Source organism: Microbulbifer agarilyticus S89 (assembly GCF_000220505.1).
Taxonomy (GTDB): Bacteria; Pseudomonadota; Gammaproteobacteria; order Pseudomonadales; family Cellvibrionaceae; genus Microbulbifer; species Microbulbifer agarilyticus_B.
Genome location: NZ_AFPJ01000016.1, coordinates 1 through 53,325, shown reverse-complemented (window position 1 = coordinate 53,325; position 53,325 = coordinate 1). Strand labels below are relative to the sequence as shown.

The window sequence follows — 53,325 nt, the reverse complement described above, 5'->3', positions numbered from 1 at the left end:
AGGGCCTTTTTTTGTATCTGGCGGACCGGACGGGACTCGAACCCGCGACCTCCGGCGTGACAGGCCGGCATTCTAACCAACTGAACTACCGGTCCTCGGTAGTGCACTTCTTCTTGAGAAGTGGTGGGTGGTACAGGGGTCGAACCTGTGACCTACGCCTTGTAAGGGCGCCGCTCTACCAACTGAGCTAACCACCCAATTCGGTAACTTCTTATCGAAGGTTTCCGTTTTGCTCTGGGGTTATCCCCCGAGAGCGAGGCGCATCTTACCGGACTGAAGTTCAGAGTCAACAAAAAAGACGCCAAAATTTTTAAAAATTTTCAGCGCCTATTTATTCGCCAGCAATGACGCGAAACCTATTCCTCCGGTACCACCGATTCGACAGACACCGGTGTCGGGGCAACTTCCTCTTCAAGTTCAGAATCCTGCGCAATCTGCGCGGGAACCAACCGATAATCCGACTCAACGGGCTGACCGGCTATCATCACATCTCCCTTCTGTGGGAACAGAGGCTCACTCGGACGAGCGATATCACCGAGATTGTAGTTGCACACCCCATCCGGGAAAATTCGTCGCATGTCGTCAATACGCTCAACGACTTCATCTGTCACTTCTCCGTAGACCTCTTTCGCGATCGCACGCTCCAGTGGCTGCAGCGCACACTTAAATACGTCACCAGTAATCGGTGCACCAGCCATCATGCGCGGCGTGCTGTAAATCGGATAGAGCTGCATGCAAGCACCGTCGGACTTGAAGTTCCAGTCACCGTCCCACACATCTGGACCAGCGGCCAGAACATTCCCATCCCTGTCAAAACAGCGATCGGTCGCCTCCACAGGTTTATTACCGGCAACACCACGCTCCGGGTTCTCTGCAATTTTCTGGATCCAGTGATCGATAATATCGAGCGCTTCATCAACCGGGTCATACTTCTTGTGACTCATCCAGATCAACTGGTTATCTGCATGCCCGCGCGCGCGCCGAATACGCTCACGACTCGAAAAAGAAGCCAGGCTGTGGTGCATGTCCAGCTCACCTTCCAGGTAGTGGCGCAGATCAACAATCGGGATTTCGACATCACCGAGGAAGACGTGTCCTGAGCGATAAATACCCTCGATTGCATCCATACTGGCAACACTTCTAGGCGCCGGGTTATCCAGACTGCCTAAATTCATGTTGTGTTCACTCCAAACGGACAGGTCTACTGGGAACAGGTCACCGTTCATAAACCAAAGCTTCTCTCCCCCCTGCTCCAAGGGTGCCTTCCACCCACCAATCGTCGCGTTAAGATGGAGAAATTCATCAACACTGAGTCTGCCATTTTTTAGTGCCTCGAGGCCGTACTGTACCCCTTGGTTATCCCAGGCACTGTTCGCGTACCCATCGTGCCCGGCGCCATAGAAGTCTCGCAAGTCTTCCCAATGCGTCCAGTGCGTGTTGTCAGCGACCTCATCGGCATAGCTCGCTTTGAAGTGGATGAAATTTGGATTGTTTACCAGTGGCACAAGCCCACGCCAACCCTGTACACATTCGGATGTACCATTCGCAACACCTCGATAACGCGGATCAAAAAGCGCTACGGTATCCTCCAGAATCTTAAAGCGATGCTCAAAGTCGGCCTTGGTGGCGAGACCGATAATTGGCTGACGTTCAGATACGTCCTTCCAGCGGGAATTGTCCGCAGCAATTACATCGAAGTAATACTCAAGAGGCTCACAGTCGAAGACATAAATCGTCTGGCTAACCATATCCGGATAGGAATAAAGGGGGATTGCAGCGTCCAACACACCCGGTGCGTTCTGGGCTATGAGGTACTGCTGAATTGCTCCACCCGAGCCGCCAATTCCAACGGTATACAGTGGTTCATCGTAGAGCGAAGTAAATTGCTTTTTAAGACGCCGTGCGGTGTCTTCGGCGAGCCAGATATTGTAATGATTGCTGGTCTGGTTCGCGGTCGAGTAAACGATGGCGTAACCACGGGCCAACTGGTCCTCACGGCGCTCGACAATCGAGTTCCGACTCATATTGCCCTGGCGGCGTCCAACACCTACACCACCACGAAATTGATAAATTAAGCGCTTGTTCCAGTTACTGCCGTTGGGTTTTTCCGCGGTTTCATCTTCTCCGCGCAAGACTGCGATGGCGTAATGGAAACGATTTATGGTACCGGTCTCCAAGCGCACAACGAAGTCTGTCGTGCGCCCATTTACTGTCACCTTATCGATATCATCGACGGCTTTCTCCAACGGGTGGAACAAACCATCTAGGGTGCTGCGATAAAAGTAGGAAACGGACGTTGCATGGCTACAGTCGCGACTGTATCCAATGACTTCACTGGTCTTTTGCCCTTCTTCATCGAGAGCAAAAATTGGGATGCCCTCACCATCATGGTTGTCTACCAGAGGCTGACGTTGAGTGACTTTGTTTTGTCCGCATAAAAACGGATAGGTGGAAGGTCCGGAAAAAAGGGTTTCTACCGGTCCACTTTCGCCTATTGCTATGGGAAAGGGAAAGTACTCTGCCGGGCGCCCGCTTTTTCTCGGATGCTCACCGAGATAGGCCGATTGGGGGAGATGATCCAGCGCCCCCTCGGGCACGCCAACCACGGGTGCCTTCGGCACACCAGGCAGCCGCGGCAAATTCTCGTATGCAAACCAGCCACCCAACCCCAGCAACAGAAAAAACGCGGCGACAATACTCGTCACAACCCGCCGGACACCAAGTCGCGCGAAAAATCTCGTTGCGCTCAAAGCCATATGCGCCTCCCTACGCCATGTGTTCCTGTGTGCTCCGATGAACAGGTGCAGCTGTCGCAAATATTACGGGCACAGCAACAGTATATGTGGCGCGGGGAAAAGCGTTGGCCGGTTGGCGGGGGAGTTTACTTGAAGAAATCTGGGGAAAAACAACCGTTTAAGAATTAAACGGAATGTACAAAAAGCCGGGGAAATAGAGGTTCTCTCTCCGGAGCGTGGCGGCAACGCCATACCCCGGACAGACGACATAACAGCACACTACCCTACGACTGCGTCGTCACAGTAATGTGCATCACGACATCAATGGCTTAGACGATAATGCCACGCTGCTGCAGCGACTTGATCACCGCGTCTACTTCATCTTCCAGGGTCATCTGGTCGGTACGCAGATGCAGCTCGGGGCTTTCCGGCGCTTCGTACGGGTCGTCGATTCCGGTAAAGCCGCGGATTTCACCGGCGCGAGCTTTCTTGTACAAGCCTTTCGGGTCGCGCTCTTCCGCGGCCTCCAAAGAGCAGTCAATAAACACTTCCATAAAGGGAAGGTCGCCCTCTTCATGCACTTTACGCACCAATGCGCGATCTTCCGCATAGGGGCTGATGAAGCTGCTGAGCACCACAACACCTGTGTCCGCAAACAACTTGGAAATCTCACCAACGCGGCGAATGTTTTCCTGACGGTCCTCGGCAGAGAAGCCCAGATTGGAATTGATACCCAGGCGAATGTTGTCGCCGTCGAGACGGTAACTCAGTACACCGCGGGCCGTCAGTGCCTTTTCAACCGCTACCGCGACAGTGCTTTTACCGGAACCCGAAAGACCAGTGAACCAAAGAGTCACACCTTTATGACCAAGCATTGCTGCACGGTCGCCACGGTTTACTTCGCCGTCGTGCCAATGCACGTTGGTTGCCTTACGCTCGACTACTTCAGTCACTTTATTCCCCTAATTTTTAAAAATTAACTTCGGCGGAACCCTCTGCCGAAAGCGAAAACTGGCGCGCATTATCCTAGATCACCCCGACTTAGGTAAAGATGGGCGATAGAACAATCCGATCCCAAAACCAAAAAACCCGGCATAAAGCCGGGTTTTGGGACCTTAAGGTCAAAATATGGGGTGGCCGACGGGGATCGAACCCGCGACCTCAGGAGCCACAATCCTGTGCTCTACCAACTGAGCTACGGCCACCATAATGCGATATCAGTGTCTTGTGGCAACACTGTGTCGCCCATCTGCTGCGCAAATGAGCCGGGATAGTCCTGCGACCAAATGCTCGCTGTGGTCTACCGCTAGTCTGCCGAGTTCGCTGCCATTGGTAGGAATGGCACGCCCGGCAGGACTCGAACCTGCGACCATCCGCTTAGAAGGCGGATGCTCTATCCAGCTGAGCTACGGGCGCATAGAAACCCGGAAAATTGGTCGGGGCAGAGGGATTCGAACCCCCGACATCCTGCTCCCAAAGCAGGCGCGCTACCAGACTGCGCTATGCCCCGATACTGTCCCGAGGAGCTGCCCCCCCGTTTGAGTGCGCGCATATTACTTGCGCCCTCCGAGGGTGTCAACGCCGCTAAGCCATTATTTTTAAAGTAGTTTAGCCTTTCATCAAACTGGTTGCCGAATAGCTGACCAGATAGGGAAAATATTCGCGGCTTGTGCGAAAATGCCGCCCCTTTATTAAGCTTCTAATTCCTACACCCACGAGCCCGCCACTTCGCGCCGGCGGAGCTCTCTGTTCAGGTTGAGAAAAATCTATGTCAGCACTGGTTCTGGACGGCAAGGCCCTTGCCCAGAAAACCGAAGAAGAACTGTCTGCCCGCGTTGCGGCCATGAAAGAGAAAAGCGGCGGCCAGACTCCGATCCTCGCCACCATTCTGGTGGGCGACGATCCCGCTTCTGCGACTTATGTAAAGATGAAAGGCAACGCCTGCCGACGCATCGGCATGGATTCACTGCAAGTAGAGCTCCCCTCCTCTACGACCACCGAGCAACTGCTGGCCAAGATCGAAGAGCTCAACAGCAACCCCAATGTTCACGGTATTCTTCTTCAGCATCCGGTGCCGGAACAAATTGACGAACGCGCCTGCTTTGACGCCATTGCCCTGGAGAAAGATGTCGACGGCGTAACCTGCCTCGGGTTTGGCCGGATGGCGATGGGTGAGGAAGCCTACGGCTGCGCCACCCCGAAAGGCATCATGCGCCTGCTGGAGGCCTACGATATCGAACTTGAAGGCAAGCACGCCGTGGTCGTTGGCCGCAGCCCCATCCTGGGCAAACCAATGGCCGCCATGCTGCTGAACGCCAATGCTACCGTGACCATCTGCCACTCAAGAACGCAGGACCTGCCCGAGCATATCCGCCGCGCTGACATCGTAGTAGGCGCCGTAGGCCGACCAGAATTTATCAAGGCCGATTGGATCAAAGATGGCGCCGTGGTTGTGGACGCAGGCTACCACCCCGGTGGCGTGGGCGATATTGAGCTCGGCCCGCTGGTAGAGCGCGCATCCGCCTACACCCCAGTACCCGGTGGCGTTGGCCCCATGACCATCAACACCCTGATTTACCAATCTGTCGATTCTGGTGAGAAGAAGATTGGCTAAATCTACCCCGAAAACCTCCGCGACCCTACGTCTCGATAAAGCAATCAGCCAGGTCACCGACCTGTCGCGGGCTGAAGTAAAAAGAGCGGCACGTCAGGAGCGTATTACCGTCAACGGAAAGACAGTGACCGACCCTGCCAGCAAGGTGGATGTTGCTGACGAGCTTTGTCTCGACGGCGAGCCGCTCGGCGCGGCCGGCCCGCGCTACTTTATGCTGAATAAACCACTGGGCTACGTCTGCGCGACGAAAGACGGGGAGCACCCCATAGTGCTGGACCTGCTGGACGAGCCAAATTTGCAAAAACTGCATGTTGCGGGGCGCCTAGATATCGATACGACAGGACTGGTACTAGTCACCGATGATGGCCAGTGGTCGCATCGAATCGCCTCGCCACGTCATCAATGCGCAAAAACGTACTACGCACATTTAGCGGACCCCATTGCCGACGATGCGGTGGACAAGTTTGCCAAGGGTATCTGGCTAAATAACGAGAAGACCCGCACCAAGCCGGCCAAGCTCGAGATTCTCTACCGCAATGAAGTGCGTATCACCATTACCGAAGGGCGCTACCATCAGGTAAAACGTATGTTTGCAGCGCTGGGGAATCGCGTATTGGAGCTTCATCGTGAGAGTATTGGTGAAATCGTGTTAGATGAGATGCTGACCGAGGGGGAATACCGCGCGCTTACCCCAGAAGAAGTTGCCAGCATCGGCTGACCCTGCCAGAGAAGACCAAAGCTCCGCTATGTCTACCCTACTTGCCCAACTGCTGAGCGACAGCGATCAAGACACGCTGTGGATCGCCGACGAAAATAGCAAAGCCCAGCTCAAAGCCGGGCTGCCATTCCGCGGCACCCTACTCAGCAATCGCTGGGATATCGCCCAAGCGGCAGAGCAGGCTGGGATTACTGCACTTTTTTCGGACTTCGACTTGGGCGCCGTTGAGCGAAACTTCTCGCGCATCGTGTACCCAGTGTCGAAGGAAAAAGCGGCGGTGCACCATGTCATCAACACCGCCGCAGCGTGCCTACACGCGAATGGCGAACTGATCCTGGTCGGCAGCAAGAACAGCGGAATCAAAACCTACGCCCAAAAAGCCGCACAACGATTTGGCCGAGGGAAAAACCTGCAGAAGCATGGCACGGAATACGCCAGCCACAACCAACTGAACAGCGATGCGACACTAGGCGCACTCCTGGACGATTCCAATTACCGCACTTTGCGCAAGCTGGATCCACTCAATGGCCTGTTCAGTAAACCTGGCTTGTTTGGCTGGAACAAAGTTGACGTGGGCAGCGCCCAGCTCGCCCAGCACTTTTCCAAGCACTTGCCCAAAACTCCATTCAATGCATTGGACCTGGGTTGCGGTTTTGGCTATCTCAGTATCCAGCTCGCGCATCTGAACCCCGACGCACACATTGTTGCCACGGATAACAACGCCGCAGCCTTATTGGCATGTCAGAGTAATTTTGACGCGTCAGGAATTAAGGGTGAAGTAATTGCCGGCGATGCGGGCGCACAAATCGCTAGTGGCAGTGTAGATGTGGTGGTCTGCAACCCGCCCTTTCATCAGGGTTTTCAGGTGGAAGGTGATCTTACCGATCGTTTTCTCGCCGAGGCAGCGAGAGCACTGCGCACAGACGGTTCAGCGCTTTTTGTGGTAAACGAATTTATCCCTCTCGCGCGCAAGGCCGAGGGGCTATTTCGCGACGTATCCTTGCTGGAAAAAGCCAAGGGTTTTTGCGTATTTCGCCTGGCCAAATAAACGCCACTTCAAGGCGTCATTCCTCCCGCCTGGCTTCTCGCACCTATCCTCTCGCACCTATCCTCTCGCACCTATCCTCTCGCACCTATCCTCTCGCACCTATCCTCTCACACCTATCCTCTCGCACTTAGCTTCTCGCGACTAAATTCTCCCGTCCACAATCTCCAGCTTTACCGGAAAAACCTGTGCGATCAGCAATCGCGCAAGTTGTAGAGATTCACCGAAAGCGTGTGCTCCTCGAGCTGCTCGAGCTCAAGCAAACGCTCAAGAGTTCGCTTCGCGGTAGGTGTGTCGGCGATCAAGAGTAAATCGCGATACTGGTCGGAAAGGTACATCTCTATATCCATGGCCACCTGCCCGATGGCTTCAATGTCAGAGATATCGATATTGCGTAAGCGCTGCAATAATTCGGGTTCGCGCCCCTCGGGGGCGAACTGCACCCAGGTGCGTAAGGCCCCCTCACCCACATCTTCACGAAAGTTGTCCAGCGTGTGGCTCATCGACACTTCGCGTCGCTTCAATTGATCGAGCAGCAAACTGGCCCGTTCATCGGCAGAAAGCAATTCAAACTCCGCGTACTGGCGGCCCAATTTTTGGTGGAACTCCCTTCCCTCCTGAATCACATCTTCCAAGGTCTTGTAGCGCATCAATTGGTCCCGGGAAAATAACTGACTACTTTGAGTATAGACTCAAGGATCAATAGCCCGCCAACCCAATGCGTATATAAATAGCGTGAAATTGTGACTTAGCGAAGGGAGCGAATGCGCGCGCTCAATTTACGGGAGGGATTGCCTGGATTTAACGCGGTAGGGGCATGCAGCTTGAGATCGCTGCGATCCAGGGGCGTCCGGCTAAAAACACCGATACAGTTTTCGTAGTCCGGATGCTCCAAGGTCCAACTACCACTGGCAGGAGCCAATTTGCTGCTGAGGGCCGGCATTCGCCAGCCGCTCTCAAGCAATTCACGACGGGAGGCGAAGTTGCTCACCACCATGCCTTCAGGCCGCACAAGCCCGAGCACCGCCTCACACCAGTCGCGATCCGCAGCGAACGCGCGCTGAGCTTCACCATCGACATGACCAAACAGGTCATCGACTACCAGGTCAAACGGTGCCTCACCATCTGTTGTAAGGTCCGCTACCACTGCGCGAGCGTCCGCGCACACCAGCTCGACATCACCAACCCCGAAAAACCGTCTGGCGACTGAAAGGTGCACCGGATCAATATCCACGCCGAGGATTTGGCTTGGGGAGCAATAGGTCTGTAGCAGCCGGATCAAGGCGCCGCCTCCCACACCGAGTAGCAGCACCCGTTTCACCTGCTCAGGGGGCAGAAAAAACGCTGGCAGAAGCAACAGCTCCCACAGGGAACCTTTTAGCGGGTCACGGGGGTTCCACTGCGTGTGGAATACACCATTGGTGTAAAGACGCACGGATGCACCATGGGTGCGCACTTCATAGTGGTTGCCATTGCGCTGTTGCTGCCAAATAACCGCCATCCCTGAGCGCCCGACTCTAGGCCGCCGGCAAATCCGAGTGCTCAAGCAGCACCCGGGCAAATGCCTCTATCCCGGCCAGGTCCTGCTCGGTAAAGCGAGCGATTAGCGGGCTATCAATGTCCAGCACACCGATACAATGCTCACCGTTGTATAAGGGGACAACTATTTCGGACGCAGAGACCGCGTCACATGCGATGTGCCCGGGAAAAGCATGCACATCCTCGACAAGCTGCGACTGACCGGTCTTGACTGCCGTGCCACACACCCCCGATCCAACGGGAATGCGGGTGCAGGCCGGCTTGCCCTGAAATGGCCCGAGACGCAGCTCATCACCATGCAGGAAATAGAAACCGGCCCAGTTGATGTCAGACATTTCGAGAAAGAGTAGTGCGCTGGCGTTAGCAGTATTTGCCAGCCAATCGCGCTCGCCCGTTAGCAGGCCAGCTAGCTGGGCAGAGAGAGACTCATAAAACGCGGTAACACTCATAGCGAATTCCAGACTCAGAAAACCAAAAGCCCGCTGTGGTAGCGGGCTAGGAAAGAATGCAAACAGTGATTATAAGGAACCTGCCAAGGCCGGCAAAGTAATCTGTTAGCAACCGCCCGCTCAACGTCAAGCTAAATAAGCTAAGCGATTAGTGACCAGCTACTGATACGGGTCGGCGACCGGTGCCCTGTCACCAGCACGAGTCTCCGCTTTATAGACTTCGGCATCCACAGTGGGCTTGACCCACTCAGCATCGTCGCCAGCCTCACCCCGGCCACGGATTGCCGGCGCACTCGATGTAACATCGCCGGCGAAAACGGCGCGACCTTGCTGCCCAGCGTCCGCTTGCGCCGCAGGGCGTGATTTGACCGTCTCGTTCTTCAGTACGCGGCTAGCGATGGTATTTAAATTTGGACGGCGGCGCTCCGCCAGCTTTACGGATTCCAGCTCGGCGTTTAGACGCTTGATCTCCGCCTGCATATCACCCACCTTGGCCTGCAGGTCGGTGACCTGGGACAACACCCCTTTCACTTTACGACTTTCCTGCTCATACAGCACAGCGGCGCCACCAAAGGCCACCAAAAAGACCAACAAAATCGAAAACTGACGCATACAAGCCTCCCCTGCTCATAGCTTTATTGTTCAAACGAATGGACAAATACTACCTGAATGGGGCGTATGTTCCGTGAACTGACGTCTAAAAATCAAGTTCAAACAGTGACCGGCTCTTCCAGCATATCCAAAAACTCAAGGCTGGCCTGCTGGCGTATGGTATGCCGGTGGTTGGCCCACAGTTTGGCAATCTTTTCCTGATTGCACACTTTTCGATCGACATACACCCGGGTATTCAGCTCACCAATGGGCTTAGGACTCGGGCACTTGCTGAATACGAACTGGTTTGAAATCAGGTCCATAAACGGGCCGGACTTACTGCTGGGCATGATAAACAACAGCTGTAGCCCCAGCGTTTCCGTCAGATAGCGAATCACCTCGCGGGAGCGCGACTCATCCATCTTCGAGAAGGCTTCGTCCACCAAGACCATCTTCAGGTGACTGTTGCCGTCATTGAAGCGGAAGGCCGAGGTTACTGCCGCGGAACGGATAATGTAGGCGGGGGTCTCCAACTGGCCGCCGGAGCCGGTGCCGTACTGGCTCAGCGCGATAGGCTCCTTGCCCTGTGGCTCCTTGTAGATTTCGTAATTGCGATAGTTGCGGTAATCGCTGATACGATCGAGCTCGCGCCGCGCTACCTGCTCGTCCTCACTCAGCAACATATTCAGTAACTTGTCGCGTACCTGCTGGTGCTTCTGCGAAAGGTCGGCATCGAACAAGCTCTGCTCTTCACCGAGATTCGGCAGTTCGATAACCGCCTTGAAAAAGCCCCAATACTCTTTGAATTCCGGCACCCAGCGGTAATCGAAGCGGAAGCGCTCGCGATCGGCACCGAAGCGATGATGCTCAAGCTCAAGGTTGAGATCGTCCAGTACCCGCTTACCGTCGTTAATCGACTGATAAATCGCATGGCAGAGGTGGGTAACGAAAGTGGTGTTGAACGACTTCTTCAGCCCCTGTAACTGCTCATGGCGGTCTACCAGCAGATTATTCTTGAGGCGATTGCGCAATGCCGTCACCTGCTCTACTAGCTGGCATACCAGTTTGAACTGTGACTCATCATGGCCCGCGGCAAAATCTGGATCAAACGACAGGGTATCGCCGGTGCTACAACTCGCGTTGTAGTCCATCACCGCCTTCAATAGCTGGTGGCTGTATTTCTGCAGTAGTCCACGCCATTCCGCGACATCCTGAGAAAAGTCGAAACCATCATCCGCCTGCGCAGCCTGTTGATCCGCCTGCTGCAACACCGCATCGGTATCGAAATCTGGGGTGATCTGGGCAATGCGCTGCACCGCAGCCTCGCAGTCCGTCAGCGCCTCATCGAGCTGATCGAGCTGGGCAGAGAGCGCTTGCAGTTGCCGCGCAATACCGTCTAGATTTGATTCCAGCTTACCGGCCAGCTTCTGCAGGCTGGCACCCTGCTGGCGCTCCGCCTCAAGCTGTTCGTGTAAGGTGTTGGCCTGCTGCTCCAGCTCCACGCCGTCGTCCAGATCAAGGTTCGACAGCGCCTGCTCCGCATTGCGCCCTTGGCGCTGCGCATCCAGTGCGGCATCGACCGATTCCAGCAGCGACAGGCTGGACAAACTGCGTACAGCCTGAGACAGCTTGCGCAGCTGTTGCTGCTGCTCGCTGATCACACCAGCCTCTTTCAGCAGCTGCTGCATTGCACGCTCTTGTGCCGCCAGCGCCCGGGCACGTGCGCCCTGGCCGAATACCAGCTCACTGTCGTCGATATCACAGCGCCACATACTGTAGTTGCCACTCGCCAGCCCCTCGGAGGTCAGGCCACGACGCGTACCCTTGAGTTCAGCGGTATCCCGCACCTGCAGGACACTGCCGTAGGAAGCACGCAGGTAATATTCCGCGGTCTTGTGGCTGAACGACATCAACTCAACAATGGAGCCCTTTTGCGCATCCAGTCGCTCCGCATCCCGCCGCGCCTTATCCCCCTGGATAACCCGTGCACGGTTGCTGCGTCCGGGCATATTGCGCACTACACGGATGGCATCCGCCTCAAACTCCGGCTCAACAATAATCGAGAAGCGCGCACCACCCAGATAGCCTTCAATCGCCATCTGCCAGCGCTCGTCGAGCACTTCAACAAAGTCGCATAACACCTGCGGCTCGGCCTGCGGGCACTGCTCGCGAATTGCCACCAGCGCCTGCTCTACGTATTGCGGATAGCGCACCCGATTTGACTGCAGATGTTGAATGCGGGATTCCTGGCCGTGCAGCTGCTTCTGCATTTGTTGCACTTTCAGCTCACCGCGGGATACCAAGTCATTCACCTGGTCGCGCAAAGTGACTTCACCCGGTTCCGCGCCGGTCATCTGCTGCACGAAACGATTCTGCTGGGCCTCAGACTTGGCGACGGTTTCGCGCAGGGATTCCTGCGCGGAAAGGTCAATCCAGTCTTTGCCGAGCAGGCCATCGAGCTTGGGCAACGGCTCACCGCGGGCCACTGCCTTGAGTGACTTCACCAGCGCCCCATCGCTAAATGCGGGTATCTCCAGTGAAACGGAAGTCGTGCTCAGTAGAGACAACAGCTCTTCCGCCGCATTTTGATTCGAGGTAAACAATTTCTGCTGGGCCGCAAGTGGCGATGCCAGAGAAGAAAGAATGCGATTGGCCTGGGTGATTTTCTGATCCAATTCATCCTTGCTGCGCAGCGCGGAGATTCCCTGGCGCTGCGCCTGAATGGCCACCAGCTGCTCGCTCAGATGCCGGGTGCGCGCCTCGGACTGCAGGATTTCCTGAGCGGTCCGCTCCAGCTCCGCGCGGGTTTCCTTCTGTCGGTTCTTGCCTTCCAGATAGGTTTTCTGTACACGAAGCTGCTGGTGCTTGGCCTGCAAATATTCCTGCACCCGCAATTGCAGCCACTGCTCGGTATACAGATCTGCCGACTCGGCAATGCGCGCAAGCGCATCCACGCGATCAACAATTTCCCGCGCCTCCTGCTCCATGCCGTGGATAGTTTTCATCAACTCGGACACAGAGCGAATGGCGTCGCCGAGATCGCGCCTCTCCAGTACTTCCTGCGCGACAAAGTCGTTGATGCTCTTTACTGGTTTATACGCCATGAAGTTGGCGAAGGTACGCGCAGCATGAGTCGCTTCCCGATCGGGAACCGCATCTTTGCGGCCGCGCAAAGCGCCATAGAGACGGCGCAGGTACGCTTTCTTTTTATCGTACTGTTCGACCTTGCCAAACTGCTTGCTGATTACGCCATAGAACTTGTCGAGCGGCAGCAGGTGTTTGCCATCTTTGTACTCTTTAATAAAGTCACCCATCGCCAGCTGCTGACCGGGGATGACAAAGAACTTCAAATTATCCTGACGCGCCTGGGCGGGCTTGGAGCTGGTATCCAAATGAGCGCGGATCGCCATGATCGCGGTAAACGGCTCGCCCTCCTCACCCTCAGTCGGAAAGAAGTTACCGGCGATATAGCAATCGGTAGGTTGCAGCCGCGCGTAGCTACCGTCGTCACAGCCAAGGACATAGGACGCGAGTGTACGTACCTGTTTGCCGCCGCGGCCGCGCTGGGTAGTCTCATCCTGCCCCGGGTTGAAGGTGAACAGGGTATCGTGTGCGGCCGTCATCAACGTCTGAATGGCATCGGCGGCCGTGGTCTTACCGGAGCCATTGCCCCCCGAAAACAGGTTGATCGGACCGAAATCGTATTCCAGCTGGGGAATATTGCCCCAGTTGATCAGAATGAGTTTTTTCAGAAACATGCGTTTCGTTCGCTCACTATTTTATTGTTGCGAATCAGCAAAGAGGCTGTGCTCTTCACTGGCAGGCGTAATGCGCTGAATATCTTCCCTGCTCTCTTTAGGTGTAGCAGGCCCCTGCGCGTCCGCAGCTGGTTCCGCCGCTGATTCCACAACCGGGGGCTCACTCTCCAGTAGTTGAGCCAGTGCTGCTTCACTCACAAATTGCGCAATAGTGGGCCGCACTCTCAGCAGGGCTTCCGCACCGGCATCATTGTCGTCCCCATTGAACTGGATCAGGCGCAGCTGGCGCAGCTTTTTCAACAGCTGCTTGCGCTCTGCCAGCTTGTCCGGCAACGACATTTTTAGCAGGTTGCGCAAACCAAGCTCGAGGGCTTCGAGAGTCAGCGCCACACAACCCTGGTCATCGACCTGCCCTTCCCGCAGCGACTTGTCGTACTCGACGCGCAACACAAGAATCGCGGCGACTTCCTGTTGCGAAAGACGCGCGCGAAAACCGCCGTGGTGCGGCTCATCCTGATCCGGCATGCTGGGAACTTCGGCACCCGGCGGATAGACGCGGATAAACTGGAATCGACTGTCGTGCTGCAAACGCAAACCCAGTGGTGCGATCCAGTCGCGGATCAACTGCTCGCAGCGCTGAAAGCGATCGTAAAGTAGCGTTTCTACGTTACTTTCATCGCGGCAGATAACACCGTAATCCAGCAGGCGCACCAGCAGCTCGGAAAATTCATTGCGGGTCAGGCGGCACTGCGCCAATGCCTCATCAAGAGCCTGTTCAATCACGGTTTTTCAACTCAAGTGTGTATTCATCGAAAGACTGGAAATAATCGTTGCTCGCGGTTTCACCGGAAAAAGTTACCTCCACAAAGGGGCCGGTACCATCCTGCGAGACCGCGGCGGCTTCCAGCGCGTGGCTCATGGCCAGCAGATCCCGCGCGTTGGTGAGCGGAAGATCGCGGCTATGTACCCGCTGCCCGCTACCAAGCGCATTCGCCAGGTAGGTTTTGAGATCGCTGCTGTTGAAATTGAATGCCTGATCCAGCAGCTGCTGCAGGACGATGCCTCGCTGACTTTCGTCGTCAATCGGTGCCTCATCCTCCACCAAGGTATTCACCGGCTGACGGCGGCTGCGCTGCCACAATTGGGTGTGTTTTGGATCGAACAAGCGTAACTGGAAACTGGCGAGATCATCGCCGAGGCTGGCGAGCAGTGCATCACGCCGGTCGCTCGTACCCAGTTCCTGACACAGATCCGTGAATGCACCCTCGGTGGTGCTTTGCAGGTAACTGAGCTGGCGAATGATAATTTCTGCGCGTTTGGTAAACCCTTGCAGGGCCTGGCGCAGTGCCGGCAACTTTACTTCACAGGCGCGACGCATACGATCTTCGATGGTGTCGAGCATCAACCACAAAACGGACTGCCCCTCGACAAAGAGCTCGGGCAATTGCTGGCGCAAGCGCTGTTCCCATTCCGCTTTTTGTGCGCTGTCTTTGCGGCGTATCTGGCCGATTACCCGGCTGATACTATCGCGATGTTTCTCCACACTATCCGCAGAAAGTCGGATCGCCAGGTCAGGCTGGAAGCGACTTTCCATAAACGAGAAGAATTCGTCAGTCGCCTGCTGCACCAGAATGTGTGCTTCAACCTCACGCACCATCTCCCGCTTGCGCTCTTCAAGCTCAGCGATCATATCAGTGAAGTCGGCAACGATTCGCTCGGAATACTCCCACGCATCGATCAGATCGTAGATCTCACCACGGCTGGCGAAGGCATCCAGAGCATTGAGCGTATTTCGGGTGTTGCGATGGCGGGTGCGCACGCGGGTGCTGTTGAGTTCCACCAGCGGTTGCGTAAACAGGCGACCGCGACGACTGAACGGGTAAGACACGGTGAGTGTGGCGGAGTCCACCAGCTTCTCCAGCCAGCCAAACTCCACCAGACTATTCAGCACCCATATGGCTTGTTCACGCAGGCCGCGAAAGCGCCCCTCAGATTCGGCACCCCCCTCGCCGTCGCTATCGAGCTGCGGGGCGCGTGTCAGCGCTTCCGAAAAGATTTCCAGAATCTGCTCGCGGTTCAGGGATTCACCGTAATCCGCCTTGGCGGTATACAGGCGCTCATATAACAGACGCAGACACTCCACCACCTGCTCACGGTACTTACCGGTAAGCGGGCGGAAGAAGTGCTGGCAGGAATCGACAAAAAACAACGGACGGCTTCCGTATCAATCGTCGCTTAATTTTCGTCTGGTTTTTGGTTCAGTACGCAGTATTTGGTGTAGTCGCCGGCGTCCTTGAAGCTCCAGTCACCCTTCGGAGTTTCGTCCATCTTCTTACACCAGGCATCGGAGCCGCGCTTGGGTTCACAGGCCGCAAGCAGAAAAACAGCGGACACAACAGCAGCAATAGTGAGGATGTTTTTCATGGTCGATTTATCTCTAATTGTTCTTTCGTTCTTGTTCTGATCTACAAGCCAGCGCCGCTTACTCGCGGCGCCACTTGGTGCCCTCGCGGCTGTCTTCCAGCACGACGCCTTTGGCTTTGAGTTCCTCACGGATCTCATCTGCACGGGCAAAGTTTTTGTCCTTCTTGCTTTGCTGGCGCTCGGCAATCAACGCTTCAATCTCTTCCTCGCTGATGGCATCACCACCGCGGGATTGTTTGAACCAGGCTTCCGCGTCCATCTGCAAAATACCGAGCATCTCACCCGCGGCAAGTAGCTGTCCTTTCAACGCGGGCTTTTCAGCTTCCGCAGCCTTGTTCAGGTCTCGCGCCAGCTGATGCAGCTCACTGATCGCAATGGGCGTATTCAGGTCATCGTGCAGGGCTTGGGTAAACGCCGTACCTTCCAGATTGGCCGCGGATGCGGTAACCGACTGAGTTTCACGTAAGGCGCCATACAGGCCATCCAGCGTACGCCACGCCTGATCGAGCAGATCGGCACTGAAGTTCAGCTCCGAACGATAGTGCGCCGAGAGCAGCGCAAAGCGCAGGACTTCACCGGGGTACTGCTCCAGCAGATCATTGACCATACGGAAGTTGCCCATGGATTTGGACATCTTCTCGCCGTCGATATTTACGTAGCCGTTGTGCATCCAGTAACGCACAAAATCCACACCATTGGCGCAGCAGCTTTGCGCGCGCTCGTTTTCATGGTGCGGAAAGGTCAGGTCACGGCCACCACCATGGATATCGATGGTTTCACCCAGGTGCTTTTTGATCATCGCCGAGCACTCAAGGTGCCAGCCCGGGCGACCACGACCCCAGGGGCTATCCCAGCCGGGCTCTTCTTCCGAAGAGGGCTTCCACAGCACAAAATCACCGGCGTACTTCTTATACGGTGCGACTTCAACCCGGGCACCGGCCAGCATATCGTCCAGAGAACGTTTGGACAGTTTGCCGTAGTCGTCCATCGACTCTACCGCGAACAGGACATGGCCTTCCGCGGCGTAGGCGTGGCCCTTTTCGACCAGCGCCTCGATCATCGCGATCATTTCAGGCAGGTGCTCGGTGGCATATGGGGTGACATCCGGCTGCAGGGTATTCAGCGCAAGCATATCTTCGAAGTACGCCTGCGCAAATCGCTGGCTTAACGCGGTGATTTCTTCACCGTTATCGCGCGCCGCCTTCATGATTTTGTCGTCAATGTCGGTGATATTGCGCGCGTAGACCACATCGCTGTACAAACTTTTCAGCACCCGGTAGAGGGTGTCGAACACCACCGCAGGGCGGGCATTACCGATGTGCACCCGGTTGTACACGGTAGGGCCGCACACGTACATGCGCACGCGATCTTCCTGGATGGGTGTAAAGACTTCTTTTTCACCTGAGAAGGTGTTGTAGATCTTGAGAGACATCTCTATCCGCTACTTAATCTGATGGCTGACAGTTGGATGTGCACAAGACATCCATCGAAATCGCAATTCTACAGGAGCTGTCAAGCAGCTCCTGAACGCACCACCAGAGGTTACTTTCGTGTTATTTGCCCTGCTCTTTGGCCCAGCTGTCGCGCAGGCCAATGGTACGGTTGAATACCGGCTTTTCCGCCGAGCCATACTTGCTGTCGCGACAGAAGTAGCCGTTGCGCTCAAACTGGTAGCCTTTCTCGGGCTCTGCCTGAGCAAGACCGATTTCCGCCTTACAACCGGTGAGTATCTGCAGGTTGTCCGGGTTTACTGACTCCAGGAAATTCTTGCCACCGGCATCCGGCGCCTCTTCGTTGAACAGGCGGTCGTACAGGCGCACTTCGCAGTCCACATTGTTGTCTGCCGACACCCAGTGGATCACGCCTTTTGGCTTCACGCCGTCGGCCGGGTCCTTGCCCAGCGAGTCCAGATCGACGGAACACAACACTTCGACAATTTCACCGGCGTCGTTCTTGACCACTTCGTCGGCCTTGATGACATAGGCGTTGCGCAGACGGACCTTTTTGCCGAGCACCAGGCGCTTGTATTTCTTATTCGCTTCCTCGCGGAAGTCTTCCTGCTCGATATAAACGGTCTTGCTAAACGGCAGTTCCCGCGCGGGCAAGTCGTCCCGCACTGGGTGGCCCGGGGCACTCAGCATTTCCTGCTGGCCTTCCGGGTAGTTGGTGAGGGTCACCTTCAGCGGCGCCATGACACACATGGCACGGGGCGCATTCTTGTCCAGGTCATCGCGAATGGCGTACTCGAGCATACCCACATCCACGGTGGAGTCAGAACGGGTAACACCGATCATTTCGCAGAACTGACGAATCGCCGCTGGCGTCACACCGCGGCGACGGAGACCGGACAGAGTCGGCATGCGCGGATCGTCCCAGCCATCGACAAAGCCTTCGTCTACCAGCTGCTTCAGTTTACGCTTGGACACCACGGTGTAGTTCAACTGTAGGCGGGCGAACTCGTACTGGCGCGGAAGTGCCGGTACCGGCAGGTTCTCGATAAACCAGTCGTAGAGCGGTTTGTGGTCTTCAAACTCGAGGGTACAGATGGAATGGCTGATACCTTCGATCGCATCGGACTGGCCATGGGCGAAGTCGTAGCTGGGATAGACACACCATTTATCACCGGTCTGGTGGTGCGCCATCTTCTTGATGCGGTAAATGATCGGGTCGCGCAGATTGATGTTCGGCGCGGCCATATCAATCTTGGCGCGCAGGCTGCAGCTACCCTCGTCAAATTCACCAGCGGTCATACGCGCGAACAGGTCGAGATTCTCTTCCACGGAGCGATCGCGGAAGGGACTGTTTTTACCCGGCGCCTTCAAGGTGCCGCGGTACTCACGTGCCTCTTCCGGCGAGAGATCACACACGTACGCTTTACCCTGCTCGATAAGAGAAATCGCCCACTGGTGCAGCTGATCGAAATAGTCCGAGGTATAACGTGCGTCTCCCGCCCAGTCGAAGCCAAGCCAGGATACGTCGCGCTTGATCGCGTTAACGTATTCCTCTTCTTCCTTGGCCGGGTTGGTGTCGTCAAAACGCAGGTTGCATTGACCACCAAACTCTTTCGCCAGGCCAAAATTCAAACAAATGGATTTGGCATGGCCGATATGCAGGTAGCCATTGGGCTCCGGCGGAAAACGGGTGGTCAATTGATCAACCCGGCCCTCGGCCAGGTCTTCACGAATGATGTTCTGTAGAAAGTGAGCGGGCTTGCTCTCGGATGTCATAGCTTTCTCTATATACAGCTGTACAAACTAAGAGGCGGATTATACCCCAGATGCGGGTTTGCGCATGGCTTTTCATTTCCCGGGCGCTAACTACCTGAGTCGCTTGCGTCGGTCTGTGAACAGAGTATCATGCCGCCCCAAACCGACCCGGACAGGACAATTTATGATCACTCTGCACACTACTCACGGCGACATCGCTCTGGAACTGGACTTTGACAAGGCCCCTAAAACCGCGGCCAACTTTCTCCAGTACTGCCGTGACGACTTCTACACCGGTACCATCTTTCACCGCGTGATCAACAACTTCATGATCCAGGGCGGCGGCATGACCCCGAACATGGACCAGAAGCCCACGCGCGACGCTGTAGAAAACGAAGCAGACAACGGCCTGAAGAATGACACTGGCACCGTGGCAATGGCTCGCACCATGGACCCACACTCCGCCACCGCTCAATTTTTCATCAACGTGAACGACAACGACTTCCTGAACTTCCGTTCAAAAGATGCGCAAGGCTGGGGCTACTGCGTATTCGGAAAAGTCGTTGACGGCATGGACGTGGTCAACAAGATCAAAGACGTCGCCACCGGCAGCAATGGTTTCCACCAGGATGTACCTCGCGAAACCATCGAAATTACCGGCGTAACCATCTCCGACGCCTACGCCGACAAGTAATTACTCCAGATCAAGGGCGGAATCATCCAGTGGCCAGCTATCTCATCTCAGACCTGCATCTGGACGAATCCCGCCCGGACATCACCCGGGCCTTTTTTGACTTCCTCAAGGGGCCCGCGGCCGGTGCCGACGCACTCTATATTCTCGGCGACTTCTTCGAAGTATGGATCGGGGATGACGACGATGCACCGCTGATTGAACAAGTTGCCCAGCAACTCCACGCCTACTCGCAAAGCGGCCCAGCCCTCTACCTTATGCACGGCAATCGCGACTTCCTGCTCGGGGAAGACTTTGCCCTGCGCTGCGGCGCCACCCTTCTCCCAGACCCAAGCGTTGTCGAACTGGCCGGCAAACCGGTACTCCTTATGCATGGCGACAGCCTATGCACACGCGACCAGGAATACATGGCATTTCGCCAGCAAGCGCGCAATCCTGCGTGGCAGCAAGTACTGCTGAGCAAATCACTGGAAGAACGCCGCCAGATTGCCGAGCAGATTCGCGCCGCCTCCAAGTCCATGAACAGCCTTAAAGCCGAGGACATCATGGACGTAACACCGGAGGAAGTGGTCAAGGCGCTTGCCGAGCACAACTGCGACACGATGATTCACGGCCACACGCACCGGCCCCACCGCCACCAACTCACCGTGAACGGCCAAGCGGCCGAGCGCCTGGTGCTGGGCGATTGGGGCACCCATGGCTGGAGCATCAAAGCGGACGAAAATGGACTGGAGCTGATCCACTGGCCCATCACCCCCTAGCCCGTCACCCGTGAGCCTGTTACCTTAGAGATCACAAGCACAAAAAACGCGCCAAGGATCAGGAGCGAATCATTGTCAGCACAACATGCAATCCGCAAACGGGTGCTTATATTGGGTGGTTACGGCACCTTCGGCAGCCGTATCGCCGAAATGCTGGCAAGTGTCCCTTCGGTACAAATTCTTATTGCTGGCCGCGACCAGTTTAAGGCCTCCCTGCTCGCCAACCGCTTGCAGCAGCAATTCCCCCAAACCTTGTTTGTCGGCTTGCGCCTGGATCTGAACTCGATCAATTTTTCCGCGCAAATTCGCGGCCTGAACCTCGATGTGGTCATCCACTGTGCAGGCCCGTTCCAAGGGCAGGACTACCAAGTGGCCCGCGCCTGTATTGACCACAAGGTGCATTATCTCGACATCGCCGATGGCACGGACTTTGTCACCAACTTCGGTGTGCTGCATAGCAATGCCACCAAAGCCGGTATCTGTGCGGTATCCGGCGCAAGCAGCCTGCCGGCACTGAGCTCCGCCGTGCTAGCCGTGCTCACGGAAGAATTCGACTCGATCAGCGATATTGACGTCGCCATTGCCCCAGCACACCGTATCCATCGCGGCCTTGCCACGGTACGTTCTGGCCTTGATGCACTGGGCAGCGAGTTCAATATCCTTTGTGAGGGACGCCCCTATCGCACCTTCGCGGGTGCTGAGCCCCGCAAGGTGCACCTCGGGCACCCGGTCGGCACGCGGCACGTGTGCGATTTCGACATTCCAGACCTCAAGCTAATCCCCCCTTTGTGGCCCAAACTGCAAAACCTCCGCTTTGGTACCGGCGTGCAACCCTGGGCACTACAGGAAGGCTTAAGCTGGTGCGCGAAATTTGCTCACGTTGTAAAACAACGCTCGACGAATTGGCACCTACCCTGGTTTGCCAAATGGGGGCATAAACTCGCGGCCTGGTGGCCGGGCGGCTCACCCCATGGCGGCATGACCATTGAGGTACGTGGCGAGATACACAAGAGATTCGCAAAAGCCCACTGGCAAATACTGGGCCTGAATGGTGATGGGCCATGGATACCGGCCGCACCGGCTGCCGCGCTCGCGCGCAAACTACTGAGTAACGACGCCTGCCCCAGCCATTTACAGGGAGCTGCGCCGTGCTGGCAACTGATCACACTGGAAGAAATACTGCATGAACTAACGCCCTACTCTGTGATTACGGCCACGCAAGGCCCTGCAGAAAGTTCTTACACAAGCTCCTAAACAATGGCCGGGCGAGCCCGGCAAAGACGCGATAACCTCGCGACGCAAGTAACCAACAACAGCATTAACCACCACCAGCACTGAGCAGCACCATCACAATATGGCAGGCCACCACCAGGTAAGTCACCCGCGTGCGCGTGCGGAAATAGTCCGTCAATTCCCGCTTATTGGGCTTTAACCGCGCCTCCATCCGCTCGACAACAACGTAACATAGCAAGAGCAACGGCAAGCCGACTGGCGTCCGGTACAGCAACAGACCGACCCACCCCAGCAGGCACAACCCATTGCTCAGATACATCAGCCTGTTGCGCGACGGGTGCTGTGGTGCATTCAAAGCCCCACCCCACCAGATCCCACACAGGAAGCTCAAAATGGCACAGCTATATGCCGCGAACAAAAAGCGCCCATCGACATAACCTAATGAAAATCCCGCCCACTGCATCCACAAGCCAAGCACGCACGGCAACAGGCCCAGGTAGGCCAGGCGGTTAAACCAATTTAACGAGACGGCTGCAGATTCTTGGCTGGATGGCATTGTCGGATCTAAGCTGGATGACGGAAATGCGCATTAAAGCTTAGACAAAGGCGAGGGAGACTGGAATGGAGTTCGAACAGAAAATTGACGTCAAACAAGCGCTACGCGTATTCAACCGGGTTACCAAGGACGGCAAAAAAGTGGGGGATGAATGGCAATTCTACGGCCTGACCGCCAGCACCGATTTCGACGGATACACGGTGTTTTTGCGCTCAAACCGTGTAGAACTGACCATCTTTTTTCACAACAAATTTAAAGTGGAGTGCAGCAACGCACTCGACCTCGAAAATTTCGTCGACCTGCTCAAAAAGCTAGACCCCAATTAAGCGCTAACGCCCTCAGGCCTGCTGCGGCACACCGCTATGAAAACGAAACTCGCCATCTGCACTCTGCACCAGCTCCCGCTCTACCGACAATAGCGCCTGCACTCGAGGCTCAATATCCTCGGCCACCGCTTCCTGCGCGAGGGTCAGGTAGTCTTTGAAATGACGCGCTTCCGATTTTAACAGCGACAGATAAAACTTCTGCAGCTCTTCATCCAGGTGCGGCGCAATACGCGCAAAACGCTCACAGGAGCGCGCCTCAATAATCGCACCACAGATCAGCGTATCCACCAATCGACCGGGCTCCTCGCGGCGCACATGATCACGCAGGCCCGCGGCGTAGCGGGAAGCTTTGACGTGCGGATAGCGGATGCCGCGCTTTTTCATAATCGCGATGACCTGCTCAAAATGCCGCAACTCTTCTCGCGCCAGACGCGACATCTTATTCAGCAGCTTGAAGTTATCCAGGTAGCGAAACATCAGGTTCAGCGCGGTACCGGCGGCTTTTTTCTCACAGTTAGCGTGATCTACCAGCATCATCTCCGGCTCCGCCAAGGCTGCCTGTACCCAGGCATCAGGCGTTTCACACAGCAAAAACTCGTGGATCGCAGTGAGATCCGGAACGGGGGTAGTACTCATAACAGAACCATGAACAACAACAGAGCCACCAGGGCGGGTTAGCGCGCGCATTATACCCCCCCTCTCCCCACTTTTGGCGACCATTGCTACGAAGTGCAGATCTCGCCGAAAAGCATTGCAGCTGACATTTGATAACGACTTATTAAGTGGATTAATATTAATGGATAAAAAGCAGCCACCAGACTTGGCGACACCCTAGTCACCTTGTCGCCAGACACGTATGGAAACTCCAATGACCGAGAACACCAGCAAGGCAAACTACACGCAGTTTGAAGCGCAACTTGGAGAAGTTCTTGGATTCATGCACGCGCAGGCAGACCGGCTCGCGCAAAGCCTTATCCAGCTTCAACAGGCAACACACCCGTGGCAAAGCTACCTGCTTCAGCCCGGTTTTGCGGTCGAAGCGGCGGCACGGCTCGACGCATCTTTCGACACCCCTTTCACCCTCGCTGCGGCATTGTTTGCCAACCTGGATTACGGCGAACAGCACCTGCCCGGTGACGCGCGCAATACCCTGCAGGTTCCCGGCTTGCTGGCGGTCCCCGCAGAAACCATCGCACTGGCACAGGAGCTCAATGCCAGCAAAGTGGCCTTCCAGCAGTTGGCCGCAACCATAAAGAAGTCTCTCGCCGCCCACCCGGCACTGGAGCGCGATCGTTTATTGCGGGAGATGCTCGGTAACGCCGGGTTTTCCAGGGCGCACCTGCGTCAATGCTATCGGCAGATTCTGCTGTGCCCCAAGCGGCCGGATGCAGTAGCGCTCAGCTGGATCAAGGCGCGAAAATCTATCCGCAAGGTCAGCGTGGATTGGTGCGAAAAAAAATTGGTGAAGCTGGACCCCGAGGGGCAAGACGCGGGCATCCAGTACCAGCGGCAACTGCTTGCCGGGCTGCACAAAAGCCAACACGAGAGCCTGCGCCAGGTACAAATCCAGAGTCGCCCCAACCTCCAGGTGGCAGAAATTTTCCGGGACGAACAAGGAGAGCAATACCGGCAAGTTGGCTATGCGGCCATGCCAGTACTGGTGCAAAGCGGTCAGGATCATGCCCTGCCTGAATTCACGCGCGTTGACCACAACCCGCCACTCAGCCAGCGCCGCACCCGGCGGGATTTGCGGATCGAAAAGTCACCCTTTTTGGCGGCACTCAGGGTCCACCTGATGACAGGGAATGGCGTTGCTTAGTGGGGTGCGGTTTCGGCTAACTGGGCCAGCGCCTGCTCCGCACTGCGGATAGATTCCTGCAGTAACGAATCGTACTCGGATGAGGCAAGCAGCCCCGCTTCCAGCTGCACTTGCTGCATAAACCCTTGCTCCAGGGACCTGCAGTGCACTCGCATGGTCGCCTCGCCATGCTCGGTGAACGTGGTCGCTAGCTGCTCGGGCAACTGCACTGCCCACTCTTTATCCGCATCGGGTACTGCGGGAAGATCTCCAGTGTCACGAATCGCTTCGGCCAGGCGCTCGGAAAGCTGTTCGCGCTCCGCCAACAGCACCGCAAACACTTGCCCCGCACCAGAGTTCTCCAGGTGATCCAAGACAAACCGGTAATGCCCGGCAGTCTCGCACGCCCAGCGATACAACCACTGCAGAGCAACCTGCCGATCATCACGCAACACACTCGTCATCTCGCGTCTCCAAATTTCCTTATCAACACACGCTTTCCGCTTGTATCGAGCCTACTCGGAAAACTCTTGAGCGACCACCGCCTCTAGCACACCACCGAGAACCTCAATGGTAACCGGGGTATGGGCGACCGGTTCGCCATCGGCGTGCACCTCCAATCCCTCAGGGACCGTTTCGATGTTTATCGCGCTACCGGATGCGGTAAAAACGCGACTGGAAACCCTGTGACGCCCCAAGCGGAGAAAAGGTGCCAGAGTGACTAACTCTAACAGGCTCTGCGGCTTCAAACTGTACAGGTGCAAAGTGCTATCGCTGATCGTTGCTTCTTCGTCCACCACATTGCCGCCGCCATAAAACCGGCCATTACCCACGGCAAGCTGCATTGAGCGAACGCGGTATACGTCGCCATCAACATCGATGCGCGCTTTAAACTGGTGACGCCGAGTGAGCGCTTCAGCCACCGCTTTCAGATAACTAAGCACGCCCCAGCGGCGTTTCACCTCCGGTGTCAGCGCTTCGGTCACGCGTACACCCAAGCCGAGATTGGCCACATTAAAAAAATAATGGTTATTCAGACGCCCCAGATCAATAGGGGAAGTGCGGCCGTGCAAAATAGCAGAAAATGCCTGATCGAGGGACTCGATACCGAGAGACCGGGCAAGATCGTTCGCTGTCCCCATGGGCAGAATGGCAAAAGGACGCGAGCGCTTCAGTAGCGCGCCGGCGCATGCACTGATGGTGCCATCACCACCACCAAGCGCGACGAGATCCGCGTCGCTGTCACCAATTAACTGCACCGCATGCTCAGGGCTTTGCGACTCCTCTAACTGCACTTGCCAACCATGCTCGTGCAAGCGCGCAATCCCAGCGCGCAAGGCATCCGAAACCGCCTGACCGCTACGACTGGCAGGGTTGACCAGCAGCAACAGCCGTTTAGCACTGTGCGCAGCAGTGCGACTCAACCGGCACACTGCGCAAGTCCCGGCGCAACAAATCGTTGGTAGTAGGCCGCGGACAATGCATAAAAGTCCTCATCGATACGCTGGCGCACCTCTACTAAGGGCACCCCGCGCGATACCGGAGTTACTGCCAGGCCATAGTCTGCCGGATCCTTGATCTGGCTGGCACCGGCGCGCAACAGCTCAAAGACCCAACAATACGGGTTTTGATCTTCATTGAAGCGGATTTGCTGATGACGCAACTGCGCCAGTAACAGGTTCTGGTCGAGGATTTCCAGCTGGCTGCGCACCGCATTGGCAAGATAGCCGTCACGACGTTCGGCGATGATGCGGCGCTGCTCTTCCGAATAGGCATTCCAGTCGATCACCTCGTGGGCGAATCGCTTGCAGCCGCGACACACATTATCGCCAATGCCGGTGGAGCAGACGCCAATACACGGTGTACGCACTTTCTTATAAATCGCCATGAAGCGAAAATACCTCTCCTGCCGGCTGCGCTCTTGATGGGGGACGCAAAACTGCGATAACCCGCCACGCCGATAAAATGGTGTGAAATCGAGCGTCACAGAATAGCATTTTACTGATCGATTTGGCCCATTCATGGCGTGGATATTGGCGGCGCCACACGTGAAAATTGCGATTGATTCTCACTCACCAAACGCTCGAAATACGACCTTTATTTGCCGCATGAATGATCAAAATTCGCGTAAGTTATTGATTTTTCAAGGAACTTAACAGCAACTTGTGATTAATGTAGAATTCGCCACCCGCTTCCAGCGGCCATCGATGTAAATCGGGGTTCGGTTGACGAAAAACGCCATATCCGAATTCCAGGAAAGCTGTTGGTTCTACCCCATACACCAAAGAGGGAATTATCCGTGCTTGAAGCCTATCGCAAACACGTCGCTGAACGCGCCGAACAAGGTATTCCACCCAAGCCCCTGAACGCCGAGCAAGTTGCCGGCCTGGTCGAGCTGCTGAAGAACCCGCCCGCGGGTGAAGAGCAGGAACTGCTGGACCTGATCACCAACCGCGTTCCGCCGGGTGTGGACGAAGCAGCTTACGTAAAAGCCGGTTTCCTCACCGCGATCGTTAAAGGCGAAGCCGAGTCTCCGCTGATAGACAAAGAAAAGGCCACCAAACTGCTGGGCATGATGCTGGGCGGCTACAACATTGCCACTCTGGTTGAGCTGCTGGACGACAAAGACCTGGCCGAGCTGGCCGGTGAACAGCTGAAAGGCACCCTGCTGATGTTTGATGCCTTCCACGATGTGGAAGAAAAAGCCAAAGCGGGTAACGAAGTTGCCAAAGCCGTGATCCAGTCTTGGGCCGACGGCGAGTGGTTCACCAAGCGCGACAAGGTTGCGGAAAGCATCAAGGTTGCCGTTTTCAAGGTAACGGGCGAAACCAACACCGACGACCTGTCCCCTGCCCCGGATGCATGGTCCCGCCCGGACATCCCTCTTCACGCGCGTGCCATGTACAAAATGACCCGCGACGGCCTCACGCCTGAAGAACACGGCGTTACCGGCCCGATGAAGCAAATCGAAGAAATCCAGGCGAAAGGCCTGCCGGTTGCCTTCGTCGGCGACGTAGTGGGTACCGGTTCTTCCCGTAAGTCTGCCACCAACTCCGTACTGTGGTTCTTCGGTGACGAGCTGCCGGGCGTTCCGAACAAGAAAGGTGGTGGTATCTGTATCGGCGGTAAAGTTGCGCCCATCTTCTACAACACCATGGAAGACGCCGGTGCACTGGTATTCGAAGCACCGGTTGACGACCTGAACATGGGCGATGTGATCGAAATCCGTCCTTACGAGGGCAAGATCCTGGCCGAAGACGGCAAGGTGCTGTCCGAGTTCGCACTGAAGTCCGATGTACTGCTGGACGAAGTGCAGGCTGGTGGACGTATCAACCTGATCGTTGGCCGCGGCCTGACCACCAAGGCCCGTGAATCCCTGGGTCTGGGCACTTCCGACCTGTTCCGCCTGCCAGAGCAGCCGAACGACACCGGTAAGGGCTACACCCTGGCCCAGAAGATGGTCGGTAAAGCCTGCGGTATGGAAGGCGTTCGCCCGGGTACCTACTGCGAGCCGAAGATGACCACCGTTGGTTCCCAGGACACCACTGGCCCAATGACCCGTGACGAACTGAAGGACCTGGCGTGTCTCGGCTTCCAGGCTGACCTCACCATGCAGTCTTTCTGTCACACCGCGGCTTACCCGAAGCCCGTGGATATCGACACCCAGCACACCCTGCCGGACTTCATCATGAACCGCGGCGGCGTGTCCCTGCGCCCGGGTGACGGCATCATCCACAGCTGGCTGAACCGCATGCTGCTGCCGGACACCGTAGGTACCGGTGGTGACTCGCACACCCGCTTCCCGATGGGTATTTCCTTCCCGGCAGGTTCCGGTCTGGTGGCGTTCGCCGCAGCTACCGGGGTAATGCCGCTGGATATGCCAGAGTCTGTACTGGTGCGTTTCAAAGGCGAAATGCAGCCGGGCATCACCCTGCGCGATCTGGTACACGCCATTCCTTACTACGCGATTCAGGAAGGCCTGCTGACCGTTGAGAAGAAAGGCAAGAAGAACATCTTCTCCGGCCGCATCCTCGAGATCGAAGGCCTCGACAACCTGACCGTTGAGCAGGCGTTCGAGCTGTCCGACGCCTCCGCCGAGCGCTCCGCCGCTGGTTGTACTATCAAACTGCCGGAAGACGCCATCGCCGAATACCTGCGTTCCAACATCACCCTGCTGCGCTGGATGATCGCGGAAGGCTACGGTGACAAGCGCACCCTGGAGCGCCGCGCGCGCGCCATGGAAGCGTGGCTGGAAAACCCGGAGCTGATGTCTGCCGACGCCGATGCCGAGTACAAAGCGGTAATCGAAATCGATCTGGCGGACATCAAAGAGCCGATCGTGTGCTGCCCGAACGACCCGGACGACGCCAAACTGCTGTCCGAAGTTGCCGGCGACAAAGTCGACGAAGTATTTATCGGTTCCTGCATGACCAACATCGGTCACTTCCGCGCTGCCGGTAAACTGCTGCAACAGCACAAAGGTGGTATCTCCACCCGTATGTGGATCTCTCCGCCTACCAAGATGGACGAGCACCAGCTGATGGAAGAAGGCTACTACAACATCTACGGCGCGGCCGGCGCACGCACCGAGATGCCGGGCTGCTCCCTGTGTATGGGTAACCAGGCACGTGTAGCACCGAACAGCACGGTACTGTCTACTTCCACCCGTAACTTCCCCAACCGCCTGGGTGATGGTGCCAATGTGTACCTGACCTCTGCAGAGCTGGCTTCTGTTGGCGCTATTCTGGGCAAACTGCCGACTCCGGCGGAATACCAGGAATACGCGCAGAACCTGAACTCCATGTCTGCGGAAATCTACCGCTACCTGAACTTCGACCAGATTGAAGACTTCCAGAAGTCTGCGGAAGAAGGTAAGCGCATTGCTGCGGTTGAGATTCAGAACGTTGCTGTATAAGCGATAGCCTGAACGCTCAGGAAAAAGCCCTGCCCTAACCGGCGGGGCTTTTTTTTGCCTGATTTTTCTCGGGCGCACCAGGCCTCACTATTCGAGCGCCACAGCTAAACTCGAAAGCATGTACTCGGAACACGACAAGCCACGCCAACCATGTAACGCAATATGATCCTTTTGTTGAAGTTTGCATCTGCCGCACTGATATTTTGCTGCGGAATTGCCGGCGGCATGCTGCCCTGGTGGGTGCAATCCGGCGCAGGTGGCAAACGCTGGTTGGGCCTGGGAATCGCATTTTCGGGTGGGGTGCTGTTAAGCGCGGGGTTTATCCATTTGCTTGCGGCTGCCAACGCGAACTTCGGTCAACTCTGGCCCCAGAGTGACTATCCCTGGGCGATGCTCCTGGCGTCCTCGTCGTTTCTGCTGGTGTTGTTTGTGGAGCGCGTGGCGCCTCGGTGCGGGCGTGTGCCGGTAGGCAGCAGCATTACCGGCGAAACGTCCCATGTTATCGAGGCGGTTAGGGCAACCAATACTTACCCCTATTTGTTACTGCTCACCCTGTCGGTACATTCCCTCTTGGCGGGTTTAGCGATGGGCGCACAAACATCGCTGAGTAATTTTACCGTGGTATTCCTCGCCATCATTGCGCATAAAGTCTGCGCGGGATTTGCGCTGGGCGCCAGCTTGCACCGCATCGGCATGGCTCACAGCCGGGCGGTAGGACTGGTGGCGGGCTTTGCGATCATGACACCACTGGGCATTGTCTCCGGTGCACTCATTACGGATGCACTGGCAAGCCACAACCGACTGCTGTTTGAAGCGGTCTTCGATGCCGTGGCCGCTGGCACTTTCGTGTACATCGCCACCTTCGATGTAATCCGGGAAGAGTTCCTGCCGCCGCCACCCGACCGGTGGAGCAAGTGGCTGGCAGCCATGCTCGGGCTTGCCCTGATGGCCATCGTCGCCATCTGGACCTGACCTCGCCCCCTCTGCACGAAGCGCGCCCCTTGATGACAGCGCTAGACATTTTTATCGGATCGCGCGCGCTATTCACTGGAGTGTGGCGCCCCTTACGACACGAATTTCATGCCACATTTATTGCGTCTCCTCGGAGAATTGTGTCAAAAATTCAGCGAGTTAGCGTGTGAAGCTCGCGAATTATCACAACTTCGCGACACCGAACCGTGTTGCGCCGGCGGAATATTGCTGCTTACCCTGAGCGACGGAAGAGGTACTCAAACAACGATAAATTCACTCTCCGAGGATCGTCATGAAGACACCCCGCACACTCGCTGCGCTCGCAATGCTATTCACCGTATCTGCGCCAGGTTTGGCTCAGGCAACGGATTGCAGCGCTCTTGCCGAATGGGATTCGGCCACCGCCTACAACGGCGGCGCACAAATCCAGTACAACGGTAATGCCTATACCGCCAACTGGTGGACACGCAACCACAACCCGGAAACCCATTCCGACGCCTATCAGGAGTGGCGACTCGTCGGCACTTGTGAAGGCGGCAATCAGAAACCCGAGGTGAGCCTGAGCTCGCCCTTGGAAGGCGCCACCTTGAGCCTGAATGACAGCGTTATCATCAGTGCTGATGCCAGCGACAGTGACGGCTCAGTGAGCCAGGTAATCTTTTTGCTCGATGGCACTAGCCTCGGCACGGATACCAGTCCTCCCTACTCGGTGACGTGGACGGCAACCGCAGGTCCGCACACCATCAGCGCAATCGCCACAGACGACCAGGGGCGCGCTAGCGACTCTGCATCTGTCAGTGTCAATGTGATCGACCCCAACGCCAACAGCGCTCCCACCGTGAGCCTCACCAACCCCACCGCGCAGTCGCAAGTAAGCGCCGGTGACAGTGTCAACCTAACCGCCGATGCCGCGGACCAGGATGGTAACGTAACCGCTGTCGAGTTCTTCGTCGATGATGTCGCCGTGGGCAGCAGCGGTCAGGCGCCATTCGCCGTCAACTGGCAAGCAGTGGCCGGCACTCACAGCTTCAAAGCGATTGCCACCGATAACGACGGCGCCAGTACTGCCTCCAATGTAGTTTCGCTTGCCGTCGAAGCCGGCCAAGTCGGAGGTGGCTGTGCCGGTGTTCCGGCGTTCAGCGCAGGGACCAGCTATGCGGCCGGCGACGTGGTAGAAAACGTAAACCACAAATACCGCTGCGATATCGCTGGCTGGTGTAGCTCCAATGCCGCATGGGCGTATGAGCCGGGCGTGGGCCAACACTGGACCGATGCCTGGACCGACCTCGGTTTCTGTGCAATTGCACCCGAGCTCTCTATTACCCAGCCGGGAGATAACAGCACCCTGCTCGCGGGCGAACAGATTAACTTCAGCGCGGACGCCAGCGACGGTGACGGCAGCGTGGCACAGGTTGAGTTCTTTGCCGCAGGTCAGTCTTTGGGTACCGACACCAGTGCACCCTATGCCATCAATTGGACGGTGGCCGGAAGTGGGGATGTGCAGCTAAAAGCCGTTGCCACTGATGACGAAGGCAACAGCACCGAGGCAACTGTGCTTGTAAGCGTAAGCACCGATCCGGTAGTTGCCACACTGACGGCACCGACCAGCGGCAGCCAGATCACGCTTGGCAACGCAATCAGCCTGGAAGCCGAGGCCAGCGCGCTGCAGGGCAGTATCAGCCAGGTCGCCTTCCTGGTCGATGGCATGCAGGTAGCGGTAGACACCAGCGCGCCCTACTCTGCAAGCTACACGCCAGGTGCTCTGGGCGACTACAGCGTTACCGCGGTCGCAACGGACAACGCTGGCAACGAGGCGAGCAGCACCGCGGCCAGTGTGCGAGTGATCAATGCCCCGGTGGGTAAAAAACACAAGCTGATTGGCTACTGGCACAACTTCGTGAATCCGGCCGGCTGCCCGATTCGCCTGCGCGAGATTTCATCGGCCTGGGATATTATCGACATTGCCTTTGCCGATAACGATCGCAACTCCGACGGTACCGTGCACTTCAATCTGTTCCAGCAGGACATCCATTCCAGCTGCCCGCCCATGGACCCGGATCTGTTCAAACAGGACGTGGCAGAGCTGCAGGCCCAGGGCAAAATTATTGTGCTGAGCCTGGGCGGCGCCGAGGGGACCATCACGCTCAATACCGACTCCGATGAAGCCAACTTCGTCGCCAGCCTCACCGCCATCATTGATGAGTGGGGTTTTGACGGGTTAGACATCGACCTGGAGAGCGGTTCCAACCTCGTGCATGGCTCGCAGATTCAGGCGCGCTTGCCGCGTGCACTGCGCCAGATCGAGCAAAATATGGGGGGTGATATGTACCTGACCATGGCTCCCGAGCACCCCTATGTGCACGGCGGCATGGTGGCCTACTCCGGTATCTGGGGCGCGTATATCCCGCTGATTGACGCGCTGCGCGACACCCTCGACCTGCTGCACGTACAGCTCTACAACAATGGTGGCCTGATGAATCCCTACGAGAGCGGTGCTGCAGCCGAGGGCTCGGTGAATATGATGGTGGCCCATGCGCGCATGCTGATCGAGGGCTTTGAGCTCGCTGACGGCAGTCAGTTTGCGCCGCTGCGTGACGATCAGGTTGCCATCGGATTGCCATCCGGCCCCAGCTCCGCAAACTCCGGCCAGGCACCGACGCAAAATATCCTGGATGCACTGGACTGCCTGACCATCCTGCAGAACTGTGGCAGCATTATGCCGGCATATGCCTATCCGGATTTTGGTGGCGTGATGACCTGGTCCATCAACTGGGACCAGCACGACGGCTACAATTTTTCCGGACCGGTGGGCGACAAGCTCAATAGCATGAACGCCCAATAAGAACGATGTAACCACCGCCTGCCCACAGTTTTACCGGCTGTGGGCAGGCGGACTTTTTGGGTAAACATTTCTCAATGAAAAACGGCAACTTGTTTCGGAATATTCCAGCGGGGCAACTCAAAGATGAATTGTTCGAAACACTTAATCAGTCTGAAAGTACATTAATCGAAAGGATTATTTCCCGGGGACACAAAACCCCGGATCACGACTGGTACGACCAAACGCGCGCGGAATGGGTGGTATTACTGCAAGGCAGCGCCGAACTGGAATTTGAAGATGGGTCTATCGCCCACCTGGAAAAGGGTGACTACCTGGATATCCCCGCGCATTGCAAACACCGAGTGCGCTGGACTTCTTCCGACGAGACCTGCGTATGGCTGGCTATTCACTACTGCCAGGACGCGCGCCCTGACAGCAGTCATTTGAAAACCGTCAGTTAACGATTTCAACAGGACCGTGGTCATCACAATGCCCATCGTGCACATGGTGTAATCGTCCGTCGACGATGTAGTCCACATGATCCCCGTGGGGAATCGCCTCGTGCCCACAGCCGGGACCGTGCTCATGGTCACCACAAGTGTGCACCGGATTACAGCCATCCGGATTGGTCGCGCTGACCTCAATTGCATGTTCATCGCAGTGGTCGCCATGTGGATGATGCAACTTGCCATCGAGCAGGTAGTCCGTATGGTCACCATGCCGCACCGCCGTGTGACCACAGCCAGTACCATGGGTATGACCGGGATGCGTATGAGTATGAGAACACGCCATTGTTTCGCCTCCGCCAAGTAAACTGAAAAGAGTGTTGGGAAAGTAGTGTGTGAAATCCGTCTCTCTAGGTTAGACCAGCGCCCCGTCACTTGCCCGGCACGCTTACCGCGCTCAACCTCAGGCTACACGCCTGGTGCATAAGCCTCGATGGGAGCAAGGCATCAAACCAACCCTTGTATATACTGAAAGAAGTAATCCGTGCCACCCGAGGATTCCCCATTGCACCGTCTGTGTCTTTTCTTGACCACACTCGCGCTTACTGTCAGTGCAAGCCCCGCCCTCGCGGCGGATCAACTTGCGCAATACCAATGGCAGCAGCGCGTGCTCATCATTCGTGCAAACGAAAACGTCGGCGCCATCCGAATGATGCTGGACCAAAACCAGCAAGCGATTAATGAACGGGACCTAGTGTGGTTTCTGCTCAGCCCATCCGGCGTACAAAGCAATCGCGAAGCGGATGTAACCCCTGCACTGCAACAACAGATTCAAAATCTATTGGAGGAATCGCCCGGTGCAGCGGCAATTCTGATTGGTAAAGATGGCACTATCAAAGGCCGATACTCGGAACTCGACCTGGACGTAGCCTTCGGGCTGATCGACACCATGCCAATACGCAAGAGAGAAATGTCGGATCCCTAGACAGCGCTCTTGCGCCCTCTTCGCAGTTAAAAAATAATGTCTGTCCACAGCGCGCAAGACGGACGAACAAATGACAAAAACGGCGATCGTACTGGGAGCCACCGGGCTGGTTGGCCGGGCACTGGTTGAGCGACTAGTCAACTCTACAGATTTTGCGCATGTCGTTACCCTGACCCGCAGACCTGCTCCGCACCAGTCAACCAAGGTCGAGAATCACGTGGTGAATTTCGACCAGCTCGAGGATTACCAGTCGTTGTTTTCAGGTGACTGCCTATTTTCCTGCCTCGGCACTACAAAAAAACAGGCGGGGTCGATCGCTGCGCAGCGCAAGGTTGATTTGGATTATCAGCTATCCGCAGCTCAGCTTGCGGCGAACAACGCGGTACCGCATTACTTGCTGGTCTCGTCGAGCGGGGCCAGCGCCAACAGCCTGAGTCCTTACCTGAGCATGAAGGGCGAGCTGGAGCAGCAGGTCCTGCAGCTCCCATTCGAACGTATCAGCATACTGCAACCGTCTCTACTCCTGGGCAGCCGCGATCATGCGCGCGCAGGTGAGCAATTTGCCGCACGCGTGTTACCGACACTGTGCAAACTTCCCGGTTTGAGGAAGTACCGCCCGATTACCGGCGATCAGGTCGCGCACAAACTACTCGCGCTGAGCCTTGCAGCCGGTCCGGCACGACAGACACTCGTCTTGGATCAGATCTTCGCAGGTTTACCGGAGTAAACCAGCAAAAGGCAGCGCAAGACCCGCTAATAGTTCACCCACTAAGTACCAACGAGTAACCGCCACCCGAAAGCAGCCATCCGGAAGCGACCAGCCGGAAGCAACCGCCCGGTTTCGGCCTGGGGTGCTATTGCCAGTAGAGGCTAAATCACGTTTTAATCAATAGGTAACTGACCACTTCGACAGCTTGGTGCCTACGCTTAATAGGTGGAGGCACGCATAGTGAAAACAATAATTTTGTGGGAAACGGCAAAGGAGGCTCTATGCACTCTCTGCGCGCTGGCCGCTATCTGGCGGCTTACATCTTGCCTTTACTCGTCTTGCTGGGCCTTAGCCTGGGTGGACCGTGGACATTCGCTCCCCTGCTCTACACCTATGGTGTATTGCCACTGCTTGAATTACTCCTGCCCGCGCCGGTGTCTAACCTGACCGAGGTGGAAGAAGAATCCGTGGGGTCTGACCCGCTGTATGACGGGTTACTGTACCTGGCAGTGCCGGTACAGTACGGGCTACTGGGCTACTTCTTTTTCGTGCTACCCGACTTGCATGGGCTGTCGCTGCTCGGTGCGGTCATCAGCCTGGGATTAATGTGTGGCACTTTTGGTATCAATGTTGCGCACGAGTTAGGCCATCGTCCCAAATGGCTGCCCCAATTTGCCGCCAAACTACTACTGCTCTCCTCATTGAACACCCACTTCTTTGTTGAGCATAACCGCGGCCACCACCGGCGCGTTGCCACAGCAGAGGATCCCGCGAGCGCACGCAGGGGCGAAACTCTTTACCACTTCTGGGTACGCTCACTCTATACGGGCTACCTGTCTGCATGGCAGCTGGAAAACGCGCGGCTTGCCAAACAGGAGCGGCACTGGTTTTCCTCTGACAACCAAATGCTCCGCTGGCAGCTCATGCAGGTGGTCGCCGTTGCGATGATCTTCGGGTTTCTGGGCGTGAAAGCCGGGATCTGCTTTCTGATCGCGGCAACCGGGGGCATCCTGCTGCTGGAAACAGTCAACTATATCGAGCACTACGGATTGCAAAGGGAAAAACAGGGCACGCGTTATGAGCGCGTCTCCCCGGTGCATTCGTGGAACTCCAATCACATTTTGGGCAGGCTCACTCTGTTTGAGCTCTCCCGTCACTCCGACCACCACGCGCGGGCAAGCCGTCCCTACCCGATCCTGCGCCACCATGAAGCCAGCCCGCAAATGCCCACCGGCTATCCGGGCATGATGCTGGTAGCCCTGTTGCCACCGCTTTGGTTTCACGTAATGCACCGTCAACTCGCCCGCTTCCAAGCGGCGGAGGGCTAACGCGAGGGATCTACGCAGTAGAAATGAGCAAGGCACACTTACCCGCGCAGAAGAAAGTTGAGAAACCACTTGAGAAGCAGGAGATCTTGCTGCTCTATGACCAGCAGTGCCCCATGTGCGACTACTATTGCAATCTCGTACACATTCGTGAGGACTTGGGTAACCTGAAGCTGATTGACGCACGCGCAGACAGTGCGTTGCTAAGCGAGGTCACACAACGCGGTTTGGATATCGACCAAGGCATGGTACTGAAGGTCGGCCATCAGCTGTATTACGGTTCCGATGCCATTCATGTACTGAGTTTACTCGGCAGCCGCAGTGGCTTCTTCAACCGCATGAATTTCACCATTTTCCGCTCGAAAAAAGTCGCACACTTCGTGTATCCAGTGCTGCGCAGTGTTCGGAACCTGATATTGAAGATCATGGGAAGAACCAAAATCAACAATTTAGGGCAGAGTAATAATGACAGGTTTTAGAGGCAATGAGGCCCTACTCCCTCAACCTTAGTTAGCCTCCAAGCAAGCGCTGTTGTAAGACTAGCCACGCGAAAAGTAGGCAACAACGTTGACGAGGATTGTCAGCAGAATGGAAATTAGAATCATCGTCTTCCAGGGGAAAAAGACCTTGACTCGCGGCCGCTCCGGATTTTCCTGTTGCTCGATTGAGCGACGAGCATTTTCTTCAAACTTCTTGTGCGCCTTGCGCGCCGCATTGGGAAATAGCCGGGGAATCAGGTTGATCAATATCGTTAGAACGACCGAAGCCACCAGTGAGTAAAGAATAAACTCCGCCACCCTGCCCCCTTTTGGTCCTTGCCCCTTTTCCCAGTTGCATCGAAATTCACTTGTCCACCGGCAATAGCTTAGCCTACGCCCAGCCAGGTCCAAGCGTAACCGGCCAGATAGTGCAAAGGCGCCCATGGCGCCTTTGCCTCGTCGATGCAGTCAGGTGTTATCGCTGGCGTTAGCGGCGCGCCAAGTTCGAGCCGCGGGAATCCAGCGCCGCTAGAATCTTCTTCATTTCATCCGCTTCGTCCTGCACTCGTTTCGCCTTAGCAGCGGCCATTGCGGCCTTCTCCGCCTCAATGCCGGCCTTGATGGCGCGTTCACGCGCCGCACTGCCGGTGCGACCAGTGGCAATCTTTTCTTTCACCGGCTTCGCTTTGCGCTTGGCCGTTACCTTGGTCACCGCTTTGGCGGCCGTGCTACGGGGTTTGGCTTTTGGCTTGGGGGCCAGCGCCGCTTTGGTGGTGCCAGAGCGCACGGTCTTTATCCCCACCAGGCTCTTGGCGTTATAGGTATCCAGCGCCTCCTCAACCATTTCCTGCTGCTCCAGGCGGTCTTCCGCCACCGCAAACAGCTCCACATCAAACGCGTGAGCGCCAAAGGTCTTCAGCTCGTGGAAAAACGGGTGGTCAATACCCAGGGCAACAGCGTCTTGAATCTGTCGAAAGCGCGCCTCGGGAGTCACGCCATCGCGGGCAGTGCCCACCCATACTTCATCGGTCTCGCTATTGGTCAGGGTAAATACGATCATAATTCCTCAGTCAACATCACGGAGGCCAGCGCCGCCAAGTAACGGGCTGGATCAACAGGGCCAAAAGGCCGCGCATTCTAATGATTTAAAATGAAATGTGCAGACTTGACTTGCGGCGCCAGCCCTGACCTCTGGCGCCCTGTCGGTTGATTGGAAAATGGCTCACTGAATAGCCCCTGCTGCGATAATTTCGGCCTACCACATTGCCCGCTAATGGACCTTTGAACCTTGGGCCCCTTGATCGAGGTCTAGCGCCGCTCAGAAGGTATAGGTGATCGCAGCAAAGCCCTTGAGGACATGATTGTCGTCGACGATGGGACTGTCCGAAATATCATCACCCAGGTATTCCACGTTCAGGTCAATGACCAGGCGCCAGTGCTCGGTGATTTCCAGGATGCCGCCGACACCACCCTCGACCGTTACCGTACTGCCCACATCGTAGGCAGGCCGGAGCGGGTTGGCGGCCCAGATTGGCACACCGAAGTCGTAGTTGGCCAGATCACTGCTCAGCCAGTTCACCCCCAGGGATGGCCCCCAGCTGACATTGCCCGTCTGGAACCCTTTGGACACCCGCAGCTCAGCGGTACCACCCCCAAAGCGGTCCAGCACATCATGCTGATAGCGGAAATCGACATCGATACGGTTGGGGCCGTCGTACACCAGGCCAACGCCGGCCATCAGAGTGCTGTCGCGGTCGCCCAGGCCGACCAGTATCGGGCTATCGCTCTCCTCATAAGCACCGACGCGATAGGTCGCATTGACGGCAAAACGCAGGCTGTCACTTCCCCAGATCCCGTAGCGCAGGCTCGGGCCTACCCACTGTAAACGTTCACCGAAATAGGTAATGGCGGGGATAACCTGGGTGACCGCGGAATCAGAACCCACATAAGGGCTGCTACGCCCAATGACGCCAATACCGACACCCCACTGCCCGGCTTCACCCAGTACCTGGAACAGTTCGAGATCAAGGGTGGTGGTTTGCCCTTCCGCCAGGTAGAAACTTGCGCGCTGAAAGCTGGGAGGCCCCTTGGGACGATAACTGTTCGACAGGCCGATCGGCTCCTTGGGGATCCCGATAAAGGTTCTGTCCAGTGCGCGGTTATTGTTTTCGTCTGCATACACCAGCACCGCGATAGTACCGCTCGGCACCCCGGATAGCCGGTAGGCGCCTTCCTGGTTTACCGGCAAGACTGTCTCGCTGCGAGGGCTGCGAAAATCACCGAAGGCGTCCGGGTTGTCATAAACCTGAAACACCAGATTGCCCTCTGATGGCGCATTTAGCACGCGAACATTCAATTCAGCCCCGCTAGCAACACCACTAAAAAACAGAATAAATATGGAGCAAAGTCTAACGGCAAGATTATTCATCTCAGAGTACACGCCTTATCTGGGTTTTAGTTGGCTTCTACGCAGCGGCAAAGTGATCGGATCATACCCCCAACACAACAACAGGCGGCCCTAGCGCCGCCTGTGTTTTTCATGCAAGCCGTTGAATTATGGGGGAACATAATTCACGTACATACACTCAATCGAAGCGGTCCAGGTTCATCACTTTGGCCCAGGCCTCGGCGAAGTCATTAACAAACACTTCATTCGAGCCTGCGGTCGCATAATATTCTGCCACAGCGCGCAATTCAGAGTTTGAGCCAAAGATCAGGTCAACCGGGGTCGCGGTCCATTTCACTTCGCCAGTCTTGCGATCCTTCCCTTCGTAAATGCCTTCCCCCTGAGAGGATTTGGACCAAACCGAATCCATACTGAGGAGATTCACAAAAAAGTCATTTGTCAGCGTCCCCGGCTTATCCGTCAGCACACCGTGCTTGGAATTTCCGCTGTTCGCACCGAGGGCGCGCATTCCGCCCAGCAACACCGTCATTTCGGGTACGGTCAAGGTCAGCAAATCCGCTCGATCAACCAGCATTTCTGCCGGCGACACAGAATTCCCCTTGCCGTAGTAGTTTCTGAAACCATCCGCCATCGGCTCCAGCCAGGAAAATGACTCGACATCGGTCATTTCTTCCGTTGCATCGGTACGACCAGGCTTGAACGGTACGTGAATGTTGTGCCCAGCCTGCTTGGCGGCCTCTTCTACCGCAGCGTTGCCGGCAAGCACGATGGTATCGGCCAGGGACACGCGCTTGCCGCCGCCCAGTGATTCATTGAACCCCTGCTGGATGGACTCTAGTTTGCTTAGGACCTTACCCAGTTCCTGCGGATCATTTACCGGCCAGTCTTTTTGTGGTGCCAACCGTATCCGCGCACCATTGGCGCCACCGCGCATATCAGAACCGCGGAATGTAGAGGCCGAGGCCCAGGCAGTTCGCACCAGTTCGGGAACCGTCAACCCAGAGGCGAGTATCTGGCCTTTTAACTTCAACACATCCCGTTCGCCAATGGGCTGGTAATCCGCCGCTGGAAGCGGGTCCTGCCACAGGAGGTCCTCCTTGGGTACCTCCGGGCCCAGATAGCGGGATTTCGGCCCCAGATCGCGATGGGTCAGTTTAAACCACGCCTTGGCGAAGGCTTCTTCCAATTCTTGCGGGTTCTTCTGGAAACGCTCGGATATTTTCCGGTATGCGGGATCTTCCTTCAGGCTTAGATCTGTTGTCAGCATCACCGGCGGATGGCGTTTGTCTTTCAGGTGCGCGTCAGGAACCATGTTGGCGGCATTCGGGTCTGTCGGTATCCAGACGGTGCCGCCGCCCGGTGACTTGGTTTTTTTCCACTCGAACTTGTACAGGTTGTCCAGGTAATTGTTACTCCATTGCACGGGAGTAACGGTCCAGGCGCCTTCGAGGCCGCTGGTGAAGGTATCTTCCGCATTGCCCTTACCGCACTTGTTTTTCCAGCCGAACCCTTGCTCCTCAATCGGCGCCGCCGCAGGCTCCTTGCCAACACAGTCCGCTTTCACTGCACCGTGGTTCTTGCCAAATGCGTGGCCACCGGCAATCAGCGCAACCGTCTCCTCATCATTCATGGCCATACGACCGAATGAAAGGCGAATCCTCTCGGCTGCAGACTTCGGGTCCAGGTTACCCCCCGGCCCTTCCGGGTTGACGTAAATGAGCCCCATCACCGTGGCGGCCAACTCGCGATTTACCAGCTCTTTGCCCTTGAAGCGTTTTTCGTAGTCGAGCATCTGGGTCTCCGGGCCCCAGTACACCATCTCGGGTTCCCAGTCATCTACCCGGCCACCCGCAAAACCAAAGGTTTTGAAGCCCATGATTTCAAGAGACACGTTGCCGGTGAGAATCATCAGGTCGGCCCAGGATAGAGCATTGCCGTACTTCTGTTTTACCGGCCACAGCAGGCGACGCGCCTTGTCGAGGTTTGCGTTATCTGGCCAACTATTCAGCGGGTCAAAGCGCTGCTGCCCACCACCGGCGCCACCGCGACCATCACCGACGCGATAGGTACCGGCGGAGTGCCACGCCATACGGATCATAAACGGCCCATAGTTTCCGTAATCCGCGGGCCACCAGTCCTGGGAAGTCGTGAGTACGTTCGCGATGTCCTTTTTCACCGCGCTCAGGTCGAGCGCGCTGAATGCTTTGGCATAATCGAAATCGTCATCCATGGGATTTGAAGCGCGCCCATGATTGCGTAACGGTGCCAGGTCAAGCTGATCCGGCCACCAGAAGGTGTTGGGCTTTGGCTGCCCCGGCATGGGGGTTTCCTGGGCGTGGATCGACACGCTGGTGGAAAGTGTCGCTACCGCAATGGCGAGAGCGGTACACAAAGGAATCGTTTTTCTAATCATTGGCGTGCCTCCTGAGGGACAGCGAGGATAATGAAGATACTGAGGGCAATCGGGAACCGTTTGGTTCTGAATATAGGCACTGGCACAAGTCTTGTTGACGCAAGATGAAAACTCCTGCGCCAACGAATGCTTTCAACCGCAAAAACATGAACGCGGCTGGGGAAAAACAGTGATTCACCCCAGCATGGATAAAGCGGTCAAATCACCCTTATTGTTTTTCCCTATGCAGTCGTGGTGAATCCCACTGAGCCTGTGACGCCCGGTTACTACACTAGCCAGATACTTTTGCCGATTCTCGTCTATGTGGTTTACCAGGCTTGTCGTCATTGCACTTACCGTGATTCCCTCGGCACACGCCGCGGATGAGTCCGCGGCGCCACTTGCCGTAGAGGCGGTCGTGGCGCGCGTGCAACCGCTGGTTGAGGAAGTGCCCGTCACTGGCACCATCAATCCACTGCGGCAAGCCCTGCTGTCTGCGGAAGTTGCGGGGCTAATCGAGGCAATTCATGCGGATATTGGCGACAAGGTTGCGCGGGGCGCACCACTGCTTAACCTGGACCCGGAGCTCAGCAGTATCCGTCGCGATGCAGCGCTTGCGGAAGTAGCGCGGGTACGGGAGACCCTGGCGGACAGCCGACGGCGCCTTGCCGAGCTACAGCGGCTGGTGGGCGACGATCATGTGGCGGAGACCGAAGTGGAAAACCTCGCCTCGGAAGTGCGTGAGCGCAGCGCGCAACTGCAAGCGGCACAAGTGGAGACAGAACGCTTGAGCGCTCTCCTCCGCCGACATCAGGTCACGGCGCCATTTCCCGGTATCGTCAGCATGCGGGCAGTGGACCTGGGTGAATGGGTGGAGCCCGGTACCGCGCTATTCGAACTGGTCGATACCCAATCCCTGCGCGCAGACTTTCAGGTGCCACAACGCTATTTCTCCAGTATTCGCCCACGCACTGAAATCCGCGTAACGCTGGACAGCGGCGAATCATTCACGACCCGGGTTGAACACAAGGTTCCGGTAAGCCGCAGTGGCAGCCGCACCTTTTTGCTGCGCACAATACTTGCCCCAGGCGCGCCATCCGGCAGCGAACGCCCACAGCTCATCCCCGGCATGTCAGCCTCGGCGATACTGCAGCTGAAAAGCAAACGACAGGGAATCGCCGTACCGCGGGATGCCATACTGCGCTATCCGGATGGACGTATCACCGTATGGATAGCCGCACCCGACAGCCAGTGGGACAAAGTGACCGCGGTCAACGAGCAACCCGTAACCACCGGGCTTAGCTTTAATGGCATGATCGAAATCAAATCTGGCATCGAGGCTGGGCAGCAGGTGATCGTGCGTGGCAACGAGAGTCTTCAGGTCGACCAAAAGATTGTACTGAAACGCGCGCGCTCCGCCAGCCCCGGCGCAGAAGGTCGCTGATGTTCGCGCAGATCATCAAGAACGGTATTCTCGTTACCGTCGCCGTTCTGATCATCGCCATACTCGGCCTGGTCGCGGCCTTCCGTATACCCGTGCAGATGATTCCGGACCTGGAGGTACGCACCATCTCCATCCGCACCAGCTGGCCCGGCGCCACCCCGCAGGATATCGAAAAAGAGATTCTGATCGAGCAGGAAGAGTACCTGCGCAATATTCCTTATTTACAGGAGCTGGAGTCTTCCGCCGATCTGGGCACGGCGAATATCGAACTGGAATTCCCATTTGGCGTCGACATCCTCGAAACCCAGATCCGCGTCAACAACGCCCTTACCCAGGTGCCCTCTTACCCGGAGAACGTGGACGAGCCCCGGGTTTACGCCACCTCGTTTTCTTCCAATGCGTTTATGTATTTTCGCGTCTCCCCCCTGCCGGGCAATCCGCGCGGGCTGTATATGGACATGCTGCGAGACTATGTGGAGGACAATGTGCGGCCGCGCATGTCCGGTGTCCCCGGTGTCGCTCAGGTGGATGTGGGTGGTGGCGCCGAGCGACAGATTCAGATACGCCTGCAACCTGAGCGGCTGGCAGAGCGCAACCTGACACTCACCGAAGTACGCGAGGCGATTCGCGCCCGCAACCGGGATATTTCTGGCGGCGAAGTGGAGAGCGGCAAGCGCCGCTATTTGCTGCGCACTTTGGGACGCTTCAAAGACCTGCAGGAACTACGCGCCCTGATCCTGCGCCGTGATGGCGACAGCCTGGTCCGCCTGGGTGAGGTGGCGGAAATCCAGCTGGATCATTTCAAGATTCGCCGCAGCGCGTTCGTCAATGGCCAGCCCGCCATCTTCCTGTCGGTGCGCCGTGAAAGCGGTTCCAACGTCATCAATATCAAACGTGCAATGATGGAAGAAGTTGCACGCATCAATCAGGAGCTGCTGGAGCCCCAGGGCATGAACATGGCCCTGACCGCTGACGATGTGGGTTACGTGGAAGCGTCGGTGTTCAATGTATGGAAGAATCTGGCGCTGGGTGCCCTGCTCGCCACGGCCATCATGTACGCTTTCCTACGCTCTTTTCGCGCAACCGCCCTCGGTGTGGTGGGCATTCCCATCTGTACCATTGCCGCATTCATCGGGCTATTGGTTGCCGGGCGTACCATCAATGTCATCTCCCTCGCCGGCGTTGCCTTCTCTATCGGCATGACACTGGATAACAGTATCGTGGTTCTGGAGAGCATCGAGCTGGAGCGCCGCCGCGGGCTGGATCGCCTGCAGGCGGCGATCAGCGGCGTGCAAAAAGTATGGCCCGCAGTGCTTGCGTCTACCCTCACTACGGTGATGGTCTTTCTGCCGGTAGTGTTTATCGCCGAAGAGGCCGGGCAGCTGTATTCGGATATCGCCATCGCGATTTCCGCTTCGATTCTGGTATCCATGCTGGTGGCAATCACGGTGATTCCTACCGCCAGCGCGCGACTGAAATTCGACGGCAAGCTCAGCCAAGCGGATGCAGACAACCGGCAAGACAGCAAACTGCGCCGCGGGGTTGTCGACCGGATTCACTGGTTGCTGGTCTCTTCCTCCAGGCGCATTTTCTGTATTGCCATTACCGTGGTCACGAGTCTCGCCATCGTCCTGTTACTGACCCCTCCGGCGGAGTACCTGCCAGAGGGGGAAGAAGCGAAAACCTTCGCCTACATGAATGCGCCCCCCGGCTACAATCTCGCCACCATGAAGGAAATCGGGCTGGAGATACAGGATTACTTCCTTCCCTATGTGCAGCCGGAAGCAACCCGCGAAGACCCGGCCGCAGCCAGCAGCAAAAATACTAGTGCAATAAACGGGAGTACTGAAGAGGTGACTGGCGCACCGAAAGTGCCGTTAATGAAGTACTTCATTCTCAGCGTATCCCCGCAAAACCTGCGCATCATCGCGGAAACAAAAGACCCGCGTGATATCGACGAGCTGATGACTGCCATCGTGCGCAAGTACGAGCAATATCCCGGCATGCGTGCCTTTGCCACCCGCGGCTCGATTATCAGCAGTAACGATGGCGGAACCCGCAGCGTGAACCTGAATATTTCCGGAGCCAACCTCGCCGACCTGTATCAGGTCGCCCGCACAGCCTACAGTCGCGCCAAGGCAATTTTCAACGACCCCAATATCCAGACCCAACCGGCCAGCCTGTCGCTGGCGCAACCACTGCTGGAAGTAAAACCTCGGTGGGAGCGCGCCGAAGAGGTGGGCATGAGCGCGGAGGATATCGGTTTCGCAGTCGCCGCGCTAACGGACGGCGCTTTCGTCAATGAATTCTTTCTCAATGATGACAAGATCGATATCTACCTCTACAACCAGCAAGGGCCCGAGGCCACCGTCGAGACCCTGCAGCAAATCTTCATCTACACCCCCACCGGGGCGGTGCTGCCACTGTCAGAACTGGCACACATAGAGGAAATCGTCGACACGGCTACCGTGCGCCGCATAGACGGCCGCCGTACCGTGACCCTGAATATCATTCCACCGCGCTCGGTTGCTCTGGAGACCGGTGTAGAAGCCGTGCGCACGGAGCTGGTCCAGTACATGCGCGAAAACGGTCAGGTACCCCTCGGGGTTTCCATGGACATCTCCGGCGCCGCAGACCAGCTGGAGGCTACCCGCGCTTCCCTTGGCAGCAACTACCTGGTGGCACTCGCCATCATCTACCTGTTGATGGTGGCCATCTTCAGTCACTGGGGTTACCCATTGCTTATCATGACCACCATTCCGCTGGGGATTGCCGGCGGCATCGTGGGGCTGGCGCTACTGAACCTGGTGGGTGCCACCCTGCGCAGCATGGGGTTTGAGGGGGTGCATCAACCCTTCGACATGATTTCCATGCTCGGCTTCCTGATCCTGATGGGTACTGTCGTCAACAACCCTATCCTGATCGTGCACCGGGCCATCACCAATGTGAAAGAAGAAAAACTGAACCCCGTCGAAGCAGTACAGGAGGCCGTGGACTCCCGCCTGCGCCCCATTGCCATTTCCACTCTGACGACGATTTTTGGTCTGGCGCCACTGGTATTCCTGCCCGGTGCGGGCACCGAGCTCTACCGCGGAGTCGGGGTCATTGTCATGGCGGGCATTATTGGCTCTATGGCCGTGACTCTCACCGCTTTACCAGCTCTCACGGTCATCGTGCTCAACTGGCATGCGCGGCTTGCGCAAACCTCGCACCCGCGCAAGCGTGCTCACAAGCCTGGTGAGACGTGATGCAAGAGGACATCAGAAACCTGGGACAACTGCTCGTTCAACTCGAGCGACTGGGGAGCGAGCACGATCCGGTAACTCTGGGCCAGGTACTTGAGGCATTGGGGGAGCGCTCGTTTGCCCCGCTACTTCTGGTAGCGGGATTGATACTCTTTTCACCACTTTCGGGAATCCCCGGTGTGCCGACGCTAATGGGGCTTACGATCTTGCTCACATCGGTGCAAATGCTGTTGCTTAGGCGCTACCTGTGGCTGCCTCAGTGGTTGTTGCGGAAGTCGATCTCCGCGAGCCGATTCCTGCGCGTGGTGCGTTGGCTGCAACGACCGGCGACCACCATTGACCACTGGCTGCAGCCGCGCCTGTCCGTCCTGGTGCACCGCGGTGGTAGCTACCTGATCGCACTGGTCAGCACCGCCATCGGCATCGCGCTGCCTGCAATGGAAATACTGCCCTTCTCCGCCACCATTGCCGGGCTTGCCCTCACCCTTTTCGGGCTGGCACTGATTGCGCAGGATGGCCTGACCGCACTCATAGCGCTGAGCGTTACCGGGCTGATCGCAGCGCTGGCTTTATGGTTGTGGATGTAAGGAGGCGCCCTTTTCCGGGACACTGATCAGCCGCACATCGCGCTGCGGGAACGGAATCTCGATATTGTGCTCTTGCAGTGTCTCCAGAATGGTCAACAGCAGGTCACCACCAACCCGGTTGCGACCATCATCGATGCCCTCCATCCAGAATTCGACAAACATGTTCACGCCGTTGTCACCAAAACTGTCAATTTCGCAATCGGGACGCTCTTCAACCGGCAAATCTGGCCCACTGAGTACCTGCGGGTGTTGCGCCACCGTCTCCTTGATAATCTCAACCAGCGCACGGACGTTGGTGCCATAGCCAACCCCGAAATCTACCCGGTAGCGTTGCTTTTTATTTTTGTGGGTCCAGTTGATAAATGCGTTGGATACAAACTTTTCATTCGGCACCACAACATCTTTTCCATCAAAGGTTTCCAACGTGGTCGAGCGCATGTTGAGCTCCGTCACCTGGCCTTTGCGCCCATCTTCCATCTCGATGTAATCGCCGACGGTTACCGATCGATCGAGAATAATGATGATGCCGGAGATGAAGTTCGAGGCAATCGTCTGCAGTCCAAAACCGATACCGACACCAACCGCACCGCCGAATACCGCCAGCGCCGTCAAGTTGATCCCCATCAGCTGCAACAGCAACAGCGCGATAATCACAAACAGGCCGATTTCAAACAGCTTGGCCGCGACCTCTCGCGTGCGCACATCCAGCGTTTCCTGCTTGCGGATAATGGTCTGGCCGGTCAGGTTGGAGATGCGTCCGAGCCAGAATAACAGGGAGCCGAAAATTGCGGTGCGCACGATGCCGTATGCCGTCAGGCGAATATTGCCGATCTGAACCGCCATCGAATCCAGCACCTGCACCACGTCGTCGAGCACGCCGAGCACGTACAGAAACAATATCGGCATGCCCACCCACAAGAAAATCTTCGCGACCGGCGAAGTGCCAATCACCGTGCGCACGAACGAATAGAACAGCAGGACAAGCGCAATCGCCAGGGCAAACTGAAGCAGCCAGCTACTGGCGTTTACCAGTGGAAGGAAGGCCGCGGACACTCTTAACAACACAATCGCCAGTAGAGGAAACAGCAGTTTTCCGCAGCGATACAGAAGCAGACGCAGTGGCTGGCTTTCGGGACTTGCGGGCGGAGCGGATAAAACCGGAAGAAACGTTACAACACGCCGCGAAGCCACCCATGCCACCCCGTACACGAGGAGCACGATAGCGGCCTGGCTCAATGCATCAGCAGAAAAAAGGGAGGCCTGCCAATCCTCCCATTGATTGAATAGTTGAAACTCAGTGTCCATTGCCAGGTCCAGATATCGTTATGTCGGTGAGCGTCAGCAGCAAGCCGGTTACGCGGGCAGTTACCCTTGCAACAACCTGCACAACTCTCTAAGTGCACCTCTCCAGTGCACATATGCCCGCTACATCGGCTGAATCGGGGTATTTAAACATGGTGAGGGTGCGCTTGTATCAACCCAGCCATGCACAAACCAGCACCGCACCAAAACTATTCAAAAATAGCCACTGATAGAAATAAGCAATCAGCGACATTTAAATCAATTATTTTTATTAGATACACCAAGCTAATAGTATTTCACCCGTACCCGATAACCAGTTTTCAAAAACGGCCCCCAGCAACGGGGCAAAACTCTCTCACGAGATAAGGAAATACCATGGCTAACTACATCAACAGCGAAATCAAACCGTTCAAAGCGAAGGCCTATCAGTCTGGTGACTTTTTCGATGTGACGGACGCGGACCTGAAAGGCAAGTGGTCTGTGGTCTTCTTCTACCCGGCGGACTTCACCTTCGTATGCCCGACCGAGCTGGGTGACCTGGCGGACAACTATGCCGAGTTCCAGAAGCTGGGCGTTGAGGTCTACTCCATATCCACCGACACCCACTTCACCCACAAGGCGTGGCACGACACTTCCGACACCATCGGCAAGATCCAATTCCCGATGATCGGTGACCCCACCGGTGCCATCACCCGCAACTTTGGCGTGATGATCGAGGAAGAAGGCATCGCGGACCGCGGCACCTTCGTGATCGACCCGGAAGGCAAGATCCAGATCGTTGAGATCAACGCGGGTGGTATCGGCCGCGACGCTCAGGACCTGCTGCGCAAGATCAAGGCTGCCCAGTACGTCGCTGCCCACCCAGGTGAAGTTTGCCCGGCCAAGTGGAAGGAAGGCGAAGAGACCCTCGCACCCTCCCTGGACCTTGTAGGCAAGATCTAACGAGTAGTTGCGGGCTCCGGCCCGCAAAAAATCTGAGCTCTGAATAGTGCTCAGTGGCGCCGCCGCTACCGGGTGCTCTCTTGTGAGACACGCCGTGAACCCATCCCTGGGGGCTCTTCTAAAACATCCCTGTTTTAGAAGGTCTCACAAGAGAGCACCCGGCATCGGCACCTTCACAGCAACTTCTGATAAACACCCGAATTTCAGGACACACCGATGTTGGACGCAAACGTAAAGAAACAATTGGACACCTATCTGCAGAATATCGTCACTCCGATCGAGATCAGTGTGTCCGCCGACAGCAGCCCCAAGGCTGTTGAACTGAATAACCTCGCCAGCGACATTAGCAACCTCTCCGACAAGATTACGCTGAAGCAAGAAAGTCGCTCGCGCACCCCGAGCATGGCGATCGCCCCGGCTGGCGAACGCCCGCGCGTCAGCTTTGCTGGCATCCCCATGGGGCACGAATTCACCTCCCTGGTACTCGCCCTGCTACAAGCCGGCGGGCACCCCTCCAAGGTAGATCCCACGCTGCAGGAGCAGATCCGCAATATCCCGGGTGAATTCCATTTTGAAACCTATATTTCGCTGTCCTGCCAGAACTGCCCGGACGTGGTGCAGGCGTTGAACCTGATGGCGAACCTGAACCCGAACATTACCCACGAGATGATCGATGGTGCCCTGTTCCAGGAGGAAGTCGATGAGCGACAAATTATGGCGGTGCCCGCGGTTTACCTGAATGGTGAGCATTTTGCGCAGGGCCGCATGAGCCTCGAAGAGATCGTCGGCAAGGTCGACACCGGCGCCGCCGCGCGTAATGCGGAAGAACTGAGTGAGCGCGCGCCCTACGATGTACTGGTACTGGGCGGTGGCCCGGCGGGTGCGGCCGCGGCAATTTACGCAGCGCGCAAAGGTATTCGCACCGGCCTTGTGGCCGAGCGATTCGGCGGACAGGTGATGGACACGGTGGGTATCGAAAACTTTATCTCGGTGCCCTATACCGAAGGCCCCAAACTGACCGCGAGCCTTGAACAGCACGTCAAAGAATATGGGGTCGATATCATCACCGGCCAGCGCGCCGCGGCGCTGACGTGCGACAAGATGATCGAGCTGCAATTGGAAAGTGGCGCCACCCTGGCCGGTAAATCGGTGGTGCTCGCGACCGGGGCGCGCTGGCGCGAACTGGGTGTGCCCGGCGAAGCGGAATATCGCACCAAGGGTGTGGCCTACTGCCCCCACTGCGATGGCCCTTTCTTCAAGGGCAAGCATGTGGCGGTGATTGGCGGCGGCAACTCGGGCATTGAAGCGGCGATCGACCTGGCCGGTATCGTCAAACACGTCACTGTGCTGGAGTTCGCCGACACCCTGCGCGCCGACGAAGTGCTGGTGCGCAAGGCGCGTTCCATGGCGAACATCGACATTATCACCAATGCCCAGACCACCGAGGTGCTCGGCGATGGCGACAAGGTCAATGGCCTGCAATACACCGACCGCGTGAGCGGCGAGAGCAACAAGCTCGAACTGGCCGGAGTGTTTGTACAAATTGGCCTGGTGCCCAACACCGAGTTCCTGCGCGACAGCGGGCTGGAAATGAATCGCATGGGCGAGATCGAAATCGACAGCCGCGGCGCGACGTCAATGCCGGGGGTGTTTGCGGCGGGAGACGCCACAACCGTGCCCTATAAGCAGATTGTTATCTCCATGGGCGCCGGCGCAACCGCTGCACTGGGCGCGTTTGATCACCTGATCCGCGCATCGGTCACCGACACAAACAGCCAAGAGGAAGAGGCACTGTCCATGGCGAGCTGACGCTCAACGGTACACGCAACTGCAGGGGCCGCCGACCCCTGATGACCGACTTTCCGGTGCGCCGCAGCCGGCCTTCAAGGGTCAGCGGCCACCGGGGGGACCCCACCCCTTCGCCGGCACATGCCGGCTTTTTTACTACCTTTCTTTTTCACTACCATTCAGCAACTTCCTCTGGCCAGCTGCCACAACGGATGATAACGTTTCTCAGCTAGAACTGACTGGTCGAAGTCAGTCAAGCACACATGTCCAAATGCCTGGGCGTGTGCTTGCAGGTTATTACCGGTTGAAACAGGAGAATCACCATGTCTTTCAAGTCCATCGCGCTCGCATCCCTGCTGGCCCTGCCACTCTCTGCCCTTGCCGACTGGCAGCTTGCCGGGGACGACTCCAGTGTGAATTTTGTTTCAGTGAAGAAGACCAATATTCCGGAAATGCACCACTTCAAAAGCATGAGTGGCAGCATCTCCGATGAAGGCAAGGCACAACTGACCATTGACCTGGCCAGTGTTGAAACCAACATCCCGATCCGTAACGAGCGCATGCAGAAAATGCTGTTCAATACCGCGAAATTTGCCAAGGCCACCATCAGCACCGATGTGGATGCGGAAAAACTGAAGGGTCTCAAGGCCGGCGAGAGCATGGCGGTGGATGCCAATGTCACGGTCGAAGTGCACGGAGAAACCAAAACCGAAAAGGCCATGCTGCAAGTCACCGGGCTGGCGGATGGCAAGTTACTGGTCACTACCAGCACCCCGATTATTGTGAATGCCGGCAACTACAAGCTATTGGAAGGCATCGAGAAATTGCGTGAAGTCGCGGGTCTCGACAGCATCAGCCCAATTGTGCCGGTGACCGCCAAACTGGTATTCATGGAGAAGTGATTTTTTCGATCGACGCATTGGCGTGGCGGTATTCGCAAGGATACCGCCACAGATTTCCCCAGCCCCCTGCGATACCTTTCACAAATCCGCTAGAATTCGCGCCATCACTCCCATCCGTTGGATCAATCAGGTAGATCAACATGGCATCACTCCAGGACCAACTGCTGAAGGCAGGTCTGGTAGATAGCAAAAAAGCCAAGAAAATCAGCAAAGAGAAGCGCAAGCAGAACAAGGTTGCGAAGAGCTCCGGCCAAGCGCAGGTGGATGAGGCCAAGCTCGCCGCGGAGCAAGCCCGCGCCGAAAAAGCCGCCAGGGACCGGGAGCTGAACGCCCAGCGCGAAGCGGCGGCGCAGCAGAAAGCAATTGCCGCCCAGATTAAACAGCTGATCGAGCACAACAAGCAGCCCAAAGGTGCCAACGGGAACAACGACGTCGCATACCACTTTACCTTTGAGAAAAAGGTGAAGAAAATTTACGTCTCCAGCGCAGTGCAGGAACACCTGACTGCCGGCCGCCTGCTGATCGTCGGCGAAGGGGAGCACTTTGAGCTGGTACCGCGCGTCATCGCCGACAAGATTGCCGAACGCAATGCGAATATGGTTGTACAGCCGCCCGAGCAATCTGCCGCAGTGGACGAGGACGATCCCTACGCAGGCTACGAAATCCCAGACGACCTGATGTGGTAACGCGGGCCCTGAACCGCTTCCCGGAGTCAATATGACCGACAGTGACCCAATTGTCGCCCAGGTAGAACGCTGGCTGCAGGACGTGGTGGTGGGCCTGAACCTGTGCCCTTTCGCCCGCAAGCCACTGCGGGCCGGGCAGATTCGCTTTGTGGTGAGCGAGGCTGCCGGTGAAAAGTGCAACGAAGTATTGCTGGAAGAGCTATTGCAGGAATTTCAGGTGCTGGACCGCTGTGATGAGCAGGAGGTGGAAACCACACTGCTGATACTGCCCACCCAGCTGCGCGACTTCCACGACTACAATTTTTTTCTGGATGACGCCGAGTGGCTACTGAAACGTCAGGGCTATGAAGGCACCTACCAGATCGCCAGCTTCCACCCCCAATACCAGTTTGCAGACACGGATCCCGAGGATCCAGAAAATCTCACCAACCGCTCTCCCTACCCGATTCTGCATATCCTGCGGGAAGCAAGCATGGAGCGCGGACTGAAAAATTATCCGGATCCGGAATCCATCCCGCACAACAATATTGTGCG

47 protein-coding genes and 5 tRNA genes are annotated in these 53,325 nt (G+C 56.6%); 24 read left to right on the top strand and 28 right to left on the bottom strand.

The features are described 5' to 3' along the window. Positions 1-18: 18 nt before the first annotated feature. The 7 genes from AS89_RS0105235 to AS89_RS0105205 all read right to left on the bottom strand — a co-directional run bounded on the left by AS89_RS0105235 (position 19) and on the right by AS89_RS0105205 (position 4,245). A tRNA-Asp gene (locus tag AS89_RS0105235) sits at positions 19-95 on the bottom strand. 26 nt (positions 96-121) lie between these two features. After that, positions 122-197, bottom strand: a tRNA-Val gene (locus AS89_RS0105230). Between the two features lie 159 nt (positions 198-356). Next, the gene (locus tag AS89_RS0105225; protein ID WP_033229989.1) at positions 357-2,705 is read right to left on the bottom strand and encodes a DUF6351 family protein; all 2,349 of its coding nucleotides are present in this window, start codon (positions 2,703-2,705) and stop codon (positions 357-359) included. Between the two features lie 359 nt (positions 2,706-3,064). After that, complete coding sequence (cysC, locus tag AS89_RS0105220; RefSeq protein WP_010131353.1) at positions 3,065-3,688, bottom strand: adenylyl-sulfate kinase; 624 nt, start codon at positions 3,686-3,688, stop codon at positions 3,065-3,067. Between the two features lie 176 nt (positions 3,689-3,864). Continuing rightward, a tRNA-His gene (locus AS89_RS0105215) sits at positions 3,865-3,940 on the bottom strand. Between the two features lie 134 nt (positions 3,941-4,074). Then, positions 4,075-4,151: transfer RNA gene (locus AS89_RS0105210), tRNA-Arg, on the bottom strand. A gap of 17 nt (positions 4,152-4,168) precedes the next feature. Continuing rightward, positions 4,169-4,245: transfer RNA gene (locus AS89_RS0105205), tRNA-Pro, on the bottom strand. Between the two features lie 258 nt (positions 4,246-4,503). On the opposite strand from AS89_RS0105205, the gene folD reads away from it, so the two are divergent. The 3 genes from folD to AS89_RS0105190 are packed head-to-tail and all read left to right on the top strand — an operon-like array spanning position 4,504 to position 7,115. Next, on the top strand, positions 4,504-5,349 hold the full coding sequence (gene folD, locus AS89_RS0105200) for a bifunctional methylenetetrahydrofolate dehydrogenase/methenyltetrahydrofolate cyclohydrolase FolD (RefSeq protein WP_010131352.1): 846 nt from the start codon (positions 4,504-4,506) through the stop codon (positions 5,347-5,349). Further along, positions 5,342-6,067 carry a 16S rRNA pseudouridine(516) synthase RsuA gene (gene rsuA / locus AS89_RS0105195; RefSeq protein WP_010131351.1) on the top strand — a complete coding sequence of 242 codons (726 nt, stop codon included), beginning with the start codon at positions 5,342-5,344 and terminating at the stop codon, positions 6,065-6,067. Before folD ends, rsuA begins: the two co-directional genes overlap by 8 nt. 28 nt (positions 6,068-6,095) lie before the next feature. Beyond that, on the top strand, positions 6,096-7,115 hold the full coding sequence (locus AS89_RS0105190; RefSeq protein ID WP_010131350.1) for a class I SAM-dependent methyltransferase: 1,020 nt from the start codon (positions 6,096-6,098) through the stop codon (positions 7,113-7,115). A gap of 191 nt (positions 7,116-7,306) precedes the next feature. On the opposite strand, the gene AS89_RS0105185 is transcribed toward AS89_RS0105190, so the two are convergent. From AS89_RS0105185 to AS89_RS0105140, 10 genes are all read right to left on the bottom strand, one after another. Next, complete coding sequence (locus tag AS89_RS0105185) at positions 7,307-7,762, bottom strand: hypothetical protein (RefSeq protein WP_010131349.1); 456 nt, start codon at positions 7,760-7,762, stop codon at positions 7,307-7,309. 98 nt (positions 7,763-7,860) lie between these two features. Then, positions 7,861-8,613, bottom strand: coding sequence for a methyltransferase domain-containing protein (locus tag AS89_RS0105180; protein WP_010131347.1), 753 nt, complete (start codon positions 8,611-8,613; stop codon positions 7,861-7,863). Positions 8,614-8,629: 16 nt separating this feature from the next. Further along, a complete protein-coding gene (locus tag AS89_RS0105175) occupies positions 8,630-9,100 on the bottom strand; it encodes a GAF domain-containing protein (RefSeq protein WP_010131346.1) in 471 nt (156 codons plus the stop codon). A gap of 159 nt (positions 9,101-9,259) precedes the next feature. Next, positions 9,260-9,712: a hypothetical protein gene (locus tag AS89_RS0105170; RefSeq protein WP_010131345.1), complete on the bottom strand. Its 453-nt coding sequence runs from the start codon at positions 9,710-9,712 to the stop codon at positions 9,260-9,262. Positions 9,713-9,810: 98 nt separating this feature from the next. After that, positions 9,811-13,449 carry an ATP-binding protein gene (locus AS89_RS0105165; RefSeq protein WP_010131344.1) on the bottom strand — a complete coding sequence of 1,213 codons (3,639 nt, stop codon included), beginning with the start codon at positions 13,447-13,449 and terminating at the stop codon, positions 9,811-9,813. 21 nt (positions 13,450-13,470) lie between these two features. Then, entirely contained in the window at positions 13,471-14,232 is a 762-nt protein-coding gene (locus AS89_RS0105160) for a DUF4194 domain-containing protein (protein WP_010131343.1), read from the bottom strand. Next, complete coding sequence (locus tag AS89_RS0105155) at positions 14,225-15,658, bottom strand: Wadjet anti-phage system protein JetA family protein (protein WP_010131342.1); 1,434 nt, start codon at positions 15,656-15,658, stop codon at positions 14,225-14,227. The genes AS89_RS0105160 and AS89_RS0105155 overlap by 8 nt, the downstream gene beginning before the upstream one ends. 26 nt (positions 15,659-15,684) lie before the next feature. Then, positions 15,685-15,873: a DUF3012 domain-containing protein gene (locus AS89_RS0105150; protein ID WP_010131341.1), complete on the bottom strand. Its 189-nt coding sequence runs from the start codon at positions 15,871-15,873 to the stop codon at positions 15,685-15,687. A gap of 58 nt (positions 15,874-15,931) precedes the next feature. Continuing rightward, complete coding sequence (cysS, locus tag AS89_RS0105145; RefSeq protein WP_010131340.1) at positions 15,932-17,305, bottom strand: cysteine--tRNA ligase; 1,374 nt, start codon at positions 17,303-17,305, stop codon at positions 15,932-15,934. Positions 17,306-17,426: 121 nt separating this feature from the next. Further along, entirely contained in the window at positions 17,427-19,100 is a 1,674-nt protein-coding gene (locus AS89_RS0105140; RefSeq protein ID WP_010131339.1) for a glutamine--tRNA ligase/YqeY domain fusion protein, read from the bottom strand. Positions 19,101-19,263: 163 nt separating this feature from the next. Between AS89_RS0105140 and AS89_RS0105135 the strand changes: the two genes are divergently transcribed. From AS89_RS0105135 to AS89_RS0105125, 3 genes are all read left to right on the top strand, one after another. Next, positions 19,264-19,773 carry a peptidylprolyl isomerase gene (locus tag AS89_RS0105135; protein ID WP_010131338.1) on the top strand — a complete coding sequence of 170 codons (510 nt, stop codon included), beginning with the start codon at positions 19,264-19,266 and terminating at the stop codon, positions 19,771-19,773. 29 nt (positions 19,774-19,802) lie between these two features. Continuing rightward, positions 19,803-20,531, top strand: coding sequence for a UDP-2,3-diacylglucosamine diphosphatase (locus tag AS89_RS0105130; protein WP_010131336.1), 729 nt, complete (start codon positions 19,803-19,805; stop codon positions 20,529-20,531). A 72-nt stretch (positions 20,532-20,603) separates the two neighbouring features. Next, on the top strand, positions 20,604-21,785 hold the full coding sequence (locus AS89_RS0105125) for a saccharopine dehydrogenase family protein (RefSeq protein WP_158217340.1): 1,182 nt from the start codon (positions 20,604-20,606) through the stop codon (positions 21,783-21,785). A 64-nt stretch (positions 21,786-21,849) separates the two neighbouring features. On the opposite strand, the gene AS89_RS0105120 is transcribed toward AS89_RS0105125, so the two are convergent. Next, positions 21,850-22,320, bottom strand: coding sequence for a DUF3429 domain-containing protein (locus AS89_RS0105120; protein WP_010131334.1), 471 nt, complete (start codon positions 22,318-22,320; stop codon positions 21,850-21,852). Between the two features lie 65 nt (positions 22,321-22,385). Here AS89_RS0105120 and AS89_RS0105115 point away from each other — a divergent pair, with 65 nt between their 5' ends. Then, entirely contained in the window at positions 22,386-22,646 is a 261-nt protein-coding gene (locus AS89_RS0105115; protein WP_010131332.1) for a DUF3081 family protein, read from the top strand. A gap of 12 nt (positions 22,647-22,658) precedes the next feature. Here AS89_RS0105115 and AS89_RS0105110 read toward each other — a convergent pair whose 3' ends face one another. Continuing rightward, the gene (locus tag AS89_RS0105110) at positions 22,659-23,282 is read right to left on the bottom strand and encodes a tRNA-(ms[2]io[6]A)-hydroxylase (RefSeq protein ID WP_029249807.1); all 624 of its coding nucleotides are present in this window, start codon (positions 23,280-23,282) and stop codon (positions 22,659-22,661) included. Positions 23,283-23,514: 232 nt separating this feature from the next. Between AS89_RS0105110 and AS89_RS0105105 the strand changes: the two genes are divergently transcribed. Further along, the gene (locus AS89_RS0105105) at positions 23,515-24,465 is read left to right on the top strand and encodes a hypothetical protein (RefSeq protein WP_010131330.1); all 951 of its coding nucleotides are present in this window, start codon (positions 23,515-23,517) and stop codon (positions 24,463-24,465) included. Here the strand turns inward: AS89_RS0105105 and AS89_RS0105100 are convergent. Genes AS89_RS0105100 through AS89_RS0105090 form a run of 3 tightly spaced genes read right to left on the bottom strand, consistent with a single transcriptional unit; the run spans position 24,462 to position 26,332 of the window. After that, positions 24,462-24,908, bottom strand: a complete 447-nt coding sequence (locus AS89_RS0105100; RefSeq protein ID WP_010131329.1) for a hypothetical protein — start codon at positions 24,906-24,908, stop codon at positions 24,462-24,464. The two genes, AS89_RS0105105 and AS89_RS0105100, sit on opposite strands and share 4 nt — an antisense overlap. A 51-nt stretch (positions 24,909-24,959) precedes the next feature. Further along, positions 24,960-25,877, bottom strand: coding sequence for a lipid kinase (locus tag AS89_RS16955; RefSeq protein ID WP_373419104.1), 918 nt, complete (start codon positions 25,875-25,877; stop codon positions 24,960-24,962). Further along, positions 25,865-26,332: a DUF1289 domain-containing protein gene (locus AS89_RS0105090; RefSeq protein WP_010131327.1), complete on the bottom strand. Its 468-nt coding sequence runs from the start codon at positions 26,330-26,332 to the stop codon at positions 25,865-25,867. Before AS89_RS0105090 ends, AS89_RS16955 begins: the two co-directional genes overlap by 13 nt. A 411-nt stretch (positions 26,333-26,743) precedes the next feature. Here AS89_RS0105090 and acnB point away from each other — a divergent pair, with 411 nt between their 5' ends. The 4 genes from acnB (at position 26,744) to AS89_RS0105070 (ending at position 33,613) form a co-directional block, all read left to right on the top strand. After that, complete coding sequence (acnB, locus tag AS89_RS0105085) at positions 26,744-29,359, top strand: bifunctional aconitate hydratase 2/2-methylisocitrate dehydratase (protein ID WP_010131326.1); 2,616 nt, start codon at positions 26,744-26,746, stop codon at positions 29,357-29,359. Between the two features lie 162 nt (positions 29,360-29,521). Continuing rightward, positions 29,522-30,331, top strand: a complete 810-nt coding sequence (locus tag AS89_RS0105080; RefSeq protein ID WP_010131325.1) for a ZIP family transporter — start codon at positions 29,522-29,524, stop codon at positions 30,329-30,331. 292 nt (positions 30,332-30,623) lie between these two features. Next, the gene (locus tag AS89_RS0105075; RefSeq protein WP_010131324.1) at positions 30,624-33,173 is read left to right on the top strand and encodes an Ig-like domain-containing protein; all 2,550 of its coding nucleotides are present in this window, start codon (positions 30,624-30,626) and stop codon (positions 33,171-33,173) included. 74 nt (positions 33,174-33,247) lie between these two features. Further along, the gene (locus AS89_RS0105070; protein ID WP_010131323.1) at positions 33,248-33,613 is read left to right on the top strand and encodes a cupin domain-containing protein; all 366 of its coding nucleotides are present in this window, start codon (positions 33,248-33,250) and stop codon (positions 33,611-33,613) included. Here AS89_RS0105070 and AS89_RS18390 read toward each other — a convergent pair. Next, positions 33,606-33,944, bottom strand: coding sequence for a hypothetical protein (locus tag AS89_RS18390; protein WP_081475674.1), 339 nt, complete (start codon positions 33,942-33,944; stop codon positions 33,606-33,608). The two genes, AS89_RS0105070 and AS89_RS18390, sit on opposite strands and share 8 nt — an antisense overlap. Positions 33,945-34,184: 240 nt before the next feature. Between AS89_RS18390 and AS89_RS16950 the strand changes: the two genes are divergently transcribed. The 4 genes from AS89_RS16950 to AS89_RS0105045 all read left to right on the top strand — a co-directional run bounded on the left by AS89_RS16950 (position 34,185) and on the right by AS89_RS0105045 (position 37,096). Then, the gene (locus AS89_RS16950; protein ID WP_050901645.1) at positions 34,185-34,583 is read left to right on the top strand and encodes a DUF4174 domain-containing protein; all 399 of its coding nucleotides are present in this window, start codon (positions 34,185-34,187) and stop codon (positions 34,581-34,583) included. Between the two features lie 70 nt (positions 34,584-34,653). Continuing rightward, the gene (locus AS89_RS0105055) at positions 34,654-35,310 is read left to right on the top strand and encodes an NAD(P)H-binding protein (protein ID WP_010131319.1); all 657 of its coding nucleotides are present in this window, start codon (positions 34,654-34,656) and stop codon (positions 35,308-35,310) included. Positions 35,311-35,573: 263 nt separating this feature from the next. Next, positions 35,574-36,620 (top strand): alkane 1-monooxygenase, encoded by a 1,047-nt coding sequence (locus AS89_RS0105050; RefSeq protein ID WP_010131318.1) that lies wholly within the window; start codon positions 35,574-35,576, stop codon positions 36,618-36,620. 23 nt (positions 36,621-36,643) lie between these two features. Then, positions 36,644-37,096 carry a DCC1-like thiol-disulfide oxidoreductase family protein gene (locus tag AS89_RS0105045; protein ID WP_010131317.1) on the top strand — a complete coding sequence of 151 codons (453 nt, stop codon included), beginning with the start codon at positions 36,644-36,646 and terminating at the stop codon, positions 37,094-37,096. 60 nt (positions 37,097-37,156) lie between these two features. Here the strand turns inward: AS89_RS0105045 and AS89_RS16945 are convergent, their stop codons facing one another. The 4 genes from AS89_RS16945 to katG all read right to left on the bottom strand — a co-directional run bounded on the left by AS89_RS16945 (position 37,157) and on the right by katG (position 41,916). Beyond that, complete coding sequence (locus AS89_RS16945; RefSeq protein WP_029249805.1) at positions 37,157-37,414, bottom strand: DUF2905 family protein; 258 nt, start codon at positions 37,412-37,414, stop codon at positions 37,157-37,159. A 169-nt stretch (positions 37,415-37,583) separates the two neighbouring features. Then, positions 37,584-38,156: a hypothetical protein gene (locus tag AS89_RS0105035; protein ID WP_010131314.1), complete on the bottom strand. Its 573-nt coding sequence runs from the start codon at positions 38,154-38,156 to the stop codon at positions 37,584-37,586. 258 nt (positions 38,157-38,414) lie between these two features. After that, a complete protein-coding gene (locus tag AS89_RS0105030) occupies positions 38,415-39,452 on the bottom strand; it encodes a MipA/OmpV family protein (RefSeq protein WP_158217339.1) in 1,038 nt (345 codons plus the stop codon). A gap of 229 nt (positions 39,453-39,681) precedes the next feature. After that, positions 39,682-41,916 (bottom strand): catalase/peroxidase HPI, encoded by a 2,235-nt coding sequence (gene katG, locus AS89_RS0105025; RefSeq protein WP_029249804.1) that lies wholly within the window; start codon positions 41,914-41,916, stop codon positions 39,682-39,684. Between the two features lie 301 nt (positions 41,917-42,217). On the opposite strand from katG, the gene AS89_RS16940 reads away from it, so the two are divergent. The 3 genes from AS89_RS16940 to AS89_RS0105010 are packed head-to-tail and all read left to right on the top strand — an operon-like array spanning position 42,218 to position 47,171. Then, complete coding sequence (locus AS89_RS16940) at positions 42,218-43,339, top strand: efflux RND transporter periplasmic adaptor subunit (RefSeq protein WP_010131311.1); 1,122 nt, start codon at positions 42,218-42,220, stop codon at positions 43,337-43,339. Then, positions 43,339-46,587 carry an efflux RND transporter permease subunit gene (locus AS89_RS0105015; protein WP_010131310.1) on the top strand — a complete coding sequence of 1,083 codons (3,249 nt, stop codon included), beginning with the start codon at positions 43,339-43,341 and terminating at the stop codon, positions 46,585-46,587. Before AS89_RS16940 ends, AS89_RS0105015 begins: the two co-directional genes overlap by 1 nt. Further along, the gene (locus AS89_RS0105010) at positions 46,587-47,171 is read left to right on the top strand and encodes an exopolysaccharide biosynthesis protein (protein ID WP_029249803.1); all 585 of its coding nucleotides are present in this window, start codon (positions 46,587-46,589) and stop codon (positions 47,169-47,171) included. Before AS89_RS0105015 ends, AS89_RS0105010 begins: the two co-directional genes overlap by 1 nt. Here AS89_RS0105010 and AS89_RS0105005 read toward each other — a convergent pair. Further along, positions 47,154-48,236: a mechanosensitive ion channel family protein gene (locus tag AS89_RS0105005; RefSeq protein ID WP_373419103.1), complete on the bottom strand. Its 1,083-nt coding sequence runs from the start codon at positions 48,234-48,236 to the stop codon at positions 47,154-47,156. The two genes, AS89_RS0105010 and AS89_RS0105005, sit on opposite strands and share 18 nt — an antisense overlap. 612 nt (positions 48,237-48,848) lie before the next feature. Here AS89_RS0105005 and ahpC point away from each other — a divergent pair. From ahpC to AS89_RS0104980, 5 genes are all read left to right on the top strand, one after another. Continuing rightward, the gene (ahpC, locus tag AS89_RS0105000) at positions 48,849-49,415 is read left to right on the top strand and encodes an alkyl hydroperoxide reductase subunit C (RefSeq protein WP_010131306.1); all 567 of its coding nucleotides are present in this window, start codon (positions 48,849-48,851) and stop codon (positions 49,413-49,415) included. 216 nt (positions 49,416-49,631) lie between these two features. Beyond that, positions 49,632-51,224 (top strand): alkyl hydroperoxide reductase subunit F, encoded by a 1,593-nt coding sequence (ahpF, locus tag AS89_RS0104995; RefSeq protein WP_010131305.1) that lies wholly within the window; start codon positions 49,632-49,634, stop codon positions 51,222-51,224. 302 nt (positions 51,225-51,526) lie between these two features. Next, positions 51,527-52,105, top strand: coding sequence for a YceI family protein (locus tag AS89_RS0104990; RefSeq protein ID WP_010131304.1), 579 nt, complete (start codon positions 51,527-51,529; stop codon positions 52,103-52,105). 140 nt (positions 52,106-52,245) lie between these two features. After that, positions 52,246-52,791, top strand: a complete 546-nt coding sequence (locus AS89_RS0104985) for a DUF2058 domain-containing protein (protein WP_010131303.1) — start codon at positions 52,246-52,248, stop codon at positions 52,789-52,791. Positions 52,792-52,822: 31 nt separating this feature from the next. After that, the coding region (locus AS89_RS0104980) for a DUF1415 domain-containing protein (RefSeq protein WP_010131302.1) at positions 52,823-53,325 on the top strand (503 nt) is incomplete at its 3' end.

What these genes read in the sequence shown, in the direction of transcription:
- folD (WP_010131352.1), top strand. Translation starts at nt 4,504, where the DNA reads ATGTCAGCACTGGTTCTGGACGGCAAGGCCCTTGCCCAGAAAACCGAA.
- AS89_RS0105190 (WP_010131350.1), top strand. Translation starts at nt 6,096, where the DNA reads ATGTCTACCCTACTTGCCCAACTGCTGAGCGACAGCGATCAAGACACG.
- AS89_RS0105185 (WP_010131349.1), bottom strand. Translation starts at nt 7,762, where the DNA reads ATGCGCTACAAGACCTTGGAAGATGTGATTCAGGAGGGAAGGGAGTTC.
- AS89_RS0105180 (WP_010131347.1), bottom strand. Translation starts at nt 8,613, where the DNA reads ATGGCGGTTATTTGGCAGCAACAGCGCAATGGCAACCACTATGAAGTG.
- AS89_RS0105175 (WP_010131346.1), bottom strand. Translation starts at nt 9,100, where the DNA reads ATGAGTGTTACCGCGTTTTATGAGTCTCTCTCTGCCCAGCTAGCTGGC.
- AS89_RS0105170 (WP_010131345.1), bottom strand. Translation starts at nt 9,712, where the DNA reads ATGCGTCAGTTTTCGATTTTGTTGGTCTTTTTGGTGGCCTTTGGTGGC.
- AS89_RS0105165 (WP_010131344.1), bottom strand. Translation starts at nt 13,449, where the DNA reads ATGTTTCTGAAAAAACTCATTCTGATCAACTGGGGCAATATTCCCCAG.
- AS89_RS0105150 (WP_010131341.1), bottom strand. Translation starts at nt 15,873, where the DNA reads ATGAAAAACATCCTCACTATTGCTGCTGTTGTGTCCGCTGTTTTTCTG.
- cysS (WP_010131340.1), bottom strand. Translation starts at nt 17,305, where the DNA reads ATGTCTCTCAAGATCTACAACACCTTCTCAGGTGAAAAAGAAGTCTTT.
- AS89_RS0105140 (WP_010131339.1), bottom strand. Translation starts at nt 19,100, where the DNA reads ATGACATCCGAGAGCAAGCCCGCTCACTTTCTACAGAACATCATTCGT.
- AS89_RS0105135 (WP_010131338.1), top strand. Translation starts at nt 19,264, where the DNA reads ATGATCACTCTGCACACTACTCACGGCGACATCGCTCTGGAACTGGAC.
- AS89_RS0105120 (WP_010131334.1), bottom strand. Translation starts at nt 22,320, where the DNA reads ATGCCATCCAGCCAAGAATCTGCAGCCGTCTCGTTAAATTGGTTTAAC.
- AS89_RS0105115 (WP_010131332.1), top strand. Translation starts at nt 22,386, where the DNA reads ATGGAGTTCGAACAGAAAATTGACGTCAAACAAGCGCTACGCGTATTC.
- AS89_RS0105110 (WP_029249807.1), bottom strand. Translation starts at nt 23,282, where the DNA reads ATGAGTACTACCCCCGTTCCGGATCTCACTGCGATCCACGAGTTTTTG.
- AS89_RS0105105 (WP_010131330.1), top strand. Translation starts at nt 23,515, where the DNA reads ATGACCGAGAACACCAGCAAGGCAAACTACACGCAGTTTGAAGCGCAA.
- AS89_RS0105100 (WP_010131329.1), bottom strand. Translation starts at nt 24,908, where the DNA reads ATGACGAGTGTGTTGCGTGATGATCGGCAGGTTGCTCTGCAGTGGTTG.
- AS89_RS0105090 (WP_010131327.1), bottom strand. Translation starts at nt 26,332, where the DNA reads ATGGCGATTTATAAGAAAGTGCGTACACCGTGTATTGGCGTCTGCTCC.
- AS89_RS0105080 (WP_010131325.1), top strand. Translation starts at nt 29,522, where the DNA reads ATGATCCTTTTGTTGAAGTTTGCATCTGCCGCACTGATATTTTGCTGC.
- AS89_RS0105075 (WP_010131324.1), top strand. Translation starts at nt 30,624, where the DNA reads ATGAAGACACCCCGCACACTCGCTGCGCTCGCAATGCTATTCACCGTA.
- AS89_RS0105070 (WP_010131323.1), top strand. Translation starts at nt 33,248, where the DNA reads ATGAAAAACGGCAACTTGTTTCGGAATATTCCAGCGGGGCAACTCAAA.
- AS89_RS18390 (WP_081475674.1), bottom strand. Translation starts at nt 33,944, where the DNA reads ATGGCGTGTTCTCATACTCATACGCATCCCGGTCATACCCATGGTACT.
- AS89_RS0105055 (WP_010131319.1), top strand. Translation starts at nt 34,654, where the DNA reads ATGACAAAAACGGCGATCGTACTGGGAGCCACCGGGCTGGTTGGCCGG.
- AS89_RS0105050 (WP_010131318.1), top strand. Translation starts at nt 35,574, where the DNA reads ATGCACTCTCTGCGCGCTGGCCGCTATCTGGCGGCTTACATCTTGCCT.
- AS89_RS0105045 (WP_010131317.1), top strand. Translation starts at nt 36,644, where the DNA reads ATGAGCAAGGCACACTTACCCGCGCAGAAGAAAGTTGAGAAACCACTT.
- AS89_RS0105035 (WP_010131314.1), bottom strand. Translation starts at nt 38,156, where the DNA reads ATGATCGTATTTACCCTGACCAATAGCGAGACCGATGAAGTATGGGTG.
- katG (WP_029249804.1), bottom strand. Translation starts at nt 41,916, where the DNA reads ATGATTAGAAAAACGATTCCTTTGTGTACCGCTCTCGCCATTGCGGTA.
- AS89_RS16940 (WP_010131311.1), top strand. Translation starts at nt 42,218, where the DNA reads ATGTGGTTTACCAGGCTTGTCGTCATTGCACTTACCGTGATTCCCTCG.
- AS89_RS0105015 (WP_010131310.1), top strand. Translation starts at nt 43,339, where the DNA reads ATGTTCGCGCAGATCATCAAGAACGGTATTCTCGTTACCGTCGCCGTT.
- AS89_RS0105010 (WP_029249803.1), top strand. Translation starts at nt 46,587, where the DNA reads ATGCAAGAGGACATCAGAAACCTGGGACAACTGCTCGTTCAACTCGAG.
- ahpC (WP_010131306.1), top strand. Translation starts at nt 48,849, where the DNA reads ATGGCTAACTACATCAACAGCGAAATCAAACCGTTCAAAGCGAAGGCC.
- ahpF (WP_010131305.1), top strand. Translation starts at nt 49,632, where the DNA reads ATGTTGGACGCAAACGTAAAGAAACAATTGGACACCTATCTGCAGAAT.
- AS89_RS0104990 (WP_010131304.1), top strand. Translation starts at nt 51,527, where the DNA reads ATGTCTTTCAAGTCCATCGCGCTCGCATCCCTGCTGGCCCTGCCACTC.
- AS89_RS0104985 (WP_010131303.1), top strand. Translation starts at nt 52,246, where the DNA reads ATGGCATCACTCCAGGACCAACTGCTGAAGGCAGGTCTGGTAGATAGC.